Source organism: Rhodococcus sp. IEGM 1370 (assembly GCF_033142325.1).
GTDB lineage: Bacteria > Actinomycetota > Actinomycetes > Mycobacteriales > Mycobacteriaceae > Rhodococcoides.
On record NZ_JAWLRY010000002.1, the window covers coordinates 286,119 to 343,462 of the forward strand.

Sequence of the window (57,344 nt, forward strand, 5' to 3'; positions counted from 1 at the left end):
TGAGCGCTCTCGGGCTCGTGGCGTCGCTTCTGTTGGCGGCGACGGTGCTCACCAATCTGACCGTCACTCGATACCCGACGGTGGCCGTGGCGCTGGGCCACCGTCCGGCCGTGACCGAGGGCACCGGCAGGTTGGTCGATGTGGACGTGCCCGGCACTGTGTCGCACTTCGCCGCGCGGCCCGCCACCGTCTACGTTCCGGCGTCGTACGACGCCGGAGCGAGCGATCTACCGGTGCTGGTGTTGCTCACCGGCCAACCCGGCCACGTCGTCGACTGGATCGAGGGTGGTCGTCTGGTCCAGACGATGGACGCCTTCGCGGCGCGGCACGGCGGTGCGGCTCCGATCGTCGTGGTGGCCGACGGTCTGGGTGACACCGAGGCGAATCCGATGTGCATGGATTCGAATCTCGGAAATGCCGCGACGTACTTGTCGGTCGATGTGCCGCACTGGATTCGGTCGAATTTTCGGGTGTCCTCGGATCCGAGGGCCTGGGCGGTCGGCGGGTATTCCTACGGGGGAACGTGCGCGCTGCAGCTGGCGGTGACAGCACCGTCGGTGTACCCCACCTTTCTCGACATCTCGGGTGAGGACGAGCAACGTCGGGGCACGAGAAGCGAGTCCGTTACAGCGGCATACGGCACGGACACCCCGGCGAACGAGGCGCGTTTCGAGCGCACGACGCCGCTGAACATACTCTCGCGCAACAGCTTTCCCGATTCGGCCGGTGCCTTCGTCGTGGGTGCCGACGACGAAGAGTTCCGGCCGCAGACCGAGCGTGCGTTCGAGGCTGCAGTGGCATCCGGTGTGGACGCGCACTACAGCGAGCTGCCCGGTGGACACTCGATGCAGGTCTGGGCTCCGGCGCTGGAACAGGAGATGGACTGGCTCGGCGAACGTGTGGGTCTGCTCGACTGACGCACGGCTTCGCCTCGACGAAGTGAGCACCGAACGGTACCGACGCGCGCAGCATCCCACCCCCGATTAGGCTGACGTCCGTCACCGGGTCCGCTTCACGGACCTGCGAGCAGAGAGGCGAAAATCGATGCGCATCGGAGTTCTGACCGGAGGCGGCGATTGCCCAGGGCTCAATGCGGTGATTCGCGCAGTCGTACGCACCGCGGACGCACGGTACGGCTCCACTGTCGTCGGTTTCCAGGACGGCTGGCGCGGGCTTCTCGAAGACCGTCGGGTGCAACTGCGTAACGACGACCGCAACGACCGGTTGCTCACCAAGGGCGGCACGATGCTCGGCACCGCGCGCACCAATCCGGATGTATTGCGCGCCGGACTCGATCGGGTCAAGCAGACTCTCGAGGACAACGGCATCGACGTGTTGATCCCGATCGGCGGCGAAGGAACCCTCACCGCTGCCGCGTGGTTGTCGGAAGAGGGTGTGCCGGTGGTCGGTGTGCCCAAGACGATCGACAACGACATCGATTGCACCGACGTCACATTCGGCTTCGACACGGCTCTGACCATCGCCACCGATGCAATCGACCGACTGCACAGCACCGCAGAATCCCATCAGCGCGTGATGCTCGTCGAGGTGATGGGTCGGCACGCGGGGTGGATCGCTCTGCACGCCGGCCTGGCGTCCGGTTCGCACATGACGCTCATTCCCGAGCAGCCGTTCGACGTCGAAGAGGTGTGCACGTTGGTGCGCAAGCGTTTTCAGCGCGGAGACTCGCACTTCATCTGTGTCGTCGCCGAGGGTGCCAAGCCGATCGAGGGCTCGATGCAGCTTCTCGACGGCGGAATCGACGAGTTCGGCCACGTTCGATTCACCGGAGTTGCCCACCAGCTCGGCGTCGAGATCGAGCGCCGCATCAACAAGGAAGTACGCACCACGGTGCTGGGCCATGTCCAGCGCGGTGGAACGCCGACGCCGTACGACCGTGTTCTCGCAACACGATTCGGCGTCAACGCGACCGATGCGGCGCATTCGGGAGACTTCGGCAAGATGGTCTCGTTGCGCGGCACCGAGATCGGCCTGGTGTCTCTGGCCGAGGCCACCAAGCAACTCAAGCGGGTACCGCAGACCCGATACGACGACGCCGCCGCGTTCTTCGGCTGAATTCGGTGTGGCGTCGTGAGCCGTCAGATGCGACCGGAGGCCTGCTGGATTTCGGCTTCGCGTTCCTCGGTCTCGCGGCGTAGTTCGCGCCGTCGCCGCGCTGCCTCGAAGCGCTGAGCACCGACCTCGGTGGTCGGCGTCAACTGGGGCAATGTCTTCGGCTTGCCGTCGTCGCCGATCGCGACCATGGTGAAGTAGCAGCTGTTGGTGTGGCGCAATTCACCGCGCTGAATGTTCTCGGTTTCCACGCGGATACCGACCTCCATGGAGGTGCGGCCGGTGTAGTTGACCGACGCGGAGAACGTGACCAGTTCTCCGACGTGGATGGGTTCGCGAAACACGACGCGATCGACCGACAGAGTCACGACATAGGCCCCCGCGTAGCGGCTGGCGCAGGCGTACGCCACCTGGTCCAGGAACTTGAGAATCGTGCCGCCGTGGACGTTGCCAGAGAAGTTGGCCATGTCGGGTGTCATCAGCACGGTCATGGACAGTGTCTGCTTCTCTGGGGGAGTCACCCGTGCACGGTAACGAGTGCACGTGGTTACTCGCGCGTCGTGTGCAACGCATAAACTACTGACCATGACTGCTGCAACCGTCGATCTGATCGATTACGACGATGTGCTCGCCAAGTTCGACCCCGTGTTGGGCATGGAGGTCCACGTGGAGTTGGGCACGGCGACCAAGATGTTCTGCGGCTGCCCCACCGAATTCGGTGCCGAGCCGAACACCCAGGTGTGCCCGGTGTGCCTGAGCCTTCCCGGCGCGCTTCCGGTGGTGAACTCGGCTGCGGTGGAGTCGGCGATTCGGATCGGGCTGGCGCTCAATTGCTCGATCACCCCGTGGGGACGGTTCGCTCGCAAGAACTACTTCTACCCGGATCAGCCGAAGAACTATCAGATCTCGCAGTACGACGAGCCCATCGCCACTGAGGGCTACCTCGATGTGTTGCTCGACGACGGCAGTACGTTTCGAGTCGAGATCGAGCGCGCGCACATGGAGGAGGACACCGGTAAGTCGACGCACGTGGGCGGTGCGACCGGCCGTATCGAGGGGGCGTCGCATTCGCTGCTCGATTACAACCGTGCCGGGGTTCCGTTGGTGGAGATCGTGACCAAGACCATCACCGGAACCGGTGCCCGTGCGCCCGAGGTCGCACGGGCGTACGTCACCGCGTTGCGCGACCTGTTGAAGTCCCTGAACGTGTCCGATGTGCGGATGGATCAGGGCTCGTTGCGCTGCGATGCCAACGTGTCTCTGATGGAGAAGACGGCAACCGAATTCGGCACGCGCACCGAGACGAAGAACGTCAACTCGCTCAAGAGCGTCGAGGTTGCCGTTCGGTACGAGATGCGGCGTCAGGCAGCGGTTCTCGAATCGGGCGGAGAGGTGACGCAGGAGACTCGGCACTTCCAGGAGTCGGACGGAACCACCACCGCCGGCCGCAAGAAGGAGACCGCCGAGGACTACCGCTACTTCCCCGAGCCCGATCTTGCGCCCGTCGCTCCCGACGCGGCCTGGATCGAGGAGCTTCGGACGACGTTGCCCGAGCTGCCGTGGTTGCGCCGCGGTCGGATTCAGAAGGAGTGGGGGGTCTCCGACGAGGAGATGCGCGATCTGGTGAATTCCGGTGCGCTCGAGCTGGTCGCGGCGACGGTCGAGGCGGGTGCGTCGGCGCAGGCGGCGCGGTCGTGGTGGGTGTCGTACCTGGCGCAGCAGGCCAACATCGCCGGAGTCGAACTGACCGATCTGTCCATCTCCCCGGCTCAGGTCGCCGAGGTGGCGGCGTTGGTCGCAGACGGCAAGCTCAACAACAACGGTGCCCGTCAGGTCGTGGACGGGGTGCTGGCGGGCGAGGGTGAGCCTGCAGAGGTCATGGCTGCGCGCAATCTCGTACTGGAGAAGGACGACACCAAGTTGCAGGCCGCCGTGGACGAGGCGCTCGCAGCGAATCCCGGTGTGGTGGAGAAGATCCGCAGCGGCAAGGTTCAGGCCGCCGGGGCCATCGTCGGTGCGGTGATGAAGGCGACACGCGGCCAAGCCGATGCCGCTCGCGTCAAGGAACTCGTACTAGAGGCCTGCGGCCAGCCCTGATCACGACGGAGAACGACCGAGGCCGAGCGCAATCGAGCGCTCGGCCTCGGTCGTTTCTCGTTCAGTCGAAACCGCCTCCGCCGCCGCCGGGGAACGGCACTTTGACGACGCGGTCGTCGGTGGGTCCGGGCTCCGCACCGTTCTTGTTGACGGTGCCCACCAGAATCTGTCCATCGGCCGAGCTCGTCGCGCCGTTCAACTGGCCGTACTCGTCCTGGATCAGCAGTGTCGGTTCGGCCGAGACAGCTCCGGTGTTCGCGTCCGTGGTCAGTGCTGCAACAGCTTTGGCCGTTGTGAGTGCAACCGCCACGCCACCTTCTCCCGCTGCGCATCCGGCAACACCCGGACGGTCCGGCCACGTCCACACCGGGTTGAACACTGCGCCCAGTGAGTCGATGCGCTGCAGGCGATCCTCGAGCGCGGTGCGGTCGGTGACGTAGATGTTTCCGGTGCCGTCGGTGCAGACGTCGCCCGCCGTACCGATACCGCTGAGCGCGATCTGCGGTCGCGGCGGGTTCGTTGTCGGCGACAGTGAGGTCACCCGTAACAACTTGCCGGACAATGAGTTCGGGCTGGCCGCCGCAGCCGGATCGCCGTTGTCGCCGGTGAGGACGAGCAATTCGTTCGGCGTGTAGAAGTCGATCGCCCCGCGATTGCCCGTCGCGCCGCGGGGGATACCGGTCAGGATGTCCTTGGGTACATCGCCCTGGGCCAGGCGGACCACCCTGGTGTCCGCGGATGTGGTGATGAGGGCGTAGAGCAACCCGTCCTCGATGTACGTCGGAGACAACGCGATGTCGAGAAGGCCGCCGTCGCCGGTGCCGTCGACATCGATTCGCGCCACCTCGACCGGCGTCCGGCCTGCGGTGACCTCCATGATGCGACCGGTGCGACGCTCGGCAACCAGCGCCGACTGTCCGTCGGGGAGCGCTACCAGCCCGCCCGTGGTGTCCAGGCATGTCGCGATGACCGCCGGATCGGGGTCGACACACGGACCGGACGGCGGTGGCGGTGCATCGGGATCGGACGGCGGCGTCGTCTCGCTGGGGGTCGTCGGCTCCAGTTCGGCCGCGCCCACCTCTGGCGCAGGAGTGAACGGCGACGCATTCGAGTCGTCGAATCGGGCGCACCCGGCGAGCAGGGCAGCGGTCATCGACAGGGCGACGACGGCAGCGGTTGCAGTTCGTGGCGACGCTCCGACCGGCTTCATACTTCGAACGGTACGGAACGTCGGGGGAGACTCGCCACGCGGCCGTGAGCGTCAACGTCGGTGAGGAGCACTCATCGGCTCTAGTGTGGAGAGGTGACCGATACACCGCGCGACCCCAACCGGCCGGATACGCCGTACGAACCGGCCGAGAGCCCGTACGACAACCCCACGGAGAAGATTCCACCCTCGCGCTCCACCTCCGAGACGCCGGCGTCCGACCGCACCGACACCTCGGGTGCGCCGACCACGGCGTTCGGCGCTCAGCGTTCGGACCGACTGCCGCGAACCGACGACGAACTCGACTTTCCGCACTCGTCCTCGTCCGATGCACGCTCGGCCGATGCACAGCCGACGGAGAAGATGCAGGCCTATCGCCCGTCGGCCTTCGCCGATTCGCCAACCGACCGCCCGTCGGCCTCCGACAAGACGTCGTCGAGTGCGTACTCCGATCGCTCCACCGAGTATCTCGGTACCACCACAGCCGCAGCGCCGGCAGCAGCCGTCGCGTCCGAGCCGGAGATTCGTACGGAGACCGTCGAGGTTCCCTCACGCCGCGGCAGCACCGACCTGGGCCTGTTCGTCCTTCGCGTCACCATCGGCGCGGTGTTTCTCGGTCACGGACTACAGAAGCTCGTGGGACTGTGGAACGGCCCCGGCCTCGACGGATTTCAGAACCTGCTGGAGACTTCCGGATTCCGCTACTCGGAGATCCTCGCGATCGCGGCCGCGGCAGGCGAGACACTCGGTGGAGCGCTGCTGATACTCGGTCTGGCAACGCCACTGGCGGGTGCCGCTGTGCTGGCCACGATCATCAACGCCTGGTGCTTCAAGCAAGCCGTCGAGCCCGGACTGCAGTTCTCGGGCACCGGCGGCGTGGAGTACGAGACGGTTCTCGGCTTCGCCGCTGCCGCGATCATCCTCACGGGCCCGGGCAAGATCGCATTCGACGGCCGACGCGGATGGGCCACCCGGCCGCGGATCGGTTCGTTCCTCGCACTCGTCGTCGGTATCGCCGCGGGCGTGTGCATCTGGATCTTCCTCAACGGGGCCAACCCAGTCGTCCGCTGACTCCGGACGCTGTCCCGACCACGTGAGCGGAACCTCTTAGCCTGCTACGACGTTCCGCTCACGTGCGTTTCACCCTCAGGGGACGTAGCGAACTGCACCCTTGTCCGCCGATGTCGCCAACGCCGCGTAGGCGCGCAGAGCGGTGGTGACCGTGCGCTGGCGGTCGACCGGCTGCCAGGGGCGCTCGGACGCGTTCATCTTCGCGCGTCGCGTCTCGAGGGTCTCCTCGTCGACGAGGATCTCGAGGGTGCGGGTCGCGACGTCGATTCGGACCTGGTCGCCGTTCTCCACGAGTCCGATCACACCGCCGGCCGCGGCCTCGGGGGAAATGTGTCCGATGGACAGTCCCGACGTTCCGCCGGAGAAGCGGCCATCGGTGATCAGTGCGCAGACCTTGCCCAGACCGGCGCCCTTGAGGAAAGCCGTCGGGTGCAGCATCTCCTGCATGCCCGGACCGCCCTTGGGGCCCTCGTAGCGAACGACCAGCACGTCACCGGGCTGAATCTTCTTCTGCAGGATGGCCGAGACGGCTTCTTCCTGCGACTCGACGACCACTGCCGGACCCTGGAAGGAGAACAGGTCCTCGTCGATGCCTGCGGTCTTGAGGATCGCACCGTCGACGGCGATGTTGCCGCGCAGTACCACCAGGCCACCCTCGACCGTGTAGGCATGTTCGAGATCGCGGATGCAGCCGCCTGCGGCGTCGGTGTCGAGCGAGGACCAGCGGTTTCCCGTGGAGAACGGTTCGACGGTGCGGACTCCGCCCGGGGCGGCGTGGAACAACTCGACGGCCTCGGCGGACGCCTTGCCGGATCGGATGTCCCAGGTGTCGAGCCACTCGTCGAAGCTCTTCGTGTGCACGGTCGAGACGTCGGTTTCGAGGAGGTTCGCGCGCCGCAGTTCGCCGAGGAGAGCCGGGATTCCGCCGGCGCGGTGCACGTCTTCCATGTGGTAATCGGAATTGGGGGAGACCTTCGACAGGCACGGGACCTTACGGCTGATGGCGTCGATGGTGTCGAGGTCGAAGTCGACCTCGCCCTCCTGTGCGGCGGCGAGGGTGTGCAGCACCGTATTGGTTGACCCTCCCATCGCCACGTCGAGGGCCATCGCATTGCGGAACGCGGCCGGAGTGGCGATGTTGCGGGGGAGTACGGATTCGTCCTCGTCGCGGTAGTACTTCAGAGCGGCCTCGACGATGGTGGTGCCGGCACGCGTGAACAGTGCTCGACGGGCCTGATGAGTGGCCAGGGTGGAGCCGTTGCCGGGCAGTGCCAGGCCGAGCGCCTCGGTGAGGCAGTTCATCGAGTTCGCCGTGAACATGCCCGAGCACGAGCCACACGTGGGGCACGCGCTGCGCTCGACCTCGTCGAGGCCCGACTCGGACACGGCGTCGTTGGCACTGGCGGAGATCGCGGTGATCAGGTCGGTCGGTGCCTGCGCGACGCCGTCGACGACCACGGCCTTGCCCGCCTCCATCGGTCCACCGGAGACGAACACGGCCGGGATGTTCAGGCGCATCGCCGCATTGAGCATGCCGGGAGTGATCTTGTCGCAGTTGGATATGCAGACGAGCGCGTCGGCGGTGTGCGCATTGGCCATGTACTCGACGGAGTCGGCGATGATCTCGCGGCTGGGCAGCGAGTACAGCATGCCGCCGTGGCCCATGGCGATCCCGTCGTCGACGGCGATGGTGTGGAACTCCCGGGGAACTCCGCCTGCCGCTCGGACGGCGTCGGCGACGATCTCGCCGACGTTCTTCAGGTGCACGTGGCCGGGGACGAACTGGGTGTACGAGTTCGCGATGGCGACGATGGGCTTTCCGAAATCCGAATCGGTCATTCCGGTGGCGCGCCACAGCGAGCGCGCGCCCGCGGCATTGCGTCCGACAGTGGTGACCCGTGAGCGTAGCGGCGGCATAGTGCGTTGTCCTCGTTCGTTGCGGCGGTTTCTCGCAGCGACGAGGTTACTCGCCGCCGACTACTGCTCCTTCGCTGCCTGTTCGTCGCCGTTCTCGCCGTCATCGCCGTCCTCGAGGTCTCGAGCTTCGGCCTCGGCTTCGGCTTCGGCCGCGGCTGCTGCAGCGGCATAGGGGTCGGTGATCCGGCCGCCGCTGGCCACGGCGAGTTGGGGGAGCAGATCGAATCGCACCAGCGGCAACGACTTCTCGCTCTTGTCGGTCAGGACCACCCGCGCCCAGCGGCGATCCGGGAAGTGCAGACCCGCCACCGATTCCCACGCGATCACATCCGAACCCACGAACCGTCGAGCCGTGATCGCCTCGGGAGAGATGACCGTGCGCACTCGAAACACCCAGATGCCCGCGACGATCGGCAGGATCAGCAGCCATCCCATGGCCGCGGGCCAGCTGGCGGCAGTCAGTCCGGTGCCGAACAACAGCAGGCCGACGCCGAGGAGCGCGAGGCGCGGGACTCGAATGACCTGGGTTCTCGATGGTTGCGCTCCCTCGGCACCGTTCGGTGACTCGGGTGCGGTGTGGGATGATGGCCGAGGTGGTTCGGACTGCTGCGAAGACGACACCCATTCATCTTCGCATTGCATCTACGCGATCTCACATAATGGGATTGCGTCGTGACGAGTTTGACTCTTCCCTGTGCGCGCGCCTACCGTCGAGCGCGTGAAGCGGAATTGGATACTCGTAATCGGCCGGCGCGTCAACGCCTGAGCCGGTTGTTCAAACTCGCATCGACGCGCCACCCTCGTACAGCTCACGCTGACGGGGGTTTTTTCTTGCCCAGAGATCGCCCAGCAATTTCACATTCCTGAGGAAGCAATCAGTGAGCGCACCAACCGCACGCCCAGGGCCCACGACCCGTAAGTCGGGGACAGCCTCCAGCCCGTCGACCAGCCCGTCCGCAGAAGCGGCGACCAACGGTTCGCGACGCCACGTCGCACCGGAGAAGGTCACCGGCGCACAGTCGGTCGTCCGGGCCCTCGAAGAACTCGACGTCGACACCGTATTCGGCATTCCCGGTGGCGCGGTTCTCCCGGTCTACGACCCGCTCTTCGACTCCGTGAAGGTGCGCCACATTCTGGTGCGCCACGAGCAGGGTGCGGGCCACGCCGCGACGGGCTACGCCCAGGCGACCGGCAAGGTCGGCGTCTGCATGGCGACGTCCGGTCCCGGCGCGACCAACCTCGTGACCCCACTCGCCGACGCTCAGATGGATTCGGTTCCGGTCGTCGCGATCACCGGTCAGGTCGCCCGCAGTCTGATCGGGACGGACGGCTTCCAGGAAGCCGACATCTCGGGTATCACGATGCCGGTCACCAAGCACAACTTCCTCATCACCGACGGTGCCGACATCCCGCGCATCATGGCCGAAGCCTTCTACATCGCCTCCTCCGGCCGTCCCGGTGCCGTGCTCGTCGACATCCCCAAGGACGTGCTGCAGGCGCAGACCACGTTCTCGTGGCCGCCGGAGATGCGTCTGCCCGGATACCGTCCGGTCACCAAGCCGCACGGCAAGCAGGTCCGCGAAGCAGCCCGCTACATCGCCGACGCAAAGCAGCCGGTGCTGTACGTGGGCGGCGGCGTCATCAAGGCCGACGCCTCGGCGGAACTGCTCGAGCTCGCCGAGCTGACCGGAATCCCGGTCGTGACCACTCTGATGGCTCGCGGCGCGTTCCCCGACTCGCACAATCAGAACCTCGGAATGCCGGGTATGCACGGGACCGTCGCCGCGGTGGCCGCGTTGCAGCGGAGCGATCTGCTGATCACGCTCGGTGCCCGGTTCGACGACCGCGTCACCGGTCAGCTCTCGTCCTTCGCCCCCGATGCCAAGGTCATCCACGCCGACATCGACCCGGCCGAGATCGGCAAGAACCGCTACGCGGACGTGCCGATCGTCGGCGACTGCCGTGAGGTCATCACCGAGCTCATCGAGGCGCTGCGGGCGGACCGCGCGACCGGAACCACGCTCGACCTCGAGCAGTGGTGGGTCTACCTGAACGGCATCCGCAAGACCTACCCGCTGAGCTACGACCGCCCGGCCGACGGATCGATGTCACCGGAGTTCGTCATCAGCTCGGTCGGCAAGTTCGCCGGACCCGACGCGATCTACTGCGCCGGCGTCGGTCAGCACCAGATGTGGGCCGCGCAGTTCATCAACTACGAGAAGCCGCGCACGTGGCTCAACTCGGGTGGCCTCGGCACGATGGGGTACGCGGTCCCGGCCGCAATGGGTGCCAAGAGGGGCCTCCCCGACGCCGAGGTGTGGGCCATCGACGGTGACGGATGCTTCCAGATGACCAACCAGGAACTCGCGACCTGTGCGGTCGAGGGCATCCCGATCAAGGTCGCCCTCATCAACAACGGCAACCTCGGCATGGTCCGCCAGTGGCAGACCCTGTTCTACGAGGAGCGCTACTCCAACACCAATCTCGGTACCCACGGTGCCGTCCGCATCCCCGATTTCGTGAAGCTCGCCGAGGCGCTCGGTTGCGTCGGGCTGCGGTGCGAGCGGGAAGAGGACGTCGATGCGGTGATCGCGCAGGCACGAGCGATCAACGATCGTCCGGTCGTCATCGACTTCATCGTCGGAGCCGACGCGCAGGTGTGGCCGATGGTCGCTGCCGGAACGGGCAACGACGAGATCATGGCCGCCCGCGGAATCCGTCCGCTGTTCGACGAGGACGAGACCGTGGGCAGCGAGCCGGGCCTCGACGAGGCCATGGAGCGCGAGCAGGCCCCGCACCCGCAGATCGACGACGTGAAAGGCACCGACAAGTGAGCACGAGCCATACCCTCAGCGTCCTCGTCGAGGACAAGCCAGGTGTGCTGGCCCGCGTCGCCGCGCTGTTCTCGCGCCGTGGATTCAACATCTCCTCGCTTGCCGTCGGCGGCACCGAGATTCCCGAGATCTCGCGGATGACGATCGTGGTGACCGTCGACGAATTCCCGCTCGAACAGGTGACCAAGCAGCTCAACAAGCTCATCAACGTCATCAAGATCGTCGAGCAGGACGACGACTCCTCGGTGGCTCGCGAGTTGGTGCTGATCAAGGTTCGCGCCGACGCCAGTGTGCGCAGTGAGGTCATCGAAACGGTGAACCTGTTCCGCGCCAAGGTGATCGACGTGTCTCCCGAGGCCGTGACGGTCGAGGCGACGGGCACCCGCTCGAAGCTCGATGCGTTGTTGAAGATGTTGGACCCCTATGGAATTCGAGAAATAGTTCAGTCGGGAGTCGTTGCCGTCGGACGTGGACCGAAATCGATCACAGCGTCGCGCTGAGCGGCGGACGTGATTTTCAGCGAAATCGAAGAGGAAAGGTTACAAACAGTGGCAGTCGAGATGTTCTACGACGACGATGCTGATCTGTCGATCATCCAGGGCCGCAAGGTCGCTGTGATCGGTTACGGAAGCCAGGGCCACGCGCACTCGCTGAGCCTGCGCGACTCCGGTGTCGATGTGCGCATCGGCCTGGCAGCGGGCTCGAAGTCCCGCGCCAAGGCGGAGGAGCAGGGCCTGAAGGTCGGCACTCCCGCCGAGGTGTCCGAATGGGCCGACGTGATCATGGTGCTCGCACCGGACACCGCACAGGCCAAGATCTTCTCCGAGGAGATCGAGCCCAACCTGAAGGACGGCGACGCGCTGTTCTTCGGGCACGGTCTCAACATCCACTTCGACCTGATCAAGGCTCCGGAGTTCGTCACCGTCGGCATGGTCGCACCCAAGGGCCCCGGCCACCTCGTGCGTCGCCAGTTCGTCGACGGCAAGGGTGTTCCCGCGCTCATCGCCATCGACCAGGACCCCAAGGGCGAAGGTCAGGCACTGGCCCTGTCCTGGGCCAAGGGTATCGGTGGAACGCGCGCAGGCGTCATCAAGACCACGTTCAAGGAAGAGACCGAGACCGACCTCTTCGGCGAGCAGGCCGTGCTGTGCGGTGGCACCGAGGAGCTCGTCAAGACGGGCTTCGAGGTCATGGTCGAGGCCGGCTACGCGCCCGAGATGGCGTACTTCGAGGTGCTGCACGAGCTCAAGCTCATCGTCGACCTCATGTACGAGGGCGGCATCGCTCGGATGAACTACTCGGTGTCCGACACCGCGGAGTTCGGTGGCTACCTCTCGGGCCCGCGCGTGATCGACGCAGGCACCAAGGAGCGCATGAAGGCCATCCTGGCCGACATCCAGTCGGGTGAGTTCACCCGTCGCCTGGTCGCCAACGTCGAGAACGGCAACACCGAGCTCGAAGGCCTGCGCAAGGCCAACGCCGAGCACCCCATCGAGGTCACCGGCAAGAAGCTGCGCGACCTGATGAGCTGGGTCGATCGCCCGATCACCGAAACGGCTTGATTCTCATCGAATCACGTTCGCACGCATGCTGATCGAAGGGCACCCCTGCATCGGTAGGGGTGCCCTTCGGTGCGTGCACCAGGTGGCGTCGCAGCTCGACGTCTCCGGCCTCTAAACTGTTTCTGCTGCACCAGCTCCGAATTTTCATCGACAACAGTCTCGAACCGACATAGGGAGTTTTTCACGTGAGCCAGCCAGGCCGTCCTGTCGTTCTGATCGCCGACAAACTTGCGCCGTCCACCGTCGAGGCATTGGGCGACGGCGTCGAGGTCCGTTGGGTCGACGGCCCGGATCGCCCCGCGCTGCTCGCCGCGGTTCCCGAGGCCGACGCGATCCTGGTGCGTTCCGCGACCACGGTCGACGCAGAGGTTCTCGCCGCCGGCACCAAGCTCAAGATCGTCGCCCGCGCCGGTGTCGGCCTGGACAACGTCGACGTACCTGCAGCCACCGAGCGCGGTGTCCTCGTCGTCAACGCCCCGACCTCCAACATCCACACCGCTGCCGAGCATGCGGTGACGCTGTTGCTCTCCGCCGCGCGCCAGATTCCCGCTGCCGACGCCACCCTGCGTCAGCACGAGTGGAAGCGCAGCAAGTTCAACGGTGTCGAGATCTTCGGCAAGACCGTCGGCGTCGTCGGACTCGGCCGCATCGGTCAGCTTTTCGCGCAGCGTCTCGCTGCATTCGAGACCCACATCATCGCCTACGACCCCTACGTCTCGGCCGCGCGTGCCGCCCAGCTCGGCATCGAGCTGGTGAGCCTGGACGAGCTGCTCGAGCGCGCCGACATGTTCTCGGTTCACCTGCCGAAGACCCCGGAGACCAAGGGAATCATCGGCAAGGAAGCCCTCGCCAAGACCAAGCCCGGTGTCATCGTCGTCAACGCCGCTCGCGGTGGACTGGTCGACGAGCAGGCCCTGGCCGACGCCATCACCTCCGGCCACGTCTTCGCCGCGGGAATCGACGTGTACGCCTCCGAGCCGTGCACCGACAGCCCGCTGTTCGAGCTGCCTCAGGTCGTCGTCACCCCGCACCTCGGCGCGTCGACGACCGAGGCCCAGGATCGCGCGGGCACCGACGTCGCCAAGTCTGTACTACTCGCTCTCGCAGGCGAATTCGTGCCCGACGCCGTCAACGTCAAGGGTGGTGCCGTGGGCGAGGAGGTCTCGCCGTGGCTCGAGATCGTGCGCAAGCAGGGTGTGCTGCTCGGCGCTCTGTCCACCGAACTTCCCACCTCGCTGTCGGTCGACGTTCGCGGCGAACTCGCCACCGAGGACGTCGAGATCCTCAAGCTCTCGGCGCTGCGCGGACTCTTCTCCGCCGTCATCGAGGACTCGGTCACGTTCGTCAACGCCCCCTCGCTGGCCGAGGAGCGTGGCGTCACCGCCGAGGTCACCACAGCCTCCGAGAGCGAGAACCACCGCAGTGTCGTCGACATCCGCGCTGTCTACGGCGACGGTTCTGTGCTCAACGTCGCGGGCACGCTGACCGGTACCACGCAGGTCGAGAAGATCGTCAACATCAACGGTCGCAACTTCGACCTCCGTGCCGAGGGCAAGAACCTCATCGTCAACTACGCGGATCAGCCCGGCAGCCTCGGCCGGATCGGCACCCTGCTCGGCGACGCCGGCATCGACATCCAGGCCGCCGCCCTGAGCCAGGACTCCGAGGGCGACGGTGCAACGATTCTGCTGCGCGTCGACAAGGACGTTCCGGAGGAGCTGAGCGCGAGCATCGCATCGGCGGTCGGCGCGTCCACCATCGAGCTGGTCGACCTGTCCTGAGCGTCGCTCGCAGTCGATCGAACGAAGTCGAACAATCACGAGGAGTGAGATGAAGCTGGCCGTCATCGCCGGGGACGGAATCGGACCCGAGGTCGTCACCGAGGCGCTCGCCGTGCTCGACGTGGTTGCACCCGGAGCCGAGAAGACCGAGTACGACCTCGGTGCTCGTCGCTACAACGCCACCGGAGAACTGCTGCCGGACTCGGTGTTGGCGGAACTGCGTGAGCACGACGCAATTCTGTTGGGAGCCATCGGAGATCCGTCGGTGCCCAGCGGCGTGCTCGAGCGTGGACTGTTGTTGCGAGCTCGGTTCGAGCTCGATCACCACATCAATCTGCGTCCGGCCAAGCTGTACCCCGGAGTGGTCGGGCCGTTGGCCGGTGACAAGCAGATCGACGTCGTGGTCGTGCGTGAGGGCACCGAAGGTCCGTACACCGGAAACGGTGGAGCGCTTCGCGTCGGCACGCCGCACGAGGTGGCCACCGAGGTCAGTGTCAACACCCGCTACGGCGTCGAGCGGGTGGTGCGCAACGGGTTCGAGCGGGCTCTGACACGGCGCAAGCACCTGACGCTGCTGCACAAGACCAACGTGCTCACGTTCGCCGGCAGCCTCTGGGCTCGGACTGTGAACGAGGTCGCGACGGAGTTCCCGGACGTCGAGGTCGCGTACCAGCACATCGATGCCGCGATGATTCACCTCGTGACCGACCCGGGCCGGTTCGATGTCATCGTCACCGACAATCTGTTCGGCGACATCGTGACCGACCTCTCGGCAGCGGTGACCGGTGGAATCGGTTTGGCCGCAAGCGGAAACATCGATGCCACCGGTACCAATCCGAGCATGTTCGAGCCCGTGCACGGCAGCGCTCCCGACATCGCAGGGCAGCAGAAGGCCGATCCGACGGCGGCCATCCTGTCGGTGTCTTTGCTACTCGATCATCTCGGCGACGCGGCGGGAGCGGCGCGAGTGGAAGCCGCTGTCGCAGCGGACCTCGCGCAGCGTGGAACCACGACTGCGTCGACGAAAGAGATCGGCGCACGAATCGCCGCTCGCCTCTAGCCGAACCGACACGAATGCCACGGTAGGCCGACCGGCCACCGTGGCATTTCGTGTTTCCGGACATCCCCACCGTGCTGGATCAGCCGGCGCGGTCGGAATTCTTTTCGGGACTGTCGGCCTTCTCGTCGGGACTCTCGGGACGTGGATCGTCGGGGACGATCGGCACGGAGAGTGCTGGGAAGACCGCCGACACCAGGAATGCGACGGGAAAGCTGACCGCCGCGAGGGCCCCGAACACCGGCGGCACGGCCGACGCGAACACGTATTGACTCGTGTTCTGCACGCCGAGGGCGCGTCCGCTCCAATACGGTCCTGATATCTCGGCAACAGCGGTGAAGGCAAGCCCGTTCGGGGCAACGGTGGCGACCGACGCGACGACGAGCATGACGATCGCGACGGGGGAGTCGAACCAGTCGGCCACTCCGAGTCCGAGCATGCTGACGGCGGCAGTCACCGCGACCCACCGGAGGGGCCGCATGCGGCTGCCGACCCGATCGGACAACGCGCCGACGCTCATCCGGCCCAGTGCGCCGAGAATCTGCGTCACCGTGACGAGGACGCCCGCCGCCGCTGCCGTCCACCCTCGGTCGGTCATCAGCCATACGAGCGCATACGTCCAGACCACGTACTGCGGCACCACCAACAGGATCGAGGTGGCGTGAATGCGCCACAGCTGCCTGCTGCCCCGGTACGGATTGTCGAGCAGACCCTGCTCCGCGGCATCGATGCGATTGGGACGCGGGGGGTCGACGACCGCCAGACACATCACTGCGGCTGTTGCGCACACGGCCGCGGGTACGAGCAGTGCCGCTCCGACGCCGTGGTCCCGGGCGATGGGTGGGATGGTCAGGGCTGCGATGGCGACGCCCAGAGGGACCGACATCTGTCTGATTCCCATGGCCAATCCACGACGCTGCGGCGGAAACCAGCCGACCACCACACGTCCGCTGGCGCTGTTCGCACTCGCCGCTGCCATTCCGCCGAGCAGGAGCAGGATTGCCAGCAGAGCAACGGAAGTGGTGAACACGGCGGCTACAGCGGCGAGCGCCGTCAGGCCGAGCCCGACTGCGAGAACCAGTCTTTCGCCTATCCGATCGACCAACACACCCCAGGCGATCAGGGTGAACATGATGCCGACGGTGGGCATGGCGACGACGAGTCCGGCGGCGGGCAGGCTCAGGCCGCGGTCGTCGTGCAGGGCGGGAATGAGAAACGCTGCACCGTTGATGAACACCGCGCCTGCGGTCTGCGCGAGCATGCCGAGGGCAAGCATGAACCATCGCCTGAACTCGCCGATGTCGGACAGCTGCGCGGTGGCGTCCATCAATTCTCCATCTCAATATATGGACGTGGTTTCTTGCAATATGGAACCGAAGTTCGACCCTACACCGGCCCGAACCGCGCCGAACGGACGGTGGCGGAGTGCACACCACGCTTGTCGATAGACTTCCGACATGCGTCTCGGTCGAATTGCAAGTCCTGATGGTGTGGCATTCGTGAGTATCGAAGGTGAGGGTGACTCGCAGACTGCGAAGGAAATCGCCGAACATCCCTTCGGCACACCCACGTTCACGGGTCGGTCGTGGCCACTGGCCGACGTGCGACTGCTCGCGCCCATCCTCGCCAGCAAGGTCATCGCCATCGGTAAGAACTACGCTGCGCACGTGGCCGAGATGGGCGGTGAAGCACCGAAGGACCCCGTGATCTTCATCAAGCCGAACACCTCCATCGTCGGCCCCGGTGCGTCCATCGTGTTGCCGCCGTCCTCGAACGAAGTGCACTTCGAGGGGGAACTGGCGATCGTCATCGGCCGTCCGTGCAAGGACGTCCCCGCCGCCAAGGCGTACGAGGTGGTGCTGGGATACACCGTCGCCAACGACGTCTCGGCCCGCGATCACCAGAAGCACGACGGACAGTGGACGCGCGCCAAGGGACACGACACCTTCTGTCCGCTCGGGCCGTGGATCGAGACCTCGCTCGACCCGACCGATCTCGAGATCAAGACCGAGGTCGACGGCGTGGTCAAACAACGGAGCCGCACTTCGCTTCTGCTGCATGACATTCCGAAGATCATCGAGTGGGTGTCCGCGGTGATGACGCTGCTCCCCGGAGATGTCATCCTCACCGGAACCCCCGAGGGAGTCGGACCCATCACCGACGGAGACAGCGTGTCGATCACCGTCGAGGGAATCGGTACCCTCACCAACCCCGTCGCAGCGAAGAAGTAGGGCGAACATGACCACACCAACAGATGTCCGCGTTCGGTTCTGCCCGTCGCCCACCGGTACCCCGCACGTCGGCCTGGTCCGCACCGCACTGTTCAACTGGGCGTTCGCCAGGCATCACGGCGGCACCTTCGTCTTTCGCATCGAGGACACCGACGCCGCACGCGACTCCGAGGAGTCCTACGCCGCCCTGCTCGACGCGTTGCGCTGGCTCGGCCTCGAATGGGACGAGGGTCCCGAAGTGGGTGGCCCGTACGAGCCGTACCGTCAGTCGCTGCGTCGCGACCAGCACCTCGCCGTCGTGCAGCAGTTGCTCGACGCCGGGGAGGCCTACGAGTCCTTCTCCACGCCGGAGGAAGTGGAAGCCCGACACAAGGCAGCCGGCCGCGACCCCAAACTCGGCTACGACAACTTCGACCGCGATCTGACGCCGGAGCAGCGACAGGGATTTCTCGACGAGGGGCGCGGCGCCGTCGTGCGACTGCGGATGCCCGATCACGATCTGACATGGAACGACCTCGTGCGCGGGGAGACCACGTTCAAGGCGGGGACGGTGCCGGACTTCGCTTTGACCCGCGGTAACGGAGTTCCGTTGTACACGTTGGTCAATCCGGTCGACGACGCACTGATGAAGATCACCCACGTCCTGCGCGGCGAGGATCTGCTGTCGTCGACGCCTCGTCAGCTCGCTCTCTACGAGGCATTGATCCGGATCGGTGTCGCAGAACGCACCCCCGAGTTCGGGCACCTGCCGTTCGTCATGGGCCAGGGCAACAAGAAGCTGTCCAAGCGCGACCCCGAATCCAACCTCTTCATCCACCGTGATCGTGGTTTCGTGCCGGAGGGATTGCTGAACTACCTCGCGCTTCTCGGATGGGGTATCTCGGACGATCACGACGTGTTCACGCTCGACGAGATGGTGGCGGCGTTCGAGATCTCGTCCGTCAATTCCAATCCGGCGCGCTTCGATCAGAAGAAAGCCGACGCGATCAACGCCGAGCACATCAGGATGCTGGCAGCGGAAGATTTCGCGGCGCGTTTGCGCGAATACCTCGTCGCACAGGGCCATCTCACCGAGCCGGTCGACGAGAAGGTCTTCGCTGTCGCGGCCGATCTGGTGCAAACCCGCATCGTCGTCCTGTCGGACGCATGGGGACTGTTGAAGTTCCTGTTCGTCGACGAGGCGGACTTCGAGATCGACCCCGCAGCCGCGGCCAAGAACCTCGGTGCCGATGCCGCACCCGTTCTCGACGCCACTGTCGAGGCACTGACGGCGTTGCAGACCTGGACCACGGCCGACCTGGAGGCGACTCTCAAGGACGTGTTGATCGAGAAGCTGGAGCTCAAGCCGCGCAAGGCTTTCGCCCCGATCCGGGTGGGAGTGACCGGGTCGCACATCAGCCCACCGCTGTACGAGTCCATGGAATTGCTCGGACGCGAGAAGACCTTGGCGCGCCTGGCTGCGGCACGCGCCCAGGTGGCGTGAGGGCGCACGGCCGCCGGCGCACCCCGGTCCTCGGGGAGAGCCTCGAATGAGTTTTTCCGATCGACTGGATCGACTCCAGCGCAGGCGGCCGGTTCTCGGATACCCCATTGCGGTGGTGTACAAGTTCGTCGACGATCAGGGTGGCTACCTCGCTGCCCTGATCACCTACTACGCCTTCGTCTCGCTGTTTCCCGCACTGTTGCTGTTCTCGACGGTGCTGGGAATCGTATTGGCCGGTAGTCCGGAACTGCAGCAACAGATCCTGAACTCGGCACTCGGTCAGATCCCGGTGATCGGGGACGAACTGGGCAGGCCCGACCGCATCGGTGGAGGCACCGTGGGTCTGGTGGTGGGTGTCCTGGGCTCCCTGTACGGCGGACTCGGGGTGGCCGTGGCGCTCCAGAACGCGATGAACACGGCGTGGACGGTGCCGAAGAACCTACGGCCCGATCCCATCCGCGCCCGCGTGCGCGGCTTGGGTCTGCTGAGCACGGTCGGTCTGGCCGTTCTGGCCATCACCGCACTCAATGTGCTCAGTGCCGCAGGATATTTCGGTCCGGAATCGGGCCTCGTGGTGTTCGTGGTCGGCACGTTCTTCTACGTCGGTGTGTTCGTCGTGGCGTTCAGGCTCGCCACCGCGAGGTCGGTGTCGATCCCACAGGTTCTTCCCGGGGCCGTCGTTGCCGGTCTGATCTGGCAGCTGCTGCAGACCTTCGGCAGTGTGTACGTGAAGTACGTCGTCAGCAACGCGACCGTCACCAACGGTGTGTTCGCTGTCGTTCTGGGACTGCTGGCGTTTCTCTACGTGACGTCGGTGTCCATCGTGATGTGCATCGAGATCAACGTGGTTCGCGTCGATCGGCTCTTCCCGCGCGCGCTGCTGGCCCCGTTCACCGACGACGTCGAACTGACTCAGGGCGACAAACTCACGTACACCGGGCAGGCAGAAGCGCAACGCAGCAAGCCGTTCGAGGACATCGACGTGACGTTCGTCGACCCGCCGCGAGCTCAGTCCGAATCCAGCTCGGAACCGGCAGCCGAGGCACCGTAGAAGCGGTCGACTCTGGTCTCCATCGGAAACCGGACGGCCGTGTCACCGAACATCAGCCGGGTGGCCGACAACGCCGATCCTGCAATCGCTTCGGCGACACGACCCGACTCGGCGATCGCACAATGCACCACCACTTCGTCGTGCTGAAAGAACACCAACTCGCTGCCGCTTCCGGAATTCTGGTCGCTCCTGCGGGCTCCGCTCCCTTCGTCGGAATTCCGGTCGCTCCTGCGGGCTCCGCTTCCGGCCAACCGTCCGCGCAGATCCGCCAACAAACACAACGCCCACTCGGCGGCGGTGGCCTGCACGACGAAATTTCGGGTGAACCGGCCACGCGCATGGGCGTCACCGGTGGACCACCACTGCGCCGAGGGCGGTGGGCAGGCCCGTCCCAGCCAGGAACGAACGACCTCGCCACGTTCACCGGCTCGGGCGGCCTCCTCCACCAGTGCAACGGCACCGGGGAACTTGGCCCGTAGTCGCGTCAGCAGAGCGCGCGCGTCACCCGAGGTCGCGCCGTACAGCACCCCGAGAACGGCGACCTTGGCGTGGGTGCGATCGCCGTCGAACGATTCTGCGGCCACCGGTGCGTACAGATCCGCGGTGCCTGCCGCGGCGACCATACGGGGATCGCCGGACATCGCCGCGAGGATGCGTGGTTCGAGCTGGCCGGCGTCGGCGGCCACGAAGGTGTGGCCGGGATCGGCGATCACACTGGCGCGCAGGGGTTTCGGGATCTGAAGGCCGCCCCCGCCGCGACTGGCCCACCGGCCCGACACCACAGCGCCGGGAACGTAGACAGGCCGGAAACGATCGTCGCGGACCCACGCGTCGAGCCACGCCCACCCGTTCGCGGCATGCAGCTTCGAGAGGTCACGGTGCCGCAGCAGTAGCGAAACCGCCGGGTGGTCGATGTCGCGGATGGTATGCGCGCGAGTCGATGTCAGTTCGATACCGACGCGCGCGAACGCGGCGACCAACTCCACGGGCGAGGCAGGATTGACGCGTCGGCCGAACGCCGAGGAGATTTGATTCTCGAGCTCTACGAGGGCCGGGGGAGGGGATCCATCGAGCGGCCGGGTACCGAGCATCGTCTCGAGATGACGGCGATGCGCCGACGCCGAGAACGGCAACCCGTCGAAGGTCATCTCCGCTGCGGCCAGTCCTCCGGCCGACTCGGCCGCTGCCAGCAGGTGCAGTGCGCGATCGTCACCGACGCCGCGGAGCTGACGCCGATACTCGGCGAGAACCGCCGCCGGATCGGAGTTCGGGTTCGCGTCGAACAGACCCGGCCTCAGGTCGGCGGGAGCCGACGGGACAGTCGCCGAGCCGGCCCGCATCGACAGGATGGCACCGACGAGTGCGAGATCGTGACAGCGGCGTACGCGGACTCCTCGTTCGAGCAGCCGAGGGTAGATACGGCTCGTGTCTTCCCACACCCACCTCGGCCGTTCGTCGCGCTCGAGCTCGGCTACGGCCGCGATGAGATCCTCGGCCACGGTGGGATCGCTCAGCGTCGAGCCGTCGTCGGCGAGGTGCGTCAGCACGGCCTGCTCGCCCTGAGGGACGAGCAGAATCTTCATCGGACTCGGCCGGGTCTGCGATCGGTCACGGAGAACGAGTCTGCTCCACTCGTCGGCCGAGGTGCAGAGGGGGCTCTTGCGGTCCCCACTCGACGGTGCCTCGGCCGCTCCCGACACGTCTTCGGCGCGGTTTCGGTGGCTCTGAGCAGCCGATTTGGAGAATGGGTAGTCACCTTTGATAGTCTCTATCCCGGCTCGAAACGCAGTGCACATCGATCGTGATGAGCAATTCGATTCAAGTCCATTGGGGTATGGTGTAATTGGCAACACAGCGGTTTCTGGTACCGCCATTCTAGGTTCGAGTCCTGGTACCCCAGCGAGCAGGTGAAGGCGATTTTGTCGCCGAGGCCGAGGCAGTTAAGCTGACTCAGCACGTACAAGCTCGAACACAATGCAGGTGAAGTTCCTGGCCCCGTCGTCTAGCGGCCTAGGACGCCGCCCTCTCAAGGCGGTAGCGCGGGTTCGAATCCCGTCGGGGCTACAACTGACAACACCCTCTCGATCCAAGGATCGGGAGGGTGTTGTCGTTTCGGTGCGTGCGTCTCAGACGCTCTTGCGGCGGAACATCTTCTGATGGTCGGCCGGACCGTGGACGTTGTTGACCTTCGGTCCACCGTCCTTGTGTTCGACGGAATTGTGGGACTTGCTGTTCTTCTGTTCCAGAACCTCGCGGAACTTCTTCTTCAGTTCTTCACTGCCGGATTCGGGCATGGGGTGACTCCTCGCAGTCGTCGACCGACCGGGTAGGCCGCTCGAGACGAAGGTACCCCACTCTCGCAGCTCGATCAGCTCGTTTTTCTCGGGCCGACGGGGCTGCGGTTTACTTCAGAGTCGCTTGTGCAGAGCGTCCGCGGCGGCAAGAAGATCCGCGGCCCACCGCGCTCCGGGCTTGCGTCCGATTCGATCGATCGGTCCGGATACCGAGATCGCCGCCACCACAGTGTCGTTGCCGTCTCGCACGGGCGCGGCGACGCTCGCGACGCCCGGTTCGCGCTCGCCCGCGCTCTGTGCCCATCCGCGCCGCCGAACTTCGAGCAGAACACGCTCGCTGAATTCTGCATCCGGCAGAACTGTTCGTTGGGTCTGCGAATCTGCCCATGCAAGAAGGACTTTGGCACCCGATCCAGCCGTCATCGGCAGACGTGCGCCGACGAGTACGGTGTCTCGAAGTCCGGTCGGCGGCTCCATGGATGCCACGCACACCCGCACTGTCCCTTCGCGCCGATAGATCTGCACGCTCTCACCGGTGATTTCGCGCAGGCGTGGGAGGACCGAGGCAGCAGCGTCGAGCAGGGTGTCCGATGCGCTCGCCGCAAGCTCTCCCAATCCCGGGCCGGTCCGCCACAGGCCGTCGGCATCCCGTACGAGAAGGCGGTGGGTCTCCAGTCCTACCGCGAGGCGGTGGGCCGTTGCCCGGGGCAGGCTCGTTCGAGCGCACAGGTCGTTGAGATTGCAGGGCGTCTCCGCCACCGCGTGCAGCACCGTCATCGCCTTGTCGAGGACACCGATACCGCTCGATTTGTCGACGAGGCCATTGGGGCTATGCTGTCTCATAGAACGATATTAGCCTCCCGAATGCTGAGATTGCACAACTACGAGATCTTCAGTGCGTGCCGGGGGCATGATGTCGAGACGATCACGCGAGGTGGACCAGCCCGTTCATCGGCGCGACGACGACAGGGAAGACGAGGTCCGCGACAGCGATGTCCGAAACACCGAAGACTTTGGCGGAGAAGGTATGGGACCAGCACGTGGTGGTCCGAGGCGGCGGAGAAGGCGGAGCGCGTGAGCCGGATCTGATCTACATCGATCTCCATCTGGTGCACGAGGTCACCAGCCCGCAGGCGTTCGACGGCCTTCGGCTGGCCGGCCGCGGACTCCGACGTCCGGATCTGACGATCGCGACCGAGGACCACAACGTCCCGACGGCCGACATCTTCGCGCCCATCGCAGATCTGGTCTCGCGCACACAGGTCGACACTCTTCGCCGCAACTGCGAGGAATTCGGTGTTCGGCTCTACCCGATGGGCGATCTCGATCAGGGCATCGTGCACATCATCGGGCCGCAGTTGGGTCTGACCCAGCCCGGCATGACCGTGGTGTGCGGAGACAGCCACACCTCGACGCACGGTGCCTTCGGCTCGATCGCAATGGGCATCGGTACCAGCGAGGTCGAGCACGTCATGGCGACGCAGACACTGTCGCTGCGTCCTTTCAAGACGATGGCGATCAACGTCGACGGTGAGCTCGCCCCCGGTGTGACGAGCAAGGACCTGATCCTTGCCGTCATCGCACAGATCGGCACCGGCGGTGGCCAGGGCTACGTCCTCGAGTACCGCGGTGAGGCCATTCGCAAGCTGTCGATGGAAGCGCGAATGACCATCTGCAACATGTCGATCGAGGCCGGTGCACGGGCAGGCATGATCGCACCCGACGAGATCACGTACGAGTACCTGAAGGGACGCCCGCACGCTCCTCGAGGAGCCGACTGGGACGCGGCGGTGGCGGCGTGGGACGAACTGGCGACCGATCCGGATGCAGTGTTCGACAACGAGGTCCACATCGATGCCGGCACGTTGACGCCGTTCGTCACCTGGGGAACGAATCCGGGTCAGGGTGCGCCACTGGGCGATACGGTGCCCGATCCGGAGGCGATGGTCGACGAGAGCGAGCGGGCGGCAGCCCAGAAGGCTTTGCAGTACATGGGCCTGGAAGCGGGTACACCCATCCGCGAGATCGCTGTCGACACCGTGTTCGTGGGCTCGTGCACCAACGGTCGAATCGAGGATCTGCGGGCAGTCGCGTCCGTTCTCGAAGGGCATCGGGTTGCCGACGGAGTGCGAATGCTGGTGGTACCCGGGTCCATGCGGGTGCGAGCGCAGGCGGAGGAGGAAGGCCTGGGTGAGATCTTCACGGCCGCAGGAGCGGAGTGGCGTCAGGCCGGTTGCTCGATGTGCCTGGGAATGAATCCGGATCAGCTGGCGGCGGGCGAGCGATCGGCGTCGACGTCCAACCGGAATTTCGAGGGTAGGCAGGGCAAGGGCGGTCGCACTCATCTCGTGTCGCCTCTGGTTGCCGCCGCTACCGCAATCCGCGGAACCCTGTCCTCTCCGGCGGATCTCGCGTAACGCGCGTCCTCGCTCGGATCGATCGAACGCATAGGAGCACATTCGATGGAAGCTTTCACTCGACACACCGGTATCGGAGTTCCGCTACGGCGGTCCAACGTCGACACCGACCAGATAATCCCCGCGGTCTACCTCAAGCGCGTCACGCGCACCGGATTCGAGGACGGGTTGTTCGCGGCCTGGCGCTCGGACCCGAACTTCATCCTGAATCTCGAGCCCTACAACCGAGGTTCGGTGCTCGTTGCCGGGCCCGATTTCGGTACGGGATCATCACGCGAACATGCCGTCTGGGCACTCTCGGACTTCGGATTTCGGGTTGTGATCGCCTCTCGCTTCGCCGATATCTTTCGCGGAAACTCGGGCAAAGCCGGGCTGTTGGCCGCCGAAGTCGATCAGTCGGACGTCGAATTGCTGTGGAAAGCCTTAGAAGAACAGCCCGGTCTGGAATTGATTGTCGACCTCGTCGACAAGACCGTAACGGCTGGAACGTTGGTGGTGCGCTTCGCGATTGACGACTACACGCGGTGGCGTCTGCTGGAGGGTCTCGACGACATCGGATTGACGTTACGCCAGGTAGAGGCCATTACGGAGTACGAAAAGTCAAGGCCTTCATACAAACCCCTGACCCTCCCGGCGCGGATCGAGACACCCTCCGAAAGCTGACCTGGCACCGGTCCGACACGCTTTGGGGCCGTGAACCATTCCGCGACACCGGAATGAAAATTGGCGTGGCGCATAGACTCTTGACGACTTGGGGTTTACCGTTGTAGTAGTCGGTCCGACGATGGACCACCATATAGCGGAGGAAATCCATGAACAAGGCAGAGCTGATTGACGCCCTGACCGAGAAGTTGGGGTCTGATAGGCGGAGCGCCACAGAGGCTGTCGAGAACATCGTCGACACCATCGTGCGCGCGGTCCACCGCGGCGAGAGTGTCACGATCACGGGCTTCGGCGTGTTCGAGCAGCGTCGTCGCGCAGCGCGTGTCGCCCGCAACCCCCGCACCGGTGAGACCGTTCGCGTGAAGCCGACCAACGTTCCGGCATTCCGTCCGGGCGCGCAGTTCAAGGCCGTCATCGCCGGTGGACAGAAGTTGCCCGCAACCGGACCTGCCGTCAAGCGCGGTTCGGCTGCAGCTCCGGCCAAGAAGACTGCGGCAGCGAAGAAGACGGCCGCCAAGAAGGCAGCGGTGAAGACGACCGCCCGCAAGGCCACCACCGCGGCAGCCAAGAAGGCAGCTCCGGCAAAGACCGCCGCCAAGAAGGCAGCTCCCGCAAAGACGGCCGCCAAGAAGGCAGCTCCCGCGAAGACCACCGCGCGCAAGACCACGACGGCTGCTGCCAAGAAGGCTCCGGCCAAGACGACCGCTCGCAAGGCCGCAACCACGACGGCTCCTGCCAAGAAGGCTCCGGCCAAGACAGCGGCCAAGAAGACCGTCGCCAAGAAGGCCCCGGCCAAGAAGGCTCCGGCCAAGAAGGCACCCGCGAAGCGCGCAGCGAAGAAGTAGAGCCTGCAGGTTTTCACTCGTCAGGCGCAGCCGCTGAAGCGGCAGCGTGAGTGAGGCAGGTTGTGAACGGCAGAAGGCCCCCGACTCGAAGATCGAGTCGGGGGCCTTCTGTTTTTCGTTTGGCCGCTCAGCCGTCGGCGGCGAGGGTGGGCAACGGACTGGCGATGTGATCGGCCGAGATGAGCCTGCCGTCGCGGCGTGAGAGCACCCATACGCTGCCCTTGCGATTTCTGTTGGCCGGCAACGTGATTCCGTCCTTCTCGGCCCACCAACGCATCAAGTCCGGGATCACTTTTCCCTGGCTGCAGACAACGGGGGTGCCGGGCAGTTCGGCGATGTCGCGAGCGCGATGGCGGCCCTTGCGCGGGTCGTCGGCATACCCTTCCTCGGACAAGAGGTGCTCGGGAGTGATGTCCACCCCCAACGATTCCGCGAATGGAGCAACGGTCTGCACACACCGAGCACGGTCGGCTGCGTACACGGCATCGCCGCCGAAGGCACGAAGCAACGACACCAGGGATTCGGCCTGTCGGCGTCCGATCCTGTCGAGTGGACGGTCGACGTCGTTGCCCTTGAACCGTGAGCGCGACCCGGCACTGCCGTGCCGAACCAACAGCACTGTGGAGGTGTCTGCAGGCTTGGCCACGAACCGGCGAAGGATCTTGTGGTCCATGGGATACGAGAGTTCGCGGCCGACGTCCTCGGGCGCTACCCAGCGCAGTTCGTCGACCTCGACATTGGGGACGAACTCACCCCCGGTGACCTCCGCTGCCCAGTACAGAACTTTCTTGACCCGACGGTGCCCCGGAATCGGGTACGTGACGTAGGACAGAGACCGTCCGAGTCTCGAGTCGAATCCGGTCTCCTCCTTGACCTCTCGGACTGCTGCGTCGACAGCTGTTTCGCCGGGATCGAGCTTTCCCTTGGGAAACGACCAGTCGTCGTATTTCGGCCTGTGCACCAAGGCGACCTCGACGCCCGAGCCGCCGCTCGGTGAGCGTCGCCACAGGATCGAGCCCGCCGCGAAGATGTTGGCGCGGGGTGAGCCGTCGGAAGTGCCCATCAGGAGCCCTGATTCCTCCGACTGCGCATCAGGTCCACCTGATGCTCACGAACTTTCTCACCCCGAGCCGGTGACGCGACCCAGCCGCCGTCCGGTCCCAGCTCCCAGCATCGAGTGGTGGGGTCGAGTGCAGAATCGAAGATGTCGCTCAGTTGGTTCGCCAATCGAGGATCCTTGACCTGAGCCATCACCTCGACTCGGCGATCGAGGTTGCGGTGCATCATGTCTGCGCTGCCGATCCAGAATTCGTCCGCACCCTGGAAGTGCAGAACACGCGAGTGTTCGAGGAATCGGCCGAGGATGGAACGCACTTCGATGTTCTCCGACAGACCGGGAACGCCTGGCTTGAGTGCACAGATTCCGCGCACCACCACCTTCACCGGCACTCCTGCCATCGACGCTCGGTAGAGCGCGTCGATGACCTGCTCGTCCACCAAGGCGTTGGCCTTGAGGCGAATTCCGGCGCTGCGGCCCTCCTTGAGGTGCTCGACCTCCGCCTCGATGCGCTCGACGATGCCGCGCCGAACTCCGTACGGTGCGACGAGAAGGTTGCGGTACTTGGACTTTCGCGAGTATCCGGTCAGCGAATTGAACAGATCGGTGAGGTCGGCCCCGATTTCGGGCGACGACGTCAGCAGGCCCACGTCCTCGTAGATTCGCGCTGTCTTGGGGTTGTAGTTGCCGGTACCGATGTGGCAGTACCGGCGAATGACGGATCCCTCTCGGCGCACCACGAGGCACGTCTTGCAGTGCGTCTTGAGCCCGACGAGTCCGTACACCACGTGTACGCCCGCCTTTTCGAGCTTGCGTGCCCACTCGATGTTCGCCTGTTCGTCGAAACGCGCCTTGATCTCGACCAGCGCAACCACCTGCTTGCCCGCGCCTGCGGCATCGACGAGCGCGTTGACGATCGGGGAATCTCCGGAGGTCCGATAGAGCGTCTGCTTGATGGCGAGCACCTGCGGGTCGGCCGCGGCCTGCTCGATGAAGCGTTGAACGCTGGTGGAGAAGGAATCGTACGGATGATGGACCAGGACATCGCCGTCGCGCAGGGTGGAGAAGACACTCTTGGGGGTCTCGCGCTCACCGAATGCCGGGTGGGTGGCCGGAACGAAGGGTGCGTCCTTGAGGTTGGGGCGGTCGACGCTGTAGACCTGCCACAGGCACGACAGGTCGAGCAGTCCGGGAACCTGAATGACGTCGCCTGGATCGACATCGAGTTCGCGGAGCAACAATTCGAGCATGTGCTCGGTCATGTCGTCGGCGATCTCGAGGCGGACCGGAGAGCCGAAACGCCTACGGGCGAGCTCTCGCTCCAGTGCCTGGAGGAGATCCTCGTCGCGGTCTTCCTCGACCTCGAAATCGGCGTTGCGCGTGATCCGGAACGCGTGAGACTCGACGACCTCCATCCCGGGGAAGAGCACGTCCAGATGAGCCGAGATCAACTCCTCCATCGACAGGAAGGCGTCGATGCGGTGGTTGCCCTCGCCGCGCTTGACCCGCACGAAGCGATCGACGTTGTCGGGCACCTTCACGCGGGCGAAGTGCTCACCGGTGGTGGAGTAATCCTTCACTGTCACAGCGAGATTCAGGCTCAGCCCGCTGATGTACGGGAAGGGGTGGGCCGGGTCGACGGCCAGCGGTGTGAGAACCGGGAAGACCTGCTCGGTGAAGTACTCCGACAGCCGGGAGCGCTCGTCGCTGTCCAGGTCGGACCACCGGATGATCGCGATGCCCTCGGCGGTGAGCTCGGGCAGGATCGAATCCAGCAGCACTCGCGCATGTTTGAGCGCGAGCTCCTGGGTGCGTTGACCGATCACCGCGAGCTGCTCGCGTGGGGTCATGCCGTCGGCGGAGCGGACCGACAGTCCGGTTTCGTCACGGCGCTTGAGGCCCGCAACCCGAACCATGTAGAACTCGTCGAGATTCGACGCGTAGATCGCGAGGAACTTCGCCCGTTCGAGCAAGGGGAGCGACGAGTCCTCCGCGAGCGCGAGAACGCGCGAGTTGAAATCGAGCCAGCTCAATTCCCGGTTGAGATAGCGATTTTCGGGGAGCACGGTGGCAGCGTCGACGGATTCCGGTGTGGCGGCCGGAAGCGCGGAGGGAATACTCGGCATCGTCGCCGCGATCGGAGCGCTCCATGCCGGGTCCGAACCGGTGGCCTTTCCGGTATCGATCGGAGGATCCTGGTTCGCTGACTGCGCGTCGTCTTTGCTCACCGCACGATCATCCCCCATACCGGGCGTCGGTGAAACTCCGATGGCAGAACTCGAGTCTCCGTTCACTCGACTCCCACGGCGGTACGCGCCGTCAGGCAGTCGTCGCCGATGCTTCGTCACTCCACCCGAGCGAGTGGAGCACGGCCGCCGTCGCCGGTCCGACTCCCAGACGGTGCGCTCTGCGGACGTCGTCGGCGGTGTCCACGTCCAGTCGAAGACCCGGCCAGGTGCCGTCGAGTTCCAGTGCGCCCGAGACGGTGTGGCGACGCGCGGAGTCCCGTCCGAACAATGGTGCCAACTCGTCGGGGGAGTCCTTGAGGATCAGGGCGGCGGTCCCCGTGCCGTGATGGTCGATCACGAGCGATCGGCCTCCCCGGCGGGCACTGGCGTAGGCCTGCGCGAGTTCTGCCGAACGCATCGCAGGCAGGTCTGCTTGCAACGCGATGATGTCGACGCGGCGCGCGGCGACAGTCTCGCCCCCACCTACATCCACACCGACATCCACACCGACGTCACCGTGACGCAGTACGTGCGCTGTAGCCGCGAACGCGTGGTTCAGGCGTTGGTCCGGTTGCAGCGCAGGGTCGCGGACCGGTTCGTCGAACACCAGTGCACCGATCCTTCGGGCCGTCTCTGCGACGAGAGGATCGGGGGTGACCACCGTGACCGAATCGACCACCGAGACGGCGTCGGCGGCCGCAACGGTGTCGCTGAGCATCGCGAGCACCAATCGAGTCCGATCGGGTGCCGAGAACTCCGCCGCCAAGCGCGACTTCGCCGCGGTGAGATCCTTCACCGCGATGAGAACCCTGACGACACGGTCGCCGTCGTCGTCTCGTGATGCACCCATGGTGCTCGATCCTGCCAGCGTCACCGATCTGTGCCGACTCCGACCGCCCGAGCAGGTCTGCGAGTTAGGGTGATGCGCGCGTGGACAGGGCATCGGCGAAGTAGGCGAGGGGTTGGCGGAATGAGCAGAGCAGCGGTATTGGGGTCGGGTTCGTGGGGGACCGCATTCGCCAAGGTGTTGGCCGATGCCGGAACGGACGTCACCATGTGGGCCCGCCGCGAGGAACTCGCTGCATCCATCACCGACGACCACGAGAACAAGGACTACCTTCCTGGAATCGAGCTACCGTCGTCCATCCGCGCGACGAGTGATCCGGTCCGTGCCCTCGACAGAGCCGACATCGTGGTTCTCGCCGTGCCGTCGCAGAGTCTGCGGGCCAATCTGGGGGCGTGGACCGACTCGATCCCGCCGCAGGCAACGCTGCTCTCCCTGGCGAAGGGAATCGAGACCGGAACGCTCATGCGGATGAGTCAGGTGATCTCTCAGGTCACCGGTGCCGATCCCAGCCGGGTGGCGTGCCTGTCCGGGCCGAATCTTGCGCGCCCGATCGCCGAGGGGCAGCCCGCAGCCACCGTCATCGCCTGCTCCGACTCCCAGCGAGCCCTCGAGATTCAGAAGTCCTGCGCAACCGGATATTTCAGGCCTTACACCAACAGTGACGTCATCGGTGCCGAGATCGGTGGTGCCTGCAAGAACGTCATCGCCCTCGCCTGCGGGATGGCCGCAGGCGTCGGATACGGAGAGAACACCCTCGCGTCGATCATGACCAGGGGTCTGGCCGAGATCATCCGCCTCGGAGTGGCGCTCGGTGCCAAGCCGTCGACGCTGTCGGGCCTGGCCGGCGTGGGCGACCTGGTCGCCACCTGCTCGTCGCCTCTCTCGCGCAATCGCACGTTCGGAGAGCGACTGGGTTCGGGTGGCTCCCTCGAGAGTGCGCAGGAGGCAGCGCACGGGCAGGTGGCCGAGGGCGTCAAATCCTGCACCTCGGTGCGAGCGCTCGCCGAGAGTTACGACGTCGAGATGCCACTGACCGACGCGGTGCATCGGGTGTGTCACGGCGGCATGTCCGTTCCGGATGCGGTCGGGCACCTGCTGGGACGTCGTATCAAGCCCGAGTGAGGCAGTGATCGCGGTCTCGCGACGAACAGGGCGAATCCGCGTTCGATGAGCCGCGACGGTACGGTTTCTCATCGTGAGTACTCCCCGCATCAAAGTTGCCGTCGTCTTCGGTGGCCGCAGCAGCGAGCATGCCGTGTCCTGTGTATCGGCAGGTAGCGTGCTGCAGAACCTCGATCCGGCCAAGTACGAGGTTGTTCCGGTGGGGATCACCGCGGACGGTGCCTGGGTACTCGGCTCCTCCGACATCGATGCGCTGGCGATTCACGACAGGGTGCTGCCGACCGTCGACAAGACGGGAGCCGCGCTTGCTCTCAGTACCGACCCCGGCCACGCCGGTGCTCTGCTCGCGCTCGGCGAGGGGGAAGGCGGGACGGTGCTTGCATTCGTCGACGTCGTGTTCCCCGTTCTGCACGGACCGTACGGCGAGGACGGCACCCTGCAGGGTCTGCTCGAACTAGCCGGTGTTCCGTACGTCGGGCCGGGCGTGTTGGCCAGCGCTGCAGGCATGGACAAGGAATTCACCAAGAAGCTGCTCGGAGCCGAAGGACTGCCGATCGGTCGCCAGGTCGTACTCCGACGCGCGGTCGACGACCTGACGGCTGCCGAGCGTGACCGAATCGGCCTGCCCGCATTCGTCAAACCGGCCCGAGGTGGATCGTCCATCGGAATCTCGCGCATCACCGCGTGGGACCAACTACCCACCGCGATCGCCGTCGCACGCGAACACGACCCCAAGGTGATCGTCGAGGGCATGATCCACGGCCGCGAGGTCGAGTGCGGAGTGCTGGAATTTCCCGACGGCACCGTACGCGCGAGCGCCGTCGCCGAGATCCGAATTCCCGACGCGGACATCGACGATCATGCTTTCTACGACTTCGACACCAAGTACCTCGACGATGTCAGTGAGTTCGACATCCCGGCGGCACTCGACGACGCTACCAGCGACCGCATACGTGAACTCGCCGTCGCGGCCTTTCGGGCGTTGGACTGCCAAGGCCTGGCGCGCGTGGATTTCTTCGTCACCGAGAACGGTCCGGTCATCAACGAGATCAACACGATGCCCGGGTTCACCTCGATCTCGATGTACCCCAAGATGTGGGCGGAATCGGGCGTCGACTACCCGACGCTCATCGCGACTCTGATCGACACCGCCCTCGCCCGCGGCACCGGCTTGCGCTAGAGCCGTTGCGGCCCAGCGCTACTGCAACGGAGCCGGGTCGAGAGGTTGCTGGGGCAGCGCGTCCGACACGGCCGAGGACGCGTCCTGCAACGGGGTTGGGCCCGAGTCGCCCGGAATCGTCAGGGCAACATAGACGCCGCGATCGACGACGAACCATGTGCTGGCATCGATCCCGTCGTCTTCCCCGGACACCTCGAACCACTGAACGCCGTTGATCACCTGCAGAGGTGCGGCCACATCGAACCCGATGGGCCGGGGCAGGCCGCACCGCAACACGACCGGCTCGGCGTTCTCCACGTCCGAGGCCCACGCGCGGACTCCGACCGGGGCCGGGTCGGCCAACTCGGCTCCGGTGTAGTCGCCGAGGTTCTCGGGCAAGGCGTCGAGCAGGGATGTGCACTGCGCGCTCGCGGCATCGGGGGAGTCGACCGGGCCCAGTGCGACCGGATCGCGGACGGGTGAGCGGTTGACCGCGATGGCGGCAACCAAAACCCCGACGACCAGCGCGACCGGCAACGCGATCGCGGTGGCGATGACTGCGGGATGGCGCTGCTCGCGAGTGCTCTCGGTCTCGGCCGGGCTGTCTTCGGTGCCGGCGTCGTTGCCGGTGTCGGGTGAATTCACGAGCTATCCGACGGACGTCGTCGACTGCGGGGCCACGGGGCAGGTGAGGGTGCGAGTGATGGCATCGACCTTCTGGATGCGGGAGACGATCTCGGCGATCTCGGCGTCGGAGGCACCGTCGGCGCGCGCGATCACGTCGTAGGGCCCGACGACGGCCTCCGCCGACACGACACCGTCGACGGCCTCGATCTGCTGTGCGACGGCCGTCGCACGGCCCACCTCGGTCTGAACGAGAACGAATGCTTGCACCATCGGTGGTCCCTTTCCCCTGCCGGACTTCTCGACTGTAGGTTGGTTCGACTACGTTCTCTTCGCACGTAACCTGCTGCATCGGTACTGTCCCGACCGCCGCTAAAAGGTACCGCAGGCTCGGCGCGCGCTCCGCGTGAGACCGTCGCGCACGCACCGCGTTCTCAGGGAGGAACATCATCGACGACACCGTCACCGACTCGTCCACCGGCAGCGAGCGCACCGTCGCGCAGGTCGGTGAATTCGACGTGATCGCCCGCGCCGTGGCAGACCGTGTGCAGCCACCGTCGACCATCGTCGGGCCGGGTGACGACGCAGCCGTCGTCGCCGCGTCCGACGGTCGGATCGCGGCGTCCACCGATATGTTGGTGCACGGCAGGCACTTTCGGCTCGACTGGTCGAGTCCGATACAGATCGGCCGCAAGGCGATCGCGCAGAACGGCGCGGACATCGCTGCAATGGGTGCGCAGTGCTCGGGTTTTCTCGTCTCTCTCGGATGCCCGGCCGACACGCCGGTGAGCGTGACCGACGGCCTCAACGAGGGCATGTGGCTCGAGGCGGTCGCTGCTGGATCGGCCATCGTCGGCGGCGATGTGGTGCAGTCGCCGGAGCTGGTGATCTCGATCACCGCGCTCGGCGACCTTCAGGGCCGGGCCCCGGTTCTTCGATCGGGGGCGCGAGCCGGTGATGTGATCGCGTACGCGGGACGGCTCGGCTGGTCGGCGGCCGGACTCGCCCTCCTGCTCGGCGACAGGGACAGAACCGGCCACGACGCCGTGTTGGACGCGCACCGAGTGCCCGTCCCTCCGTATCGCGCCGGGATCGACGCGGCAGAGGCGGGAGCGACCTCTCTCACCGACGTTTCCGACGGCCTGTTGGCCGATCTCGGCCACATCGCCGACGCGTCGGGCGTTCTGCTGGACGTCGATTCCGACCTTCTGGACATCCCGGTCGAAGTGCGTTCGGCTGCAACACTGATGGGGCACGATCCGCTGGACTGGGTGCTCACCGGAGGCGAGGATCACGCTCTCGTCGGCACCTTCCCCGATACCGCAGGCGTTCCCCGGGGATGGACGGTGATCGGACGTGTCCAGCACGGCGGTGACGAACAGGGCCCGCGAGTGACGGTCGGCGGACGCCCCCATTCGGGTAGATCGGGATGGTCGAGTTTCGAGGGCGAGTGAACGCGGTCGGGTCCATCGGGTCGGCTAAGTTGCAGAGATGGCTATCTACGCACTCGGTGATCGCGAACCCGACATCCACCCAGACGCCTACGTCCATCCCGACGCCGTCGTCATCGGAGCGGTGACTCTGGCGGCCGGATCGTCGGTGTGGCCCACTGCCGTTCTGAGGGCCGATTACGGCACCATTTCGATCGGCGAGGGCACCAACGTGCAGGACGGGACCGTGGTGCACTGCACCCCGATCGACGCAACGGTCATCGGTTCCGGGTGCGTACTGGGCCACAACGCGCACGTCGAGGGTGCGACCATCGGGAACAACTGCCTCATCGCCTCGGGCTCGGTGGTACTGAACGGCTCGAAGATCGGTGCCGGCTCGATCGTGGGAGCAGGCGCAGTGGTGCCGTTCAAGTTCGTCGTTCCCGAACGCTCCATGGCACTGGGGGTTCCGGCGAAAATTCGCGAGGGGTACCAGGTTCCCGAAGGGCATGTCGACATCAACGTGCAGATGTACTCGGCCAACGCCGCGTACTACCGCGACGCGCTGCGCCGGATCGATCGGTGACGCCGCGTCCGCTCGCCGAGAGCGTCGAATCGGGGTGGGCGGCAGCCCTCGCGCCGGTCGAGTCGAATGTTGCTGCCATGGGCGACTTCCTACGGGCAGAACTCGCTGCAGGACGTCATTACCTCCCCGCCGGCGAGAACGTACTGCGCGCTTTTCGCCACCCCTTCGATGGAGTTCGCGTTCTCATCGTCGGTCAGGATCCGTATCCGACGCCGGGACACGCAGTGGGGCTGAGCTTTTCCGTTGCCCCGGATGTGCGACCCGTACCGCGCAGTCTGAGCAACATCTTCAAGGAGTACTCGGACGATCTGGGGTTGCCCACGCCCAGCAACGGTGATCTCACACCCTGGGCGGACCGCGGGGTGATGTTGCTCAACAGGGTGCTCACCGTAGAGCCGGGTCAGGCTGCGTCGCACCGGAAGAAGGGGTGGGAAGCGGTGACCGAGCAAGCAATTCGTGCACTCGTCGCCCGGGCCGAGAATCCCGACGCGCCCGGACTGGTCGCCGTTCTGTGGGGACGTGACGCAGCGAGCCTGAAGCCGATGCTCGGATCGGTGCCCTACATCGAATCCGCGCACCCGTCTCCGCTGTCCGCGTCACGCGGATTCTTCGGATCCAAGCCTTTCAGCCGTGTCAACGAATTGTTGGTCGAGGGGGGAGACGAACCGATCGACTGGACGCTGCCGTGATCGAATCAGGAGAAGTCGGGCCGACGCTTCTCGACGAACGCGTCGACGCCTTCACGTCCGGCAGGTGACGACGCGGCTGCGGAGATCGAGGAGGCTTCGGCGTCCAACTGCTGTGTCAGCGTGACCGATTCGGCGGCCCGCAGCAGAGTCTTGATTCCCTGATACGCCGATGTCGGCCCGACGGCAAGGGTTCGCGCCAGGCGCTCGGCCTCGCTGTCGACGATGTCGTCGCCCACCAGGCGGCTGAGAATCCCGAGACGAACGGCCTCCTCTCCATTGATGATCGAGTCGTTGAGCAGAATGTCCATAGCGCGGCCCGAGCCGACGATTCGGGGGAGTGTCCACGACATGCCACCGTCCGGAGTGAAACCGATCGATGGATACGCGGGGCGAAGCTTGGTCGAGGGCCCGCCGATGGCGATGTCGGTGAGGCAGACCAGGCTCATTCCTGCACCGGCAGCCCAACCGTGCACACCGGCCACGACCGGGACGGTGACGGCGGCCAATTCACGAACGAAGGCGTGGAACGTGTCGGCGACAGAACCCACGAAGGCACCGCGATCGGCCGCACCGGCGAAGTCGCGAACATTGCCACCTGCGCAGAAATTCGGCCCTCGACCGATGAGCAGGACGCTTCCGATCGCGGTGCTGCCGTCGTTGGCGGAGCGCAGAGCCGCGGTGCCGTCGGCGATACCATCCAGATCGAGCGACGCACCGCCGGCGTCGGTGGCGACGACGATGCGAAGTACACCGTCCTCGATGCGGACCTTGCTGGAAATGTCGGCGTCCGAATAAGTCACGTTCCGGACTCTAACCGACGTCGTGATTCCGTCGTGGGGCCGCGGTGCCTCGGTACGGATGCACGATCCCGCTTCCGGCACTTACCGGCTGTGTAACAGAACGTAACGGGCCGGAAGAGCGAACGACTGTGCCCCGCCTCCGAAAATCGGGGGCGGGGCACAGTGCTCGCACGCAGTCGAGGCCGTGGAGGAAATCGAAGAGCGAGGCCGAAATCAGCCCCGGACCACCTTGCCTGCCTTCAAGCAGGAGGTGCACACGTTCATGCGCTTGGAGTTACCAGGCGCAACCTGAGCGTGAACGGTCTGGATATTCGGGTTCCAACGACGGTTGGTCCGTCGGTGCGAGTGCGAGACCGACTTACCGAAGCCGGGCCCCTTGGCGCATACGTCGCAGACGGCAGCCATAGTCGCGAACTCCTTGATAGATGTTGATCGATACATGTGGTCGAAGACATCGAAACGAACTACGAGCAGATGCAAGGATTGCAATGCGTGAAGATCGCCTCGAGGCAACCCTGCAAGAATAGCGGCGCGGCCCGCAATCACCAAACCGCCACGGCAGACGCTGCGTGAGGGCTCACGGACGGCGCGCCACCGATCATGCCCGACTAAGCTTCGGGCACTGTCCGCGAGGGAGTTCGGACCAGGTAGCGGATGTGACGCGGGGGGAGGCTGCTCGACGTGGTCGACGTTCTCGAATCGATCGATGCGGCGGCCCTCCGACGGTGGGCCTACCGCTGTGTCGATTCCTTGACCGCGCGGTGCGACGAGATCGATGCACTCAACGTATTCCCCATTCCCGACTCGGACACCGGCACCAATCTCATGTTCACCTTCCGTGCCGCGGTGGAGTCGATGCGCGCAGCCGGGCCCACTGCGGACGCCCGCGCCATCGGGCGGGCACTGGCCGTGGGGGCGGTCGCGGGCGCGCGGGGCAACTCGGGAGTGATCGTGTCGCAGTTGTTGCGCGCTGTTGCCGAGGCCTCAGCGGACGGCCCGCTCGACACGGTGTCGATCCAGGCGATGTTGCGACGCGCGAAAGTCCTGGTCGCAGCCGCAGTGAGCGTTCCCGTCGAGGGCACGATGCTCACCGTTCTGGACGCCGCCGATCGGGAGGCCTCCGCCCACGACGCCAACGTCGGCCTCTCGACGCTGGTGGTCGACATAGCCGAGGCCACCGCTCGGGCTGTCGACAGCACGACCGATCAACTCGCCGAACTCCGCGAGGCGGGAGTGGTGGACGCAGGCGCACTCGGTCTCTCGGTGATCATCGATGCCCTCGTGGAGGTGGTGATCGGCCGCACCCCGCCGCGCCGGCGTTACCGTCGCCCACACGAGCACGAACGCCGGGCGGTGACCGGTGCGTCGAACGTTTCGTCGGAGTGCGGTGGTGCACCCGAGAGTGTGTCGGGGTACGGGTCGAGTCGCCCTCTCGGGTACGAGGTGGTCTACGTCGTGCACGGCCCGAACGACGCGAGGGCGGCGGATCTTCGACGGGATCTGGCCGACATCGGAGATTCCGTCGTGGTCGCCGGTGACGGTTCCGGGGCATGGTCCGCGCATGTGCACACCACCGACCCCGGCAGTGCCGTCGATCTCGGCATCGCAGCCGGAGACGTTCGCGGAGTGCGCATCTCGTGTTTCGGATTCGCCGAGTTCGACGGGGCGGTGAGCCCCCGAGCGCACGACGGAGCAGCGTTGTCGGTGGGTCGCGATATTTTGGCGCTGGTTGCCGGTGAGGGTGCCGCGGATCTCTACGTTCAGGAAGGCGCGACGGTGGTGCGGTGCGACGAGGCGATCGACTCCTCGGTGCTGCATCGTGCGATCGTCGGGATGAAGCACCGCGAGGTGTTGGTGTTGCCGAACGGCGCGTTGTCCGCGCAGGAACTGGTTGCCGTCGGCGCAGCTGCCCGAGCGGACGGCAAAGACGTGGTGATGTTGCCGTGTTCGGCCATGGTGCAGGGTTTGGCCGCGCTCGCGGTGCACGATGCAGCCAGGGCTGCGGTCGACGATGCATTCACGATGTCCGAGGCGGCGGCGGGCACGAGATGGGGATCTCTGCGTATCGCGCGGGAGCGATCGCTGACGTGGGTCGGCACGTGTGAGCCGGGCGACTGCATCGGGCTCGCGGGGCAGGAAGTGGTGATCGTCGCCGCCCGTCCGCTCGATGCGGGGTGTCGGTTGATCGATCAGCTCCTGGCGACGGGCGGGGAGATGGTGACAGTGCTCGTCGGTGCTCAGGCGTCGGAGGATTTCGGCGATCAGTTGGCCGAATACGTGGCGGGCGCACACCCCGGAGTCGACGTGGTGGTCTATACAGGTGGGCAGCCGGGGGATCTCGTGCAATTCGGAGTGGAATAGGGAATCTCGGACAATGGCAACGTTGGTGGACCGGCTCGATCACGTCCTCGGAGCCGCGGCGGCGACGCCGCTGGCCGACGTCTTCGGTATTCACACCGTCGAGGATCTGCTTCGGCACTATCCGCACCGCTACATGACGCACGGTTCGGAGCTGGGGGAGAAGGAGCCGCCCGAGGGCGAGCACATCACCATCGTCGCGACGGTCGAGTCCGCGACGCTGCGGTCGATGAAGAACCGCAACGGCCAGTTCCTCGCGGTGACACTCGCCGCCGACGGACAGCGCATCGAAGCCACCTTCTTCAGTCCGCACAAGCTCAAGCATGTGGTGGTGCCGGGTCGACGCGGGATGTTCTCCGGCAAGGTCAAGTACTTCGGCAAGCGGTGGAATCTCACGCACCCCAGCTACGTGATTCTCGGTGGCGACGACAACGACGGTGCCGTCGTGCCCGCAGGTCGAATCGTCGGCGGCGGCACCCTGGCCGGACTCGCTCGTGGCTCGGTCGATTCCTCCGGAGCGGTCGACATGTCGGTGTTCGATCGAGCATTCGTGCCCATCTACCCGGCCGCGAAGGACGTCGAGAGCTGGACGTTCATGCGCTGCGTGCGGCAGGTACTCGACCAACTCGACGCAGTGGTCGATCCGCTGCCCGAGTCGGTACGTGCGCAGCGCGGTCTCGTCGACATCGACACCGCACTGCGGTCGATCCATTTCCCGGACACCGCACAGGACAAGGACTCCGCGCGCGAGCGGCTCAAGTTCGACGAGGCGCTCGCCGTTCAACTCGTTCTCGCCGACCGCCGACGCGACGCATCCACCCGGGTGGCAGCGCGATGCCCACCGATCACCGACGGTATCGCGGCGGAGTTCGATCGGCGTCTGCCGTTCGAGTTGACGGCCGGTCAGCACCAGGTCGCGGCCGAGATCGCCCACGATCTGTCGGCACCACATCCGATGTCGCGGCTGCTGCAGGGTGAGGTCGGCTCGGGTAAGACGATCGTCGCGTTGCGGGCGATGCTGCAGGTCATCGACGCTGGACACCAGTGCGCGTTGCTGGCACCGACGGAGGTGCTCGCCTCCCAACATGCGCGCTCGATTCGCTCGATGCTCGGAAGCCTCGCAGCCGGTGGGGAACTCGGATCGCACGAGCTGGCGACCAAGGTCGCCTTGTTGACCGGCTCGATGTCCACTGCGGCCAAGCGGTCCGCGTTGCTCGATGCGGTCACCGGTGATGCAGGCATCGTGATCGGTACCCACGCCCTGATCGAGGACCGAGTAGAGTTCCTCGATCTCGCGATGGTCGTCGTCGACGAGCAGCACAGGTTCGGCGTCGAGCAACGAGATGCGTTGCGCGCGAAGGCTCGCGACAACACCAGTCCGCACTTGCTGGTGATGACCGCCACCCCTATCCCACGCACCATCGCGATGTCGACCCTCGGCGACCTCGAGACGTCGGTGCTCACAGAACTGCCCCGCGGCAGATCGCCCATCGTCAGCAACGTGGTGCCCGCCAGGAGCAAACCGGGCTGGGTCGATCGAGCGTGGCAGCGTATTCGCGAAGAAGTGGCAGCAGGTCGGCAGGCGTACGTGGTGTGCTCCCGCATCGGCGACGACGAGGACACCGAGACCGGGAAGAAGAGCGCTGCGAAGAAGAAGAGCGCGAGCGCGGAGGACGGCCCCGAGACGACTGCTGCGGTCGACCTGTACGAGACCCTCTCCACCGGACCGATGCACGATCTGCGCGTGGGGCTGCTGCACGGACGATTGTCGGGGGACGACAAGGACATCACCATGTCCGAGTTCAACTCCGGCGAGATAGACGTCCTGGTCTGCACCACGGTGGTCGAAGTGGGGGTGGACGTTCCCAACGCCACGGTCATGGTCATCATGGACGCGGACCGATTCGGCGTGAGCCAACTGCATCAGTTGCGAGGCCGAATCGGCCGAGGCGGGCACCAGGGCCTGTGCATCATGATCAGCTATCTCAGCCCCGCGGGCGGCTCCTTCGCCCGGCTCGAGGCGGTGGCAGCGACCAACGACGGCTTCGAGTTGGCCAAGCTGGATCTGGCCACTCGTCGCGAGGGCGACGTTCTCGGTGCCGCACAGTCGGGCACGGTCAGCGGGTTGCGACTGCTCTCGTTCATCGACGACGAGGACATCATCGCCGACGCGCAGGACTGCGCACGATCGCTGTTCGCGCGGGACCCGTCGCTGGCGAACGATCCCGGCATCGCGTCGATGATGCGGTCGGCCTGGAGATCGGATCGAGTCGACTACCTGCAGAAGTCCTGACGGGGCAGGAGTGGAGCCTGCAGGAACGACCGGGAACGATCAGGAACGGCCGTCGGGATGCACTGCACCGTTTCAGTGGGCCGATTCGACCAATTCGTCTCGAATGGTGAGATCAGTACACCTCGGTGGCTCACTCTGCCGGGTAAGTTGAGCCAATGTTCTCCAAAGTTTTGGTTGCCAACCGCGGCGAAATCGCCATCCGCGCCTTCCGCGCCTCCTACGAACTCGGGGCCTCGACCGTTGCGGTGTTCCCGTTCGAGGACCGGAACTCGGTGCACCGGACGAAGGCCGACGAGGCGTATCAGATCGGGGAGAAGGGTCATCCCGTTCGCGCGTATCTCTCGGTCGACGAGATCGTCGCCGCTGCCAAGCGCAGCGGTGCGGACGCGGTCTACCCCGGGTACGGATTCCTTTCCGAGAACCCGGATCTGGCCGCAGCGTGCGCCGAGGCCGGCATCACCTTCGTCGGCCCGTCCGCCGACGTGCTCGAACTGACCGGCAACAAGGCGCGGGCCATCGCGGCAGCCAAGGCCGCAGGACTGCCGGTGCTGGCGTCGTCGGAACCGTCGTCCGACGTGGACGAGCTGGTCGCGGCGTCCGAGACCATGACGTTCCCGTTGTTCGTCAAGGCGGTCGCCGGTGGCGGTGGTCGCGGGATGCGCCGGGTGGCCGAGCCCGAGCAGCTACGCGAATCCATCGAAGCTGCTGCGCGCGAGGCGGAATCGGCCTTCGGTGATCCGACGGTGTTCCTCGAGCAGGCCGTGATCGATCCTCGGCACATCGAGGTTCAGATCCTCGCCGACGGCCAGGGCAACGTGGTGCACCTGTTCGAGCGCGACTGCAGTGTGCAGCGTCGGCATCAGAAGGTCATCGAGCTCGCTCCGGCTCCCAATCTGCCCGAAGGATTGCGAGAGAAGATCTGCGCCGATGCCGTGGCGTTCGCGAAGCAGATCGAGTACTCGTGTGCCGGTACCGTCGAGTTCCTGCTCGACACCCGCGGCAATCACGTCTTCATCGAGATGAACCCTCGAATCCAGGTGGAGCACACCGTCACCGAAGAGGTGACCGATGTGGATCTGGTGCAGTCCCAGCTGCGGATCGCCTCGGGAGAGACGCTCGCGGATCTGGGTCTGCAGCAGGAGAACATCGTGTTGCGCGGTGCGGCGCTGCAGTGCCGCATCACCACCGAGGATCCGGCGAACGGATTCCGCCCGGACGTCGGACGCATCACGGCATACCGCACGCCCGGCGGTGCCGGAGTACGTCTCGACGGCGGAACCACGTTGGGTGCCGAGGTCGGGGCCTATTTCGACTCCATGCTCGTCAAGCTCACCTGCCGTGGCCGTGATTTCGACACCGCTGTGGCCCGTGCTCGACGAGCGTTGGCGGAGTTCAGGATTCGCGGTGTGGCCACGAACATTCCGTTCCTGCAAGCGGTTCTGGTCGATCCCGACTTCACGGCCGGTCGCGTCACCACCTCGTTCATCGAGGAGCGCCCCGAACTGCTCACCTCGCGATCCTCGGGCGACCGCGGCACGAAGATCCTCGCCTACCTCGCCGATGTGACGGTCAACAAGCCGCACGGTGAGCGTCCGTCTCCGGTGTACCCGCACGACAAGCTCCCCGCGGTCGACTTCGAGGCTCCGATTCCCGATGGTTCGAGGCAGCGTCTGCTGGCGCTCGGACCCGAGGGCTTCGCTCGCGATCTGCGGAACCAGAAGGCTCTCGGCGTCACCGACACCACGTTCCGTGACGCACATCAGTCGTTGCTGGCGACGCGAGTGCGGACGAGCGGACTGCTCGGCGTCGCCCCGTACGTGGCGCGCACGACGCCGCAGTTGCTCTCGATCGAGGCGTGGGGCGGTGCCACCTACGACGTGGCACTGCGATTCCTGCACGAGGATCCGTGGGAGCGACTGGCGAGCCTTCGAGAGGCCGTGCCCAACATCGCAATTCAGATGTTGCTGCGCGGCAGGAACACCGTCGGCTACACCCCGTATCCGGAGAAGGTGACCCGCAGCTTCGTTGCCGAGGCCACCGACACCGGCATCGACATCTTCCGAATCTTCGACGCGCTCAACAATGTCGATCAGATGCGTCCGGCCATCGATGCCGTGCGCGAGACCGGCACGGCGCTCGCCGAGGTGGCACTGAGCTACACCGGTGATCTGTCGAACCCGAACGAGAACCTCTACACCCTCGACTACTACCTGAAGTTGGCCGAGCAGATCGTCGACGCGGGCGCGCACGTGCTCGCGATCAAGGACATGGCAGGACTGCTTCGCGCACCTGCAGCCAAGACCCTGGTGACGGCGCTGCGCTCGAATTTCGATCTACCCGTGCACGTCCACACGCACGACACCCCCGGTGGGCAGCTCGCGACATACCTGGCGGCCTGGGAGGCCGGGGCGGACGCCGTCGACGGTGCCAGTGCGGCGATGGCAGGCACCACCAGTCAGCCCGCGTTGTCCGCGATCGTTGCGGCGGCGGCACACACCGAGCGCGACACCGGTCTGAATCTGCAGGCCGTCTGCGACCTGGAGCCGTACTGGGAAGCCGTGCGAAAGGTGTACGCGCCGTTCGAGTCCGGGCTGCCTGCACCGACGGGTCGCGTCTACACCCACGAGATTCCCGGTGGACAGCTCTCGAATCTACGGCAGCAGGCGATTTCGCTCGGGCTCGGTGATCGGTTCGAGACCGTCGAGGCCAATTACGCTGCAGCCGACCGTATGTTGGGCCGCCTGACCAAGGTGACCCCGAGCTCGAAGGTCGTCGGCGACCTGGCTCTGGCTCTGGTCGGTGCAGGCGCGTCCGCCGAGGAGTTCGCCGAGAACCCCGGTCGTTACGACATCCCCGATTCGGTGATCGGCTTCCTGCGCGGTGATCTGGGTACGCCCGCGGGCGGATGGCCGGAACCGTTGCGGACGAAGGCGCTGGAGGGGCGCGGTGAGGGCAAGCCGGTGACACCACTCACCGAGGAAGACGAGAAGAGCCTCGACGGAACGTCGGCTCAGCGCCGCGAGACTCTCAACCGTCTGCTGTTCCCCGGTCCCACAGCCGAACTCGCTGCTCATCGCGAGAAGTACGGCGATACGACGCGGCTGTCGGCCAATCAGTTCTTCTACGGCCTGCGGCAGGGCGAGGAGCATCGCGTGGCACTGGAGAAGGGCGTCGAACTGCTCATCGGTCTCGAGGCGATCTCCGACCCCGACGAGCGCGGTATGCGTACCGTGATGTGCATTCTCAACGGACAGTTGCGTCCTGTCTCGGTGCGTGACCGGTCCATCTCGAGTGAGGCACCCACTGTCGAGAAGGCAGACCGATCGAATTCCGGTCATATCCCGGCACCGTTCGCCGGTGTCGTGACGCTCTCCGTCGAAGAGGGACAGAAGATCTCGGCCGGTGACACCGTCGCCACGATCGAGGCCATGAAGATGGAGGCCGCGATCACCGCACCTCGCGGCGGCACCGTGACCCGTCTGGCGATCTCGGGCGTGCAGCAGGTGGAGGGCGGCGATCTGCTCGTCGTCATCGGTGGGGGGTCGACGGGCGAAGAGGCCGGCAGCGAATGACGCGGATCGTGGCGGGTGTCGCGGGCGGTCGACGTCTGTCGGTACCCGGCCAGGGCACCCGTCCCACCTCCGAGCGAGTGCGCGAGGCGCTGTTCAGCTCCCTGGAGAGTCGGATGGAACTGGGTGGTGCCGCGGTGCTGGATCTGTTCGCGGGATCGGGGGCACTGGGGCTCGAGGCACTCTCGCGCGGCGCGTCGTCGGCGGTGTTGGTCGAGTCGGACGCCCGAGCGGCAGCGGTGGTGCGAAAGAACATCGAATCCGTGGGTCTGCCCGGTGCGTCGGTCCGGTGTGCCCCGGTGGCCTCGGTACTGGCCGGGACAGCGGACGCGGCGTACGACCTGGTGTTGGCCGACCCGCCGTATGCGGTCACCGACACTGCCGTCGCCGGTCTGCTGGACAGGCTCGTCACCGGGGGATGGCTCACCCCCGACGCGGTCGTCGTCCTCGAGCGCTCGTCGCGGTCGCCGGAGACCCGATGGCCGACCGGACTCGTTCCGGAGAAGTCGAAGAAGTACGGCGAGAGTCGAATCGAGATCGCGGCACGCGCGTGACGGGCGCGCCCGGGATCGGCTGATAGGTTCGCGGGCATGACTGGCGCACTCTGCCCTGGATCCTTCGACCCGGTGACCAACGGTCACCTCGACATCTTCGAGCGCGCAGCGGCCGCCTTCGACGAGGTGGTGGTCACGGTGATGGTGAACAAGAGCAAGAAGGGCATGTTCAGCATCGACGAGCGGATCGAGATGCTCGAGGTCGCCACGGAGCATCTGCCCAACGTCAGAATCGGTTCGTGGTACGGCTTGTTGGTCGATTATGCTCGGCAAGAAGGCTTTTCGGCGATAGTCAAAGGTCTGCGCAGTGCCAACGACTTCGATTACGAGTTGCAGATGGCGCAGATGAACAGAACGTTGACCGGTGTGGACACGCTGTTTCTTCCGGCGAATCCTGCGCACAGCTTCCTGTCGAGTTCGTTGATCAAGGAGGTCGCGACCTTCGGGGGAGACGTCACCGGCATGCTGCCGCCGTTCGTTCAGGACCGACTGCTGGCCCGTATCGCCGAGCGGGCGGCAGACTAGTTCGAGGAGCGACACACCGGGCCGGTATAGCGCAGACGCGCGCGTCGGCGGGCAGACTGGGTAGCGCAGCACTGCGAGTGAAGACCGCGCAGTGGCAGATTCGACGATTGGGGTAACCGGTGTACCGCGTATTCGAGGCGCTCGACGAGCTCGTCGCCATTGTCGAGGAGGCGCGCGGCGTTCCGATGACTGCCGGGTGTGTCGTCCCTCGCGGCGACGTCCTGGAACTGCTCGACGACGTCCGAGACGCCATCCCCGGCGAGCTGGACGACGCCCAGGACGTACTGGACCATCGCGACAAGCTCGTCGGCGATGCCAGGGCCACCGCGGAGAAGACGGTGAGCACCGCTAATGCCGAGGCGCAGGACACCGTCGAGAACGCCAGGGATTCGGCCGATCGCATTCTTGCCGACGCCAAGGCTCAGGCGGATCGCATGGTGTCCGAGGCGTCGGCGCACGCCGACCAGCTCGTGGCCGATGCCGAGGCAGAAGCAGAGCGCACGGTGCTGGAAGGCCAGCGTGAGTACGAGGCACTGACCGTTCGCGCCCGCACCGAAGCCGATCGGATGATCGAGTCCGGTACGGCGTCGTACGAGCGGTCGGTCGCAGACGGCACCGCCGAACAGAACCGTCTCGTGTCGGAAACCGAGGTCGTTCAGGCGGCCCACGCCGAGTCGGCTCGGGTGATCGACAGCGCGCACGCCGAATCGGATCGGATGCGCAGCGAGTGCGACGTCTACGTCGACACCAAGCTGGCAGAGTTCGAGGAGTTCCTCAGCGGCACCATCCGTTCGGTCGGCCGTGGGCGTCAGCAACTGCGAACCGGCTCGGGTGTACCGGAATACGGCAGCGAGCCGTACGGCGAATCGGCGTACGGAAGCCCGGAGCAGGGGCGTCGCAGCCGCCACTGAACGGCAGCAATTTGCCCTCGTATGCGTGTATGCGTATCGTTGTGGGGTTGCTTACCGACAGTAGGCATACCGACAGTAAGGAAGATCAGCCGTGCCCCCGCCCAAGAGAACGACCCGTCCGGAATTGGACGACGGATTCGTTCTGGACATTCTCAACCTCGGTCGTCGACCCGGGTCGACGAAGGCCATCGAGCGGACGGTTCCGGCTCCTTCCCGAATCGGCCTCGATGCCATTGCCATCGAAGCCGGTGTACCGGTCTCGCTCGATCTGCAGTTGCAGGCGGTCTCGGAGGGCGTTCTCGTCACCGGCTCCGTACGAGCAGCCACGGCCGGAGAGTGCACACGGTGCCTCGACCCGGTCAGTGGCAACGTCGACGTCTACCTGACCGAGTTGTTCGCTTACCCGAACAGCATCACCGAGGAGACCACCGATGCGGACGAGATTCACCGCATCGCCGACGACCTGATAGACCTCGAACCCGTCATCGTCGACGCGGTCGGTCTGGAGCTTCCACTCCACCCCGTCTGCAGTGACGAGTGCGAGGGATTGTGCCCAGAATGCGGCGTTCGCCTGGCGATTGCTGAATCCGGCCACTCTCACGATACAATTGATCCTCGCTGGGCTGGTCTTGCAGCCAAATTTGGCGTGGATCCAGAACCGAGCACAGAACTTGTGAACAACGAAGCCGAGGAGAAGTAAGTGGCTGTCCCGAAGCGCAAAATGTCGCGTTCCAACACGAGGTCGCGTCGTGCACAGTGGAAAACCACTGCGCCCACCCTCGTGACGTGCCCCAACCGCGGTTGTGGCGAGAAGACTCTGCCCCACATCGCGTGCCCCTCGTGCGGCACCTACAAGGGCCGCCAGGTCGTCGCAGCGGTCTGATCTCCGCTTACGTGACACACGAAGTAGTGGATCGGCACAACAGCGGTTCACAGAAGAATAGCTCCACTGCCGCCAGCGGCGGGGACGACCGAGAGTCGCTCCTCGCCGCTATCGGTGTCTCTCTGTCGGAACCGTTGTTGGCTTTGGCTCTGACGCACCGATCGTTCGCGTACGAGCACGGTGGTCTGCCCACCAACGAGCGTCTCGAGTTCCTGGGGGACTCCGTCCTCGGTCTTGCTGTGACCGAGCATCTCTACGCGGTGCACCCTGCGAAGTCCGAAGGTCAACTGGCCAAGATCAGGGCGAGCGTGGTCAACATGCATGCCCTGGCCGAGGTCGCGCGTGGACTCGGCGACGGCGGCCTGGGTCGCCACCTGCTGTTGGGCAAAGGTGAGGAGCAGACCGGTGGACGCGACAAGCCGAGCATCCTGGCCGACGGCATGGAGTCGTTGCTCGGTGCAATCCACCTGCAGCACGGCATCGACGTTGCGCGCACCGTCGTTTTGACGTTGTTCGCAGGCCTCCTCGATCGGGCTCCCAAGCTCGGTGCAGGACTGGATTGGAAGACGAGCCTGCAAGAATTGACCGCCGAACGTGCACTCGGCGTTCCCGCGTACGAAATCTCGTCCACCGGGCCCGATCACGACAAGGAATTCACCGCGACCGTGCTGGTCGGTGGATTCCCCCGCGGCGTCGGTATCGGCCGATCGAAGAAGGAAGCCGAACAGAAGGCTGCCAGTCTGGCTTGGAATGCGTTGTCGGACAACGACACTGCGATTCCGGCCGAGTCGGCCCCAGACCCTTCCTGATGCCGGAACTACCCGAGGTCGAGGTCGTCAGACTCGGTCTGGAATCTCATGTCGTCGGCAAAACGATGCGGTCGGTGGAGGTATTGCACCCCCGCGCCGTGCGGCGTCACGATCTCGGTGGTCTCGATCTGATCGGCCAGTTGCGCGGTCAACGCATCTCCTCCGCTCGACGGCGCGGAAAATACCTCTGGCTGGTGATGGAACCCGGCGATTTCGCGACCGTCGTGCACCTGGGTATGAGCGGGCAGATGCTGGTGCAGCCGCCGTCCGCCCCGGACGAGAAGCACCTGCGGATTCGTGCTCGACTCGACGACGGCACCGATCTGCGCTTCGTGGATCAGCGCACGTTCGGCGGCTGGGCACTCGCCCCGATCGTCACCGTGGACGGCACAGAGGTACCCGAACCGGTCGCACACATTGCCCGCGACCCGATCGATCCACTGTTCGACGCCGAATCGGTGGTGAACGTGTTGCGCGGCAAGCACACCGAGATCAAGCGGGCACTCCTCGATCAGACCGTGCTGTCGGGCGTGGGCAACATCTATGCCGACGAGGCGCTGTGGCGTGCGAAGATCCACGGCAATCGAATCGCGGAGACTTTGACACGGCCGGCGCTGCGGCGCCTTCTCACCGCGGTGCACGCGGTGATGGGCGAGGCCTTGGCACAGGGCGGAACCTCGTTCGACGCGCTGTACGTGAACGTCAACGGTCAATCCGGCTACTTCGATCGATCCCTCGACGCCTACGGGCAGGAGGGCCTGCCCTGCTCGCGATGCGGAGCCCCGATCAGACGCGAGAAGTTCATGAACCGCTCGTCGTTCAGCTGCCCCACGTGCCAGCCGCGACCCCGACACGTGCGTGGCTGACAGGGAACAAATTGTTCCGCAGGCTCCACTCCTGAACCGCCCGCCTAGTATTTCGGTCATGGCAGAACAGAGCACGCCGACCAACCTCTGGGTCGAGCGCACAGGCACACGTCGTTACACCGGCCGCAGCTCGCGAGGAGCAGAAGTACTCATCGGGTCCGAGTCGGTCGACGGCGTCTTCACCCCCGGCGAGCTGCTCAAGATCGCCCTCGCAGCGTGCACCGGGATGAGCTCGGACCTACCGCTTTCGCGTCGACTGGGAGACGACTACTCCGCCACCGTCGAGGTGTCGGGTACCGCAGATCGGGAGAACGAGCTGTACCCGGAACTGAACGAAATTCTTCGGGTCGACCTCAGCGAGATGGACCCCGAGGCACAGGAGCGTCTGCTCACGGTCGTCCAGCGCGCCATCGACAAGGTGTGCACGGTAGGCCGGACCCTGAAGGCCGGCACGACTGTCACCCTGGACATCGACGTGGACGCCTGATGAAGGTCGGGGCAGCCGTGGTCGTCACGGGTCTGCTCCTCGGCGCGGCGACCGCCCTGGCTCCCACCGCGGAGGCGTCGAGCACCTGCAGTGCGTGGTCGGTGAGCACGGTGGCGTCGGGATTCGGGATGCTCGAGAATCTGGAGTTCGAAGGCCGCGGTTCGATGATCGTCTCCGAGACCTCTCCCATTGGGCCCGGCGCTCTGCGTACCGTGGCTCCGAACGGTGACCGGGGCACACTCGTTGCCGACGTCGATTCTCCGGGCGGACTGGTCACCGACGGTGACACGCTGTACTTCACGACCGGAAACAGCGCTGTCGCAGGGCTTTTCGATACGCGAACCGGCACCGTCGACACGATCGATCTCGGTACCGGGGTTCGGTCCACGTACGCGTCGGGTCTGGCGATGCCCAACGGTCTGACGCGATCGGAGGCCGGCGATCTGTTCACCACCCGGAACCTGGGTGCCGCTGCAGGACTGACCCGGATCGCGACCGATCGCACCGTGTCGACGGTACGTACGGACGTGGGAACGGCCAACGGAATCGGCATCGGCGGCGGAAAGATGTACGTGGCCAACATGTTCGATCTCGAGACGACGCTCACCGTGCTCGACGAGAACAATCCGTCCGGACCCTCCGAGCGCATTCGCATCGACGGCGTCGGACCGCTCACGATGTCGGACGACCTGACCGTCGGCGACGACGGAACGGTCTATCTCGCACAGAATCTCGCCGGCAGGGTAGTTCGTATCGATCCCGAATCCGGAGCGTCCTGCGTGATAGCCACCGGTGTTTCGCTGACCTCGTCGGTAGCCTTCGGCGGGGTCGGATTCGACGAGACGGCTTTGTACGCCACCAGTTTCGACGGAACCGTCCGGAAGTTGGCTCGCTCGTGAGCGAGGAACGGCTGACGGCGTGGGTGCACGGGCTCGTTCAGGGCGTCGGGTTCCGGTGGTGGACGCGCTCGCGCGCCCTCGAACTCGGACTGGTCGGTCACGCGACCAACCAGGCGGACGGACGGGTCCTGGTGATAGCGGAGGGCCCACGTGAGCGTCTCGAGGCGCTGCTGGCCTTGCTCCGAGGCGATCGGACGCCGGGCACGGTCACGCTCGTCGTGGAGAGTTGGGACACCGCCCGCGGAGATCTGACGGGCTTCGTCGAACGCTGATCGCCCGTTGCGGACGGCTCGGCGCACATCGCTCCGTACTACCGGTAAAGTACGGACGCTATGTATCTCAAGAGTCTGACGCTGAAGGGCTTCAAGTCCTTTGCTTCGGCGACGACTCTGCGTTTCGAGCCGGGAATCACCTGTGTCGTCGGCCCCAACGGCTCGGGTAAATCCAATGTCGTGGATGCCCTGACCTGGGTGATGGGTGAACAGGGTGCCAAGGCGTTGCGCGGCGGGAAGATGGAAGATGTCATCTTCGCGGGCACCTCGGGGCGGGCCCCGCTGGGCCGCGCAGAGGTCACTCTGACGATCGACAATTCGGATGGCGCACTTCCGATCGATTACTCCGAGGTCTCCATCACTCGGCGTATGTTCCGCGACGGCGCGGGCGAGTACGAGATCAACGGCAGTTCGTGCCGTTTGATGGACGTCCAGGAACTGCTCAGCGACTCCGGTATCGGCCGCGAGATGCACGTGATCGTGGGGCAGGGTCGGCTCGCAGCGATCCTGGAATCGCGGCCCGAGGACCGGCGAGCCTTCATCGAAGAAGCAGCCGGGGTACTCAAGCACCGCAAGCGCAAGGAAAAGGCCGTCCGCAAGCTCGACGCGATGCAGGCCAACCTGGCGCGGTTGACCGACCTGACGACCGAATTGCGCCGCCAACTCAAGCCTCTCGGCAGGCAGGCCGAGGTTGCGCGCCGCGCGCAGACCGTCCAGGCCGACCTACGCGATGCCCGATTGCGACTGGTGGCCGACGATCTGGTGGCCAGGCGCGAGGAATTCGCGAACCAGACCCAGGACGAGGAAGCGGCACGCGAGCAGTACGCGATGGTGCAGGACGCCCTCGAAGCCGGCTCGGTGGCACTCGGCGAACACGAGCAGGCCGTCGCCCGGCTGACCCCCAGTGCCGAAGCGGCCGGGCAGACGTGGTTCCGCCTGTCGGCCCTGGCCGAGCGCGTCAACGCGACGGTGCGCATCGCACACGAACGGGCTCGGCATCTCGACGCCGTTCGATCCACCGGTCGAGGGCAGGACCCGGACGAGCTCGAAGCGCAGGCCGAGCGGGTCGCCGAAGAAGAGATGGAACTCGTCGAAGCAGTCGAGATGGCACGTGAAACCCTCGAGGCGGCACGCGAGCAGCTGGCCGAGCGCGAAGCTGCCGCTGCGGCCGCCGAGCGCGCCCACCTCGCCGCTGTACGCGCGGTGGCCGACCGGCGCGAAGGGTTCGCTCGCCTGTCCGGCCGAGTCGACACCTTCCGAACCAAGGTCGAGTCGATCGACTCGGAGGTGGCGCGCTTGTCGGTGGCCATCGACGAGGCCCGAGAGCGCGGCGAATCGGCTCAGCGTGAGTTCGAGAGCGTGCAGGATCAGATCGGCACGCTCGACGCGAGTGAACTGAGCCTCGACACCCATTACGAACGCGCCGTTGCCGCGCTGCGACATGCCGACGCCCGAGTGACGGAGCTGCAGGCAGAAGAACGCATCGCGGGCAAGAGGGTCGCGTCGTTCGAGGCCAGGATCGAGGCGCTCACGATGGGCCTCGAACGCAAGGACGGTGCCGGGTGGCTGGTGGAGAATCAGCAGGACGGCCTGTCCGGCCTGCTCGCCGGCCATCTCACGGTCGAGCCTGGATACGAGGTCGCGGTGGCAGTGGCCATGGGTCCGGCCGCCGATGCCGCACACGCCGAATCGTTCGACGCCGCGCGGGATGCCGTGCTGGCGCTGCGTGCGGCCGACGGCGGGCGCGCGTCCATCGTGTACGGCAGTGTCGCTGCAGCGCAGTCGTTTTCACGTCCGGAACTGCCGGACGGCGCTCGATGGGTGCTGGACCTGATCGAGTATCCGGACCGGTTGGCCGGAGCCATGGCGGCCCTGCTCGACGGTGTGGTCGCCGTCGAATCGCTCGACGCTGCACACCGTCTCGTCTCCGATTCCGGTGATCTGCGTGCGGTCACCAAGGACGGCGACGTCGTCGAACCCGGCTGGGTCACCGGCGGCTCGGATCGTCGTCCGAGCACACTCGAGGTGCAGTCGGCCATCGACACGTCCACCGTGGAGTTGGCGGCGGCAGTCCGCCGCGCGGAGGAACTCGACGCAGCGCTGTCGGGAGCGTTGGACGAACAACGGGACCGGCGCGAATCGGCCGAGCAAGCGCTCGCGGCGCTCAACGAATCCGATGCTGCCATGGCAGCGGTGTACGAGCAGTTGGGCCGATTGGGTCAACTGGCGCGTTCGGCGCATGCCGAGTCGGCGCGATTGACGACGCAGCGTAGCTCTGCCGAGGCCAGCCGGGAGGAAGCGATTGCGCGGCTGGCCGAGCTCGAGGAAAGTCTGCGGACGGCCGAGGACGAGCAGTCGGGTTTCGCGGGAGACGGCGAGAGCAGTGACGCAGCGACCACGATGGAACGGGAGATGGCGGCAGCGGCACTGACCGAAGTGCGTGCCGTCGAGGTCGAAGCTCGGTTGAACGTGCGTACCGCCGAAGAGCGCGCACAGTCCGTGCGCGGCAAGGCGGATTCGCTTCGACGGGCGGCGCGAGCCGAGCGTGAGGCCAGGGCGCGAGCCGAGCGTGAGAGCGCGGCGCGTCGGCATGCGGCCGCAGTGGCGGCGGCGGTCGGAGAATCCGGCGAGGAAGTCGCCGCGCGGTTGGCCACGGTCGTGGCAGCCGCTGCACGGAGGCGCGACGAGCTTTCAGCCGAACGTGCAACGCGCACAATCGAACTCGACAAGGTGAAGGAGCAGGTTCGAGCCCTGCAGGGGCAGCTGGCGTCGATCACCGACGCCGTGCACCGGGACGAGGTGGCCCGCGCCCAGGCCGCGCTGCGGATCGAACAACTCGAGACGACGATTCTCGAGCAACACGGCATCGGCCTCGACGATCTGGTGGCCGAGTACGGGCCCGATGTGCCCCTGCCACCCACCGAACTCGAGATGGCCGAGTACGAGGCGGCCAAGGAGCGGGGCGAGCAGGTGGTGGCACCGGCCCCGATGCCGTTCGACCGCGCCACTCAGGAGCAGCGCGCCAAACGCGCCGAGCGTGACCTCGCGACACTCGGCAAGGTGAACCCGCTCGCTCTCGAGGAGTTCGCCGCCCTCGAGGAACGCTACAACTTCCTGTCCACCCAGCTCGAAGACGTCAAGTCCGCGCGCAAGGACCTGCTCGGCGTGGTCGCCGACGTCGACGAACGGATTCTGCAGGTCTTCACGGAGGCCTGGCTCGACGTCGAACGAGAATTCACCGGGGTGTTCGCCAAGCTTTTCCCCGGCGGCGAAGGACGACTGATCCTGACCGACCCGTCGGACATGCTCACAACCGGAATCGAGGTCGAGGCCCGCCCACCCGGCAAGAAGGTCAAGCGGCTCTCGCTGCTCTCCGGTGGCGAGAAATCGCTGACCGCGGTGGCCATGCTGGTGGCCATCTTCCGCGCTCGACCGTCACCGTTCTACGTCATGGACGAGGTCGAGGCAGCACTGGACGACACCAACCTGCGTCGACTGATCGGACTGTTCGAGCAGCTCCGCGAGAAGTCGCAGTTGATCGTCATCACGCACCAGAAACCGACGATGGAAGTGGCCGACGCGCTGTACGGCGTCAGCATGCGCGGCGACGGAATCACCACGGTCATCTCGCAGCGGTTGAACCGAGAACGCGTCGCAGTGGACGCAGTACAGCCGGACCCGACCGAGCCGGATGCGGTCGCTGAATCCGACACCGTCTCCTGAGCAGCGTCCTCCGTGGCTACTGCTTCGGGTAGAGCTGTTCGGCGTAGGACGGACCGTAGTACTCCCGCAGTTCCTCCACCGTTTCGGGAGCCTGAGGAATCAACGCTTTCGTCAGCGTCGCGACGTCGGGGATGGCGTCGGCATCCCAGGTCTCGGGCTGCCACAGCTTTGACCGCATGAACGCCTTCGCGCAGTGATGGAACACCTGCTCGATGTCGACGACCAGACACATGATCGGGCGGTGGCCCTTGACCTGCAGTTCGTCGAAGAACGGGGCGTCGGTGACCAGGGAAGCGCGACCGTTGACGCGGAGGGTGTCACCGCGACCGGGGACGAAGAAGTTCAGCCCGACGAACGGGTTCTCGACGATGTTGCGATAGCCGTCCATCCGGCGGTTGCCCGGCCGTTCGGCGAGAGCGATCGTGGCGTCGTCGAGGACGTGCACCAGGCTCCCGGGCGGATCACCCTTGGGCGAAACGTCGCATCGCCCGCTCGCGTCCGAGGTCCCGATGAGGCAGAACGGTGAGGCAGCGAGCCACTGCACGTCCAGAGGGTGCAGCGTGCGCCGGTCCTTGTTGGCGGCTCGGAAGCTCGGCTCTCCGAACATCTCGGTCAGTTCGGCGGCGTCGCGCACCGTGGTCCACTCCATGACCGTGAATGTTATCGACACGGACTTGCGGGCGGGAAGCGCATTTTCGCGGTCGGTGCACCACCGGTGACGAACGGACGCGATCGCCTGAGAGGATGTTCCACGTGAGTAACCAAGCGTGGATCATCGTCGCGGCGATCGCTGCCGTCCTGCTCGTCGTCCTCGTCGTCGGGCTGGTTCTCTCCCGTCGCCGGAGAGTGTCCCTCAAGTCGGACGAGGCAGCGCGAATCGAGGGCGCGGCCACCAAGGACAAATCCGGTGGGTACACCGCGGGCAGCGGCTTCTCGTTCAGTCAGGGAACGGCGACAGCCGAGCCTGTTGCCCCGAAGGCCCCCGAGCCCGAGCCGAAGCCGGTCGTGCCGAAGCCTGCCGAGCCGAAGCCGGTCGAGAACATCCCCGTCGAGTCCACGCCGGTCGAGCGGCCGCCGGTGGTACCCACGCCTGAACCGGTCGAATCGGAGACCGTCTGGATCGAACCGGAGGTGTCCGAGCCGGAGGCCCCGGCAACCGATGCCACCGTCGAAGATCCCGTTGCGCCCGAGCGGTCGGTGGCCGACACCGTTGCTCCCGCGCCTCGCCGCTTGGACACCATCGAACCGACCGAGGGACGACTCGACCGTCTCCGTGGCCGGCTGGCACGATCTCAGTCGGCCGTGGGCAAGAGCCTGCTCGGCCTTCTCGGCGGCGGCGATCTGGACGAGGACTCGTGGGAAGAGGTCGAGGACACCCTCCTGATCGCCGATATAGGTTCTGCCACCACCGCGGAGATCATGCGGACGCTGCGTGAGCAGATGGCGGCGCGCAGTATTCGCACCGAAGCCGACGCCAGGGCTCTGCTGCGCGAGATCCTCGTGGCGCAGCTGCACCCCGAGTTCGATCGTTCGATTCGCGCGCTGCCGCACGACGGCGCGCCCGCGGTGTTGCTGGTGGTGGGGGTCAACGGAACCGGCAAGACCACGACTACCGGCAAACTGGCTCGCGTGCTGGTCGCGGACGGGCGGCGGGTGTTGCTCGGTGCCGCCGACACGTTCCGCGCAGCTGCGGCCGATCAGCTGCAGACCTGGGCCGAGCGAGTGGGTGCAGAGGTGGTTCGCGGCAAGGAGGCCGCGGATCCGGCCGCTGTCGCGTTCGACGCGGTGAGCAAGGGGATCGAGAACGGTGTCGATGTGGTTCTGATCGACACAGCGGGACGATTGCACACCAAATCGGGTCTGATGGACGAACTGAGCAAGGTCAAGCGAGTCGTCGAGAAGCGGGCCCACGTGGACGACGTTCTGCTCGTTCTCGACGCAACCGTGGGCCAGAACGGACTGACGCAGGCCCGTGTCTTCGCCGAGATCGTGAACATCACGGGAGTCGTGCTGACCAAGCTCGACGGAACCGCGAAGGGTGGCATCGTTTTTCAGGTGCAGCGTGAACTC

51 protein-coding genes and 2 tRNA genes (2 of these 53 cut by a window edge) are annotated in these 57,344 nt (G+C 65.7%); 37 read left to right on the plus strand and 16 right to left on the minus strand.

Annotated elements, in window-relative coordinates; genetic code table 11:
• Together R4P47_RS04555 and R4P47_RS04560 are read left to right on the plus strand one after the other, a co-directional pair.
• Positions 1 to 917: the 3' portion of an alpha/beta hydrolase gene (locus R4P47_RS04555; RefSeq protein ID WP_317784140.1), read on the plus strand. Its footprint begins 163 nt before the window's first position; the window shows 917 of its 1,080 coding nt (coding positions 164–1,080); the start codon falls outside the window, past its left edge; its stop codon occupies positions 915 to 917.
• A gap of 127 nt (positions 918 to 1,044) precedes the next feature.
• On the plus strand, positions 1,045 to 2,076 hold the full coding sequence (locus tag R4P47_RS04560) for an ATP-dependent 6-phosphofructokinase (RefSeq protein ID WP_094642260.1): 1,032 nt from the start codon (positions 1,045 to 1,047) through the stop codon (positions 2,074 to 2,076).
• 23 nt (positions 2,077 to 2,099) lie between these two features.
• On the opposite strand, the gene R4P47_RS04565 is transcribed toward R4P47_RS04560, so the two are convergent.
• The gene (locus R4P47_RS04565; RefSeq protein WP_262498317.1) at positions 2,100 to 2,564 is read right to left on the minus strand and encodes an acyl-CoA thioesterase; all 465 of its coding nucleotides are present in this window, start codon (positions 2,562 to 2,564) and stop codon (positions 2,100 to 2,102) included.
• A 94-nt stretch (positions 2,565 to 2,658) separates the two neighbouring features.
• Between R4P47_RS04565 and gatB the strand changes: the two genes are divergently transcribed.
• Positions 2,659 to 4,170, plus strand: coding sequence for an Asp-tRNA(Asn)/Glu-tRNA(Gln) amidotransferase subunit GatB (gatB, locus tag R4P47_RS04570; protein ID WP_094671441.1), 1,512 nt, complete (start codon positions 2,659 to 2,661; stop codon positions 4,168 to 4,170).
• A gap of 61 nt (positions 4,171 to 4,231) precedes the next feature.
• Here gatB and R4P47_RS04575 read toward each other — a convergent pair whose 3' ends face one another.
• Positions 4,232 to 5,380, minus strand: coding sequence for a PQQ-dependent sugar dehydrogenase (locus R4P47_RS04575; protein ID WP_149405534.1), 1,149 nt, complete (start codon positions 5,378 to 5,380; stop codon positions 4,232 to 4,234).
• A 93-nt stretch (positions 5,381 to 5,473) separates the two neighbouring features.
• On the opposite strand from R4P47_RS04575, the gene R4P47_RS04580 reads away from it, so the two are divergent.
• Positions 5,474 to 6,448 carry a DoxX family protein gene (locus R4P47_RS04580; protein ID WP_317784141.1) on the plus strand — a complete coding sequence of 325 codons (975 nt, stop codon included), beginning with the start codon at positions 5,474 to 5,476 and terminating at the stop codon, positions 6,446 to 6,448.
• A gap of 75 nt (positions 6,449 to 6,523) precedes the next feature.
• Here R4P47_RS04580 and ilvD read toward each other — a convergent pair whose 3' ends face one another.
• Together ilvD and R4P47_RS04590 are read right to left on the minus strand one after the other, a co-directional pair.
• The gene (gene ilvD / locus R4P47_RS04585; protein ID WP_317784142.1) at positions 6,524 to 8,365 is read right to left on the minus strand and encodes a dihydroxy-acid dehydratase; all 1,842 of its coding nucleotides are present in this window, start codon (positions 8,363 to 8,365) and stop codon (positions 6,524 to 6,526) included.
• Between the two features lie 60 nt (positions 8,366 to 8,425).
• Complete coding sequence (locus R4P47_RS04590; protein WP_317784143.1) at positions 8,426 to 8,986, minus strand: PH domain-containing protein; 561 nt, start codon at positions 8,984 to 8,986, stop codon at positions 8,426 to 8,428.
• Positions 8,987 to 9,243: 257 nt separating this feature from the next.
• Between R4P47_RS04590 and R4P47_RS04595 the strand changes: the two genes are divergently transcribed.
• From R4P47_RS04595 to R4P47_RS04615, 5 genes are all read left to right on the plus strand, one after another.
• A complete protein-coding gene (locus tag R4P47_RS04595) occupies positions 9,244 to 11,199 on the plus strand; it encodes an acetolactate synthase large subunit (RefSeq protein WP_068049511.1) in 1,956 nt (651 codons plus the stop codon).
• Positions 11,196 to 11,699 carry an acetolactate synthase small subunit gene (gene ilvN, locus R4P47_RS04600; RefSeq protein ID WP_032397758.1) on the plus strand — a complete coding sequence of 168 codons (504 nt, stop codon included), beginning with the start codon at positions 11,196 to 11,198 and terminating at the stop codon, positions 11,697 to 11,699. Before R4P47_RS04595 ends, ilvN begins: the two co-directional genes overlap by 4 nt.
• Before the next feature lie 60 nt (positions 11,700 to 11,759).
• On the plus strand, positions 11,760 to 12,761 hold the full coding sequence (gene ilvC, locus R4P47_RS04605; RefSeq protein ID WP_170944858.1) for a ketol-acid reductoisomerase: 1,002 nt from the start codon (positions 11,760 to 11,762) through the stop codon (positions 12,759 to 12,761).
• 185 nt (positions 12,762 to 12,946) lie between these two features.
• Positions 12,947 to 14,542, plus strand: a complete 1,596-nt coding sequence (serA, locus tag R4P47_RS04610) for a phosphoglycerate dehydrogenase (protein ID WP_149405537.1) — start codon at positions 12,947 to 12,949, stop codon at positions 14,540 to 14,542.
• Positions 14,543 to 14,591: 49 nt separating this feature from the next.
• Positions 14,592 to 15,602: a 3-isopropylmalate dehydrogenase gene (locus R4P47_RS04615; protein ID WP_149405538.1), complete on the plus strand. Its 1,011-nt coding sequence runs from the start codon at positions 14,592 to 14,594 to the stop codon at positions 15,600 to 15,602.
• A 79-nt stretch (positions 15,603 to 15,681) separates the two neighbouring features.
• Here the strand turns inward: R4P47_RS04615 and R4P47_RS04620 are convergent, their stop codons facing one another.
• Positions 15,682 to 16,926: an MFS transporter gene (locus R4P47_RS04620; protein WP_188078579.1), complete on the minus strand. Its 1,245-nt coding sequence runs from the start codon at positions 16,924 to 16,926 to the stop codon at positions 15,682 to 15,684.
• Between the two features lie 130 nt (positions 16,927 to 17,056).
• Between R4P47_RS04620 and R4P47_RS04625 the strand changes: the two genes are divergently transcribed.
• From R4P47_RS04625 to R4P47_RS04635, 3 genes are read left to right on the plus strand one after another with little or no spacing between them, the layout of a single operon-like run.
• Complete coding sequence (locus R4P47_RS04625) at positions 17,057 to 17,830, plus strand: fumarylacetoacetate hydrolase family protein (protein ID WP_094642252.1); 774 nt, start codon at positions 17,057 to 17,059, stop codon at positions 17,828 to 17,830.
• A 7-nt stretch (positions 17,831 to 17,837) separates the two neighbouring features.
• Entirely contained in the window at positions 17,838 to 19,313 is a 1,476-nt protein-coding gene (gene gltX / locus R4P47_RS04630) for a glutamate--tRNA ligase (RefSeq protein ID WP_269593597.1), read from the plus strand.
• Positions 19,314 to 19,359: 46 nt separating this feature from the next.
• Positions 19,360 to 20,364 (plus strand): YihY/virulence factor BrkB family protein, encoded by a 1,005-nt coding sequence (locus R4P47_RS04635; protein ID WP_188078580.1) that lies wholly within the window; start codon positions 19,360 to 19,362, stop codon positions 20,362 to 20,364.
• Here the strand turns inward: R4P47_RS04635 and R4P47_RS04640 are convergent.
• Positions 20,322 to 21,947, minus strand: coding sequence for a bifunctional 3'-5' exonuclease/DNA polymerase (locus R4P47_RS04640; RefSeq protein WP_317784144.1), 1,626 nt, complete (start codon positions 21,945 to 21,947; stop codon positions 20,322 to 20,324). The genes R4P47_RS04635 and R4P47_RS04640 overlap by 43 nt on opposite strands.
• A gap of 245 nt (positions 21,948 to 22,192) precedes the next feature.
• On the opposite strand from R4P47_RS04640, the gene R4P47_RS04645 reads away from it, so the two are divergent.
• Positions 22,193 to 22,264: transfer RNA gene (locus R4P47_RS04645), tRNA-Gln, on the plus strand.
• A gap of 91 nt (positions 22,265 to 22,355) precedes the next feature.
• Positions 22,356 to 22,428 (plus strand) — tRNA-Glu (locus R4P47_RS04650).
• Positions 22,429 to 22,490: 62 nt separating this feature from the next.
• Here R4P47_RS04650 and R4P47_RS04655 read toward each other — a convergent pair.
• Together R4P47_RS04655 and R4P47_RS04660 are read right to left on the minus strand one after the other, a co-directional pair.
• A complete protein-coding gene (locus R4P47_RS04655) occupies positions 22,491 to 22,658 on the minus strand; it encodes a DUF5302 domain-containing protein (RefSeq protein ID WP_176460484.1) in 168 nt (55 codons plus the stop codon).
• Positions 22,659 to 22,772: 114 nt separating this feature from the next.
• Entirely contained in the window at positions 22,773 to 23,501 is a 729-nt protein-coding gene (locus R4P47_RS04660) for an IclR family transcriptional regulator (protein WP_094688811.1), read from the minus strand.
• A gap of 149 nt (positions 23,502 to 23,650) precedes the next feature.
• Here R4P47_RS04660 and leuC point away from each other — a divergent pair, with 149 nt between their 5' ends.
• From leuC to R4P47_RS04675, 3 genes are all read left to right on the plus strand, one after another.
• Positions 23,651 to 25,075 (plus strand): 3-isopropylmalate dehydratase large subunit, encoded by a 1,425-nt coding sequence (leuC, locus tag R4P47_RS04665; protein WP_269593599.1) that lies wholly within the window; start codon positions 23,651 to 23,653, stop codon positions 25,073 to 25,075.
• 45 nt (positions 25,076 to 25,120) lie between these two features.
• The gene (gene leuD, locus R4P47_RS04670; protein WP_269593600.1) at positions 25,121 to 25,738 is read left to right on the plus strand and encodes a 3-isopropylmalate dehydratase small subunit; all 618 of its coding nucleotides are present in this window, start codon (positions 25,121 to 25,123) and stop codon (positions 25,736 to 25,738) included.
• Positions 25,739 to 25,887: 149 nt separating this feature from the next.
• Positions 25,888 to 26,583, plus strand: coding sequence for an HU family DNA-binding protein (locus tag R4P47_RS04675; RefSeq protein ID WP_027496655.1), 696 nt, complete (start codon positions 25,888 to 25,890; stop codon positions 26,581 to 26,583).
• A gap of 127 nt (positions 26,584 to 26,710) precedes the next feature.
• Here R4P47_RS04675 and R4P47_RS04680 read toward each other — a convergent pair whose 3' ends face one another.
• From R4P47_RS04680 to R4P47_RS04690, 3 genes are all read right to left on the minus strand, one after another.
• Positions 26,711 to 27,646 (minus strand): NUDIX hydrolase, encoded by a 936-nt coding sequence (locus R4P47_RS04680; RefSeq protein ID WP_149405544.1) that lies wholly within the window; start codon positions 27,644 to 27,646, stop codon positions 26,711 to 26,713.
• On the minus strand, positions 27,646 to 29,766 hold the full coding sequence (locus R4P47_RS04685) for an RNA degradosome polyphosphate kinase (RefSeq protein WP_255183299.1): 2,121 nt from the start codon (positions 29,764 to 29,766) through the stop codon (positions 27,646 to 27,648). Before R4P47_RS04685 ends, R4P47_RS04680 begins: the two co-directional genes overlap by 1 nt.
• A gap of 193 nt (positions 29,767 to 29,959) precedes the next feature.
• On the minus strand, positions 29,960 to 30,736 hold the full coding sequence (locus R4P47_RS04690) for a 2-phospho-L-lactate guanylyltransferase (protein ID WP_410482228.1): 777 nt from the start codon (positions 30,734 to 30,736) through the stop codon (positions 29,960 to 29,962).
• Positions 30,737 to 30,838: 102 nt separating this feature from the next.
• Here R4P47_RS04690 and R4P47_RS04695 point away from each other — a divergent pair, with 102 nt between their 5' ends.
• Positions 30,839 to 31,837 (plus strand): NAD(P)H-dependent glycerol-3-phosphate dehydrogenase, encoded by a 999-nt coding sequence (locus R4P47_RS04695; protein WP_317784145.1) that lies wholly within the window; start codon positions 30,839 to 30,841, stop codon positions 31,835 to 31,837.
• A gap of 73 nt (positions 31,838 to 31,910) precedes the next feature.
• Complete coding sequence (locus R4P47_RS04700; RefSeq protein WP_317784146.1) at positions 31,911 to 33,017, plus strand: D-alanine--D-alanine ligase family protein; 1,107 nt, start codon at positions 31,911 to 31,913, stop codon at positions 33,015 to 33,017.
• Positions 33,018 to 33,035: 18 nt separating this feature from the next.
• Here R4P47_RS04700 and R4P47_RS04705 read toward each other — a convergent pair whose 3' ends face one another.
• Positions 33,036 to 33,641, minus strand: coding sequence for a DUF3515 domain-containing protein (locus R4P47_RS04705; protein ID WP_068049543.1), 606 nt, complete (start codon positions 33,639 to 33,641; stop codon positions 33,036 to 33,038).
• A gap of 3 nt (positions 33,642 to 33,644) precedes the next feature.
• On the minus strand, positions 33,645 to 33,893 hold the full coding sequence (locus R4P47_RS04710) for an Lrp/AsnC ligand binding domain-containing protein (RefSeq protein ID WP_037189711.1): 249 nt from the start codon (positions 33,891 to 33,893) through the stop codon (positions 33,645 to 33,647).
• Positions 33,894 to 34,066: 173 nt separating this feature from the next.
• Between R4P47_RS04710 and R4P47_RS04715 the strand changes: the two genes are divergently transcribed.
• The 3 genes from R4P47_RS04715 to R4P47_RS04725 are packed head-to-tail and all read left to right on the plus strand — an operon-like array spanning position 34,067 to position 36,325.
• Complete coding sequence (locus R4P47_RS04715) at positions 34,067 to 35,074, plus strand: thiamine-phosphate kinase (protein ID WP_411567301.1); 1,008 nt, start codon at positions 34,067 to 34,069, stop codon at positions 35,072 to 35,074.
• A 37-nt stretch (positions 35,075 to 35,111) separates the two neighbouring features.
• A complete protein-coding gene (locus tag R4P47_RS04720; protein ID WP_094669801.1) occupies positions 35,112 to 35,636 on the plus strand; it encodes a gamma carbonic anhydrase family protein in 525 nt (174 codons plus the stop codon).
• Positions 35,633 to 36,325 carry a uracil-DNA glycosylase gene (locus R4P47_RS04725; RefSeq protein ID WP_094642232.1) on the plus strand — a complete coding sequence of 231 codons (693 nt, stop codon included), beginning with the start codon at positions 35,633 to 35,635 and terminating at the stop codon, positions 36,323 to 36,325. Before R4P47_RS04720 ends, R4P47_RS04725 begins: the two co-directional genes overlap by 4 nt.
• A gap of 5 nt (positions 36,326 to 36,330) precedes the next feature.
• On the opposite strand, the gene R4P47_RS04730 is transcribed toward R4P47_RS04725, so the two are convergent.
• Entirely contained in the window at positions 36,331 to 37,125 is a 795-nt protein-coding gene (locus R4P47_RS04730) for an enoyl-CoA hydratase/isomerase family protein (protein ID WP_149405548.1), read from the minus strand.
• Positions 37,126 to 37,338: 213 nt separating this feature from the next.
• Positions 37,339 to 37,530: a 50S ribosomal protein L28 gene (rpmB, locus tag R4P47_RS04735; protein WP_008717389.1), complete on the minus strand. Its 192-nt coding sequence runs from the start codon at positions 37,528 to 37,530 to the stop codon at positions 37,339 to 37,341.
• A 276-nt stretch (positions 37,531 to 37,806) separates the two neighbouring features.
• Between rpmB and R4P47_RS04740 the strand changes: the two genes are divergently transcribed.
• The 14 genes from R4P47_RS04740 (at position 37,807) to smc (ending at position 55,274) form a co-directional block, all read left to right on the plus strand.
• Positions 37,807 to 39,486, plus strand: a complete 1,680-nt coding sequence (locus R4P47_RS04740; protein WP_317784147.1) for a DAK2 domain-containing protein — start codon at positions 37,807 to 37,809, stop codon at positions 39,484 to 39,486.
• A 13-nt stretch (positions 39,487 to 39,499) separates the two neighbouring features.
• The gene (gene recG, locus R4P47_RS04745; protein ID WP_317784148.1) at positions 39,500 to 41,776 is read left to right on the plus strand and encodes an ATP-dependent DNA helicase RecG; all 2,277 of its coding nucleotides are present in this window, start codon (positions 39,500 to 39,502) and stop codon (positions 41,774 to 41,776) included.
• 155 nt (positions 41,777 to 41,931) lie between these two features.
• Entirely contained in the window at positions 41,932 to 45,348 is a 3,417-nt protein-coding gene (locus tag R4P47_RS04750) for a pyruvate carboxylase (RefSeq protein ID WP_149405551.1), read from the plus strand.
• Entirely contained in the window at positions 45,345 to 45,899 is a 555-nt protein-coding gene (rsmD, locus tag R4P47_RS04755) for a 16S rRNA (guanine(966)-N(2))-methyltransferase RsmD (protein WP_149405552.1), read from the plus strand. The genes R4P47_RS04750 and rsmD overlap by 4 nt, the downstream gene beginning before the upstream one ends.
• A gap of 36 nt (positions 45,900 to 45,935) precedes the next feature.
• On the plus strand, positions 45,936 to 46,424 hold the full coding sequence (gene coaD, locus R4P47_RS04760; protein ID WP_094642224.1) for a pantetheine-phosphate adenylyltransferase: 489 nt from the start codon (positions 45,936 to 45,938) through the stop codon (positions 46,422 to 46,424).
• Between the two features lie 119 nt (positions 46,425 to 46,543).
• Positions 46,544 to 47,335: a DivIVA domain-containing protein gene (locus R4P47_RS04765; RefSeq protein ID WP_094642222.1), complete on the plus strand. Its 792-nt coding sequence runs from the start codon at positions 46,544 to 46,546 to the stop codon at positions 47,333 to 47,335.
• 91 nt (positions 47,336 to 47,426) lie between these two features.
• A complete protein-coding gene (locus R4P47_RS04770; RefSeq protein ID WP_176460482.1) occupies positions 47,427 to 48,035 on the plus strand; it encodes a YceD family protein in 609 nt (202 codons plus the stop codon).
• Positions 48,036 to 48,218 (plus strand): 50S ribosomal protein L32, encoded by a 183-nt coding sequence (gene rpmF / locus R4P47_RS04775; RefSeq protein ID WP_032397784.1) that lies wholly within the window; start codon positions 48,036 to 48,038, stop codon positions 48,216 to 48,218.
• Between the two features lie 26 nt (positions 48,219 to 48,244).
• The gene (gene rnc, locus R4P47_RS04780) at positions 48,245 to 49,027 is read left to right on the plus strand and encodes a ribonuclease III (protein WP_411567302.1); all 783 of its coding nucleotides are present in this window, start codon (positions 48,245 to 48,247) and stop codon (positions 49,025 to 49,027) included.
• Positions 49,027 to 49,893: a bifunctional DNA-formamidopyrimidine glycosylase/DNA-(apurinic or apyrimidinic site) lyase gene (gene mutM, locus R4P47_RS04785; protein WP_317784150.1), complete on the plus strand. Its 867-nt coding sequence runs from the start codon at positions 49,027 to 49,029 to the stop codon at positions 49,891 to 49,893. The genes rnc and mutM overlap by 1 nt, the downstream gene beginning before the upstream one ends.
• Positions 49,894 to 49,951: 58 nt before the next feature.
• Positions 49,952 to 50,380 carry an OsmC family protein gene (locus R4P47_RS04790; protein ID WP_269593611.1) on the plus strand — a complete coding sequence of 143 codons (429 nt, stop codon included), beginning with the start codon at positions 49,952 to 49,954 and terminating at the stop codon, positions 50,378 to 50,380.
• On the plus strand, positions 50,380 to 51,279 hold the full coding sequence (locus R4P47_RS04795) for an SMP-30/gluconolactonase/LRE family protein (protein ID WP_317784151.1): 900 nt from the start codon (positions 50,380 to 50,382) through the stop codon (positions 51,277 to 51,279). Before R4P47_RS04790 ends, R4P47_RS04795 begins: the two co-directional genes overlap by 1 nt.
• The gene (locus tag R4P47_RS04800; RefSeq protein WP_317784152.1) at positions 51,276 to 51,551 is read left to right on the plus strand and encodes an acylphosphatase; all 276 of its coding nucleotides are present in this window, start codon (positions 51,276 to 51,278) and stop codon (positions 51,549 to 51,551) included. The genes R4P47_RS04795 and R4P47_RS04800 overlap by 4 nt, the downstream gene beginning before the upstream one ends.
• 60 nt (positions 51,552 to 51,611) lie before the next feature.
• A complete protein-coding gene (gene smc, locus R4P47_RS04805; RefSeq protein ID WP_317784153.1) occupies positions 51,612 to 55,274 on the plus strand; it encodes a chromosome segregation protein SMC in 3,663 nt (1,220 codons plus the stop codon).
• A gap of 16 nt (positions 55,275 to 55,290) precedes the next feature.
• Here the strand turns inward: smc and R4P47_RS04810 are convergent, their stop codons facing one another.
• Positions 55,291 to 55,923, minus strand: a complete 633-nt coding sequence (locus R4P47_RS04810) for a pyridoxamine 5'-phosphate oxidase family protein (protein WP_317784154.1) — start codon at positions 55,921 to 55,923, stop codon at positions 55,291 to 55,293.
• A 104-nt stretch (positions 55,924 to 56,027) separates the two neighbouring features.
• On the opposite strand from R4P47_RS04810, the gene ftsY reads away from it, so the two are divergent.
• Positions 56,028 to 57,344, plus strand: partial view of a signal recognition particle-docking protein FtsY gene (gene ftsY / locus R4P47_RS04815; RefSeq protein WP_411567292.1) — the 5' portion only. 93 nt of this gene lie beyond the right edge of the window; the window shows 1,317 of its 1,410 coding nt (coding positions 1–1,317); its start codon is at positions 56,028 to 56,030; the stop codon falls past the right edge of the window.

Excerpts from the sequence above, each read along its gene's own strand:
- R4P47_RS04560 (WP_094642260.1), top strand. The coding sequence starts at position 1,045 with ATGCGCATCGGAGTTCTGACCGGAGGCGGCGATTGCCCAGGGCTCAAT.
- R4P47_RS04565 (WP_262498317.1), bottom strand. The coding sequence starts at position 2,564 with ATGACCGTGCTGATGACACCCGACATGGCCAACTTCTCTGGCAACGTC.
- gatB (WP_094671441.1), top strand. The coding sequence starts at position 2,659 with ATGACTGCTGCAACCGTCGATCTGATCGATTACGACGATGTGCTCGCC.
- R4P47_RS04575 (WP_149405534.1), bottom strand. The coding sequence starts at position 5,380 with ATGAAGCCGGTCGGAGCGTCGCCACGAACTGCAACCGCTGCCGTCGTC.
- ilvD (WP_317784142.1), bottom strand. The coding sequence starts at position 8,365 with ATGCCGCCGCTACGCTCACGGGTCACCACTGTCGGACGCAATGCCGCG.
- ilvC (WP_170944858.1), top strand. The coding sequence starts at position 11,760 with ATGTTCTACGACGACGATGCTGATCTGTCGATCATCCAGGGCCGCAAG.
- R4P47_RS04615 (WP_149405538.1), top strand. The coding sequence starts at position 14,592 with ATGAAGCTGGCCGTCATCGCCGGGGACGGAATCGGACCCGAGGTCGTC.
- R4P47_RS04620 (WP_188078579.1), bottom strand. The coding sequence starts at position 16,926 with ATGGACGCCACCGCGCAGCTGTCCGACATCGGCGAGTTCAGGCGATGG.
- R4P47_RS04625 (WP_094642252.1), top strand. The coding sequence starts at position 17,057 with ATGCGTCTCGGTCGAATTGCAAGTCCTGATGGTGTGGCATTCGTGAGT.
- gltX (WP_269593597.1), top strand. The coding sequence starts at position 17,838 with ATGACCACACCAACAGATGTCCGCGTTCGGTTCTGCCCGTCGCCCACC.
- R4P47_RS04635 (WP_188078580.1), top strand. The coding sequence starts at position 19,360 with ATGAGTTTTTCCGATCGACTGGATCGACTCCAGCGCAGGCGGCCGGTT.
- R4P47_RS04640 (WP_317784144.1), bottom strand. The coding sequence starts at position 21,947 with ATGAAGATTCTGCTCGTCCCTCAGGGCGAGCAGGCCGTGCTGACGCAC.
- R4P47_RS04655 (WP_176460484.1), bottom strand. The coding sequence starts at position 22,658 with ATGCCCGAATCCGGCAGTGAAGAACTGAAGAAGAAGTTCCGCGAGGTT.
- R4P47_RS04660 (WP_094688811.1), bottom strand. The coding sequence starts at position 23,501 with ATGAGACAGCATAGCCCCAATGGCCTCGTCGACAAATCGAGCGGTATC.
- leuC (WP_269593599.1), top strand. The coding sequence starts at position 23,651 with ATGTCCGAAACACCGAAGACTTTGGCGGAGAAGGTATGGGACCAGCAC.
- leuD (WP_269593600.1), top strand. The coding sequence starts at position 25,121 with ATGGAAGCTTTCACTCGACACACCGGTATCGGAGTTCCGCTACGGCGG.
- R4P47_RS04675 (WP_027496655.1), top strand. The coding sequence starts at position 25,888 with ATGAACAAGGCAGAGCTGATTGACGCCCTGACCGAGAAGTTGGGGTCT.
- R4P47_RS04680 (WP_149405544.1), bottom strand. The coding sequence starts at position 27,646 with ATGGGCACTTCCGACGGCTCACCCCGCGCCAACATCTTCGCGGCGGGC.
- R4P47_RS04685 (WP_255183299.1), bottom strand. The coding sequence starts at position 29,766 with ATGCCGAGTATTCCCTCCGCGCTTCCGGCCGCCACACCGGAATCCGTC.
- R4P47_RS04695 (WP_317784145.1), top strand. The coding sequence starts at position 30,839 with ATGAGCAGAGCAGCGGTATTGGGGTCGGGTTCGTGGGGGACCGCATTC.
- R4P47_RS04710 (WP_037189711.1), bottom strand. The coding sequence starts at position 33,893 with ATGGTGCAAGCATTCGTTCTCGTTCAGACCGAGGTGGGCCGTGCGACG.
- R4P47_RS04720 (WP_094669801.1), top strand. The coding sequence starts at position 35,112 with ATGGCTATCTACGCACTCGGTGATCGCGAACCCGACATCCACCCAGAC.
- rpmB (WP_008717389.1), bottom strand. The coding sequence starts at position 37,530 with ATGGCTGCCGTCTGCGACGTATGCGCCAAGGGGCCCGGCTTCGGTAAG.
- recG (WP_317784148.1), top strand. The coding sequence starts at position 39,500 with ATGGCAACGTTGGTGGACCGGCTCGATCACGTCCTCGGAGCCGCGGCG.
- R4P47_RS04750 (WP_149405551.1), top strand. The coding sequence starts at position 41,932 with ATGTTCTCCAAAGTTTTGGTTGCCAACCGCGGCGAAATCGCCATCCGC.
- rsmD (WP_149405552.1), top strand. The coding sequence starts at position 45,345 with ATGACGCGGATCGTGGCGGGTGTCGCGGGCGGTCGACGTCTGTCGGTA.
- coaD (WP_094642224.1), top strand. The coding sequence starts at position 45,936 with ATGACTGGCGCACTCTGCCCTGGATCCTTCGACCCGGTGACCAACGGT.
- mutM (WP_317784150.1), top strand. The coding sequence starts at position 49,027 with ATGCCGGAACTACCCGAGGTCGAGGTCGTCAGACTCGGTCTGGAATCT.
- R4P47_RS04790 (WP_269593611.1), top strand. The coding sequence starts at position 49,952 with ATGGCAGAACAGAGCACGCCGACCAACCTCTGGGTCGAGCGCACAGGC.
- R4P47_RS04795 (WP_317784151.1), top strand. The coding sequence starts at position 50,380 with ATGAAGGTCGGGGCAGCCGTGGTCGTCACGGGTCTGCTCCTCGGCGCG.
- smc (WP_317784153.1), top strand. The coding sequence starts at position 51,612 with ATGTATCTCAAGAGTCTGACGCTGAAGGGCTTCAAGTCCTTTGCTTCG.
- R4P47_RS04810 (WP_317784154.1), bottom strand. The coding sequence starts at position 55,923 with ATGGAGTGGACCACGGTGCGCGACGCCGCCGAACTGACCGAGATGTTC.